This window comes from Mucilaginibacter sp. RCC_168 (assembly GCF_041355315.1).
Lineage (GTDB): Bacteria > Bacteroidota > Bacteroidia > Sphingobacteriales > Sphingobacteriaceae > Mucilaginibacter.
The window spans coordinates 115,344-173,014 of sequence record NZ_JBFUPN010000005.1 but is presented as its reverse complement, the minus strand read 5'-3'; the positions used below and the strand labels follow the sequence as shown (position 1 = coordinate 173,014).

The window sequence follows — 57,671 nt, the reverse complement described above, 5'->3', positions numbered from 1 at the left end:
CTGAACGAAAAGGGTGAGCTTAAAATGGATTACGATAAAATTGTAACCCCTGCGCCCGCCAGCCCCGAAAATGTAATAAAGGCCATCAAAACCCTGGTAAAGGATTTTCCGGCTTATGATTATATATCGGTAGGTTTTCCGGGATATGTAAAAAATGGTGTCATCAAAACGGCGCCTAACCTGAATACTAAATTATGGGCTGATTTTGACCTGAGAAAAAAACTAAGCGAGGCTTTAGGTAAACCAACCAGGGTAGTAAATGATGCTGATATGCAGGGCCTGGGTGTGGTTGATGGCAAGGGGCTGGAAATGGTGATAACCCTGGGTACCGGTTTTGGCACCGCTTTGCTGATGGATGGCCATTTATTGCCCCACCTGGAATTGTCGCAATTGCCTGTTAAAACCGATAGAAATTATGATGAATACATCGGCGAAAAAGCGCTGGAAAAACATGGCAAGGAAAGATGGAACAAGCGGATGGAAAAAGTTTTTGAGATTTTAAAAACCGTATTCAATTACGATACTTTATATATTGGCGGCGGCAATTCAGACAAGCTTACTTTTAAGCTGGATAAGAACATGAGGATAGTGACCAATGCCGACGGTATAAAAGGCGGCTCCAGACTGTGGCTGTCTGACGCGGAGAGTAAAATTACAAAAGCAACACCAACTAAATAAAATCATACACACCGAATTAACAATGGAAAATTCTAAGGACATTGAAAAATTGGCGATAGATACCGTACGGGTATTATCGGCCGATGCAGTACAAAAAGCAAACTCTGGTCACCCCGGCACCGCGATGGCGCTTGCACCGATGGGTCACGTTTTATGGTCAAAATTTTTAAACTATAACCCTAAAAATCCTGATTGGGCAAACCGCGACAGGTTTATCCTTTCGGCAGGTCATGCCTGTATATTACAGTACAGCTTTTTGTATTTAACGGGGTATGATTTGAGTTTAGATGATATCAAACAATTCCGCCAGCTCAACAGCAAAACCGCCGGTCACCCGGAATATGGTTTGGCTCCTGGTGTTGATGTTACTACCGGTCCGCTTGGGCAAGGCTTTGCCAATGGCGTAGGTTTTGCCATTGCGCAAAAACATTTGGCAGCACGTTACAACAAACCAGGTTTCGACCTTTTTAGCTATAATATTTATGCGATCACCAGCGATGGCGACATGATGGAAGGTGTAACATCAGAAGCAGCATCACTGGCAGGCCATTTGCAGTTAGGTAACCTGATCTATCTGTATGATGATAACCACATTTCTATTGAAGGCAGTACCGACATTGCCTTTAACGAAGATGTAAGCGCCCGTTTCCGTGCATATGGCTGGCAGGTGCAGGAAGTAAATGATGTAAATGATACCCATGCTTTAGAGCTGGCGCTGATCAACGCTAAATCAGAAACACAAAAACCATCATTGATCCGCGTTCGTTCATTAATCGCTTACGGCAGCCCAAATAAATCAGGTACTGCCGGTTCACACGGTTCGCCGCTGGGTGCCGATGAAATTAAGCTGGTTAAACAATTCTTTGGTTTCGATCCTGAAAAATCATTCAACGTGCCAGATGAAGTAATCAAATACTACCACGAAAAAGGTGCGAAAGGCGAAGGCAAAGAAGAAAAATGGAACAAATTATTTGCTGATTATAAAGCCAAATATCCAGAACTGGCTGCCGAGTACGAAGCCGCGTTTAAAGGCGAACTGCCAGCTGGCTGGGCAGATAAATTGCCGGTATTTAAAGGCTCAGACCCTAAAATGGCAACCCGCCAGGCATCTGGTAAGGTGCTGAACGCTATAGCTCCAAGCCTGCCCAACCTGATCGGCGGCGCGGCTGACTTAGCTCCATCAACAGAAACCAACCTGAAAGAATATACTTCATTCACTTCCGAAGACAGGCATGGCCGTAACTTCCACTTTGGTATCCGCGAGCATGCCATGGGTTCGGCGTTAAATGGTATGTCGTTAACAAAAGGCTTGCTGCCGTTTGGCGCTACCTTCCTGCAATTTGCTGATTACATGCGCCCGCCGATCCGTTTGGCAGCCATTATGAAGATCAGCCCGATATTTGTTTATACGCATGATAGTATCGGTTTGGGCGAGGACGGTACAACTCACCAGCCTATAGAGCACTTATCAACGTTGCGCGCAATCCCTAACGTAACCGTTATCCGTCCGGCTGATGCCAATGAAACCAGCCATGCATGGCGCGTAGCTATCGAGAAAAAAGGCGGCCCAACTGTATTGATATTCACCCGCCAGGGCTTACCAATCCTTGACCAGGATAAATATGGTAAAGCAAGTGATCTGGAAAAAGGCGCCTACATTGTGTCCGAAGGCAGCAAAGGTCCGGATCTGATCCTGCTGGCTACCGGTTCTGAAGTATCCCTGATTATGCAGGCCCAGGAAAAACTGGAAGCCGAAGGTATCTCAACCCGCGTGGTAAGTATGCCATCATGGGAGCTGTTCGAGAAACAGGATGCTGCTTATAAAGAAAAAATATTACCAAAAGCAAGCCGCAAGCGTTTAGCTGTAGAAATGGCATCCCCAATGGGCTGGCATAAATACACTACAGACGAAGGTGATATGCTGGGTATGACCACCTTTGGCGAATCGGCACCAGCTGAAGACCTGTACAAACACTTTGGTTTTACAGTTGATAACGTAGTAGCCCGCGCTAAAGCGCTTTTATAAGATAGATTTGAGATGTTAGATATGAGATATGAGACTTTTTTCTTTTTGAAGAATTTGAAGTCCCGATCTCATATCTCATATCTCATATCTCACATCTAAAAAAATGGATTGGAATAGCAATTTAATCAAGAACCTGGAATGGTCGTCGGAGATCACCCACATCAGCGGTAAGCAGAAGGTGGCCGATGAAATTGCCGCGAAGGTAAAGGATGGCGATATCCTGGGCGTTGGCTCGGGTTCAACCGCGTACCTGGCCCTTGTTGCTATTGCCAAAAGGATAAGGGAAGAAAAGCTGAACGTAAAAGCCATCCCTACATCGCTGGAGCTATCCATGTTTTGCAGCAAGCTGGGCGTGCCTTTAACAAGCCTCTATGAAAGCAAACCCGACTGGCTGTTTGACGGCGCCGATGAGGTAGACCCCAACAACAGCCTGATCAAAGGGCGCGGCGGGGCTATGTTTAAGGAAAAACTGCTCATCAGCTCAAGCAAGGTAAGCTATATTATTGTTGACGATTCGAAAATGGTAACTAAATTAGGTTCGAATTTTCCCGTTCCGGTTGAAGTGTTTCCGCAAGCTTTGTTGTATGTAGAAAAAGAACTGCAGCAATTAGGCGCCAACAACATCCTGCTGCGCCCGGCAAAGGGTAAAGACGGACCTGTAATTACCGAGAACGGCAACATGATACTGGATTGCAAATTTGATGAGATTGGCAGTACAATGGAGCGGGATATCAAATCCATCACCGGCGTTATTGAAAGCGGGCTTTTTATAGGATATAACCTGCAAATTTTGATGGCATCGAATACGTAGGGGATGGATGAAAGATTTTTGGAGCAAGGAATAAGGACTCTGAAAAGAAAAAGGGTGTCATGGGTAATTATCCTGTTGTTTGTGTCCTCACAAACAACCCGCGTTTGAGCAATCTGAATAGTTGTTTGTGAGGACACAAACAACAGGGGACGAGCTAAATGATACTCAGGTTACCTATTTTACAATATAAATTAGGAACTTTACTTATCAATATAAATGCAGGCGGTTTGGGAGGTAAAACCGCCATCTGCACAAAAATACATCTACCTCATAAATTGAATTGTGAACTTTAAAACAACCAAATAAAATGGCAACTAATAATGTAAAGCAAATACATAGTTTCGGACAAAGCATCTGGCTTGATTTTATTGATCGGGAGATCATGGCATCCGGAAAGTTACAAAAACTGATAGACGAAGATGGCGTTAGAGGCGTAACCTCAAACCCGGCCATTTTTGAAAAGGCCATCACCGGTAGCTCAGATTATGATAACGATATTGCTGAATTGTCAAAAGCTACCGACGACAACGAACAGCTGTTTTTTGGTCTGGCCATAAAAGACATTCAACAGGCAACAGATCTGTTTAAAGGCATCTATACCGAATCAAATAAAGTTGATGGGTATGTGAGCCTGGAAGTTTCTCCGTTTTTAGCTTTGGATACCGAAGGTACCGCCAAACAAGCCGAAGAACTTTGGAAAAAAGTTGACCGTAACAACGTGATGATCAAAATTCCGGGTACACAGCCTGGTTTAGCTGCCATCAGGCAGTCGATCGCTAAAGGTATCAACATCAACGTAACCTTATTATTTGGTTTAGAGCGTTATGAGGCTGTTACCGAAGCTTACATTTCTGGTTTAGAGGATCATTTGGCTGCCGGTCATGAGATCGCTCATATCGCGTCAGTAGCCAGTTTCTTCCTGAGCCGTATCGACGTGATTGTTGATCCGTTATTGGAAGCTAAAGGCGAAAAAGACCTGGTTGGCGAAGTGGCTATCGCTTCTGCTAAAAAAGCATACGAAATTTACAAAAGGGTGTTCAGCACTGAAAGATGGAAAAAACTGGCTGCCAAAGGCGCTCAGCCGCAACGTTTGCTTTGGGCAAGTACCGGCAGTAAAAACCCGGCTTTCAAAGACACCAAATATGTAGAGGCCCTGATCGGTCCGGATACTGTGGATACCGTTCCTTTGGAAACTGTTGAGGCATTCCGTGATCATGGTATTGCTGCCAATACATTAGAAACCGGTTTAGATAAAGCCACCGAAACTTTGGCTAAATTAAAAGGTCTTGGAATTGATCTGGACGCTATCACCCAGCAGCTGGAAGATGAAGGCATCGAGAAATTCAACAAGCCATTTGAAAAATTATTGAATGCTATTGAGGAGCAAAAAAGCAAAGTAAGCTAATTGCTCCATGGAAGCTGCAAATATTAAAATCCTCTTTTTTGACGTTGGTGGCATTTTGCTCACCAACGGCTGGGGGCGCGACTCGCGTAAGCTGGCCTGCGAAAAATTCGGGCTCGATCAGGCTGAAGTGAACGAGCTGCATAATTTCATTTTCAACGTATACGAAATTGGCAGTATCACACTTGACGAGTACCTGGATACCGTAATTTTTAACCATCCGCGCGATTTTGTTCGCGAAGACTTTAAGGAGTTTATGTATGCCCAGTCGGTTGTATTGGGCGATACACTGGCCTGGCTTAAGGAATGGAAAAAAGACTGCGGTTTCCGCATCATTTCGGTAAACAACGAAGGCAAGGAACTGAACGATTACCGGGTTAAAAAGTTCAAACTGCATGAGTGCTTTGACGCTTTTGTATCATCGTGCGAAGTAAAAATGCGCAAGCCTGATCCGGGTATCTGGCAGCTGGCCATGGGTGTTGCCCAGGCTTCGCCGCAGCAATGCGTGTATTTTGACGACCGTATGATGTTTGTGAACACCGCCCAGAAACTGGGAATCCGCGCGTTTCAGCATACCGATTTCGAGACCACCAAAAAAATATTAGAAGATCTAAAAAAGGAGAATAATGTTCATTAGTTCAGTGGTTCATTAGTTCATTGGTGGGTGGTTTATTAAATGCTCATTGGAAAGGCCCAATGAACTGATGAACAAATGAACCAATAAACTAACGAATGAACCAACAAGCTAACGAATGAACCAATGAACAAATGAACAATAAACTAACAAGATGAGCACAACAGATAATAAATATGCTTTCGGTATGATAGGCCTGGGTGTTATGGGCCGCAGCTTGCTGCTGAACATGGCCGACCACGGTTTTGCAGTAGCCGGGCATGATAAAGATACCACCAAGGTAGCATCACTTAACGAAGAGGCTGGCGACCGTGCCGCTAAAGGTTTTAGTGATGTAAAAGAATTTATCCAAAGTTTAACCACACCGCGTGCCATCATGATGCTGGTACCGGCCGGTAAAATTGTGGATAGCGTTATTGAAGAGCTGACTCCGCTATTGGAGAAAGGCGATATATTGATAGACGGTGGTAACTCGCACTTTACTGATACTAACCGCCGTGTAGAAGAACTGGAAGCCATTGGTCTGCATTTCTTTGGCATGGGTGTTTCTGGTGGCGAAGAAGGTGCACGCCGCGGCCCGAGCATGATGCCGGGTGGTGATAAAGATGCCTACAACGTAATGAAGCCTATTTTTGAGGCTATTGCCGCCAAAGTTGATGGCGTACCTTGCGTAACCTATATTGGTCCGGGTGCATCTGGTCACTTTGTTAAAATGGTGCATAACGGTATCGAGTATGGTATTATGCAGCTGATAGCTGAAACCTACGAGATCCTGAAAAAAGGTTTGAAACTTCACAACGACGAGATCGGTAAAATTTTCGCCGAGTGGAACGAAGGCCGTCTGCAATCTTTCCTGCTGGATATCACCAAGGATATTTTCAAATTCAAAGCTCCGGGCACCGATCATTTATTGTTAGATGATATTAAGGACGAAGCCCGTGCCAAAGGTACCGGTAAATGGACATCGCAAGTGGCTATGGATCTGCAGGCTCCTATCCCTACGGTTGATACCGCCGTAGCTATGCGCGACCTGTCGAAATACAAACAACTGCGCGAAAAAGCTGCTGCATTGTACGCTAAAGACCCAATTGTGCTTGATGCTGATAAAGACGAGCTGATAGCAGCTTTGGAGCAGGCGTTTTACTTCACCATGATCATTAGCTACGCGCAGGGCATGCATTTATTGTCAAACGCGTCGGCAGAATATAAATATGATCTGCACCTGGGCGAAATTGCCAAGATTTGGCGAGGCGGCTGTATCATCCGTTCAAAATTCCTGAACGATATTTTCAAAGCTTATGAAAAAGATGCCAAACTGGAACACCTGCTGTTGGATTCAAACGTACAATCCATAGTGGAAAGCGTGGTGCCGGGCATCAGAAAAGTATTATCAAAAACTATTGCTGCCGGAGTAGCTGCACCAGCCTACGCCGCGTCATTAAGTTACTTTGATGCTTTCCGCAGTGCAAGGATGCCATCAAACCTGATCCAGGCTCAGCGCGACTATTTTGGCGCGCACACCTATGAGCTGATCGGCAAAGAAGGCACCTTCCATACACAATGGGCAGCTGAATAGTTAGTATCAAGTAATTAGTATCAAGTATCAAGACTCTTAAAATGGCATTTATAGTTCATAAAAATCTTGATACTTGATACTAATTACTTGATATCAAATACTAATAAATAAAGAGAGTTAATATCAAGTATCAAGACAGGAAATGCATAATTTCAAAGAACTGAAAGTATGGAAAGCTGGGATCGAAATATCGAAAATAGTATTTCAACTATGCAAAACCTTACCTTCCGAAGAAAAATATGGATTGATTTCTCAAATGATACGCTCGGCTATTTCAATACCTTCTAATATTGCCGAAGGTTGCGGAAGAAGGTCGGATAAAGAGCTATACCACTTTTTAAGTATAGCATTAGGATCTTCCTTTGAGTTAGAGACACAATTGATTATTGCTAAAGATTTAACTATATAAGCCAGGAAAAGCTGGAAGAAACCAGTACGATAATTACAGATATACAGAAAATGGTATATGGCTTGCAAAAAAGCCTCGCCACCTGAAAAAAGTCGTGATACTTGATACTAACTACTTGATACTAAGAAAAAACAACAATGAGCACACAAACTAAATCAGATCCTACTATATTCATCATTTTTGGTGGCACAGGGGATTTAAATTCACGGAAAATTGCGCCGGCCCTTTATAATCTGTTTTTAGATGGATGGCTGCCAAAACAATATTCCATTATAGGTACCGGTCGTACCAAACTTACCGACGAGCAATTCCGCGAGAATTTGCATAACGATATCAACCAGTTTTCGCGCAGCGGTAAGGTAGATGAAAAAAAATGGGCCGAGTTTCAGGCAAATATCTATTACCAGGTATCGGATGCCAATGATTTTGAAACTTACAAAGAGTTTGGCAAACGTATCGAAAAACATAACGCCGACTGGAAAGCTAAAGCCAATGTGCTGTTTTACCTGGCTGTGGCGCCAAATTTCTTCCCGATCATCGCCTCGAACATATCAAAAGCCAAACTGGCCGACGATAAAAAACGCGTAAGGATCATTATCGAGAAACCGTTTGGTCACGATCTGGAAACTGCCAAAGAACTGAACAAGCTATTGTCTGGCATCTTTGACGAATCACAGATTTATCGTATCGACCATTACCTGGGTAAAGAAACCGTTCAAAATATTATGGCTTTCCGCTTTGCCAACTCCATTATGGAGCCACTGTGGAACCGTAACTATATTGAACACGTACAGATCTCGGTTACCGAGCAATTGGGCGTGGAAGAACGCGGTGACTATTATGACGGATCGGGCGCTATGCGCGATATGATCCAGAATCACCTGCTGCAATTGCTTTGCCACGTAGCCATGGAACCGCCTGTAAGCTTTAATGCCGATGAAGTGCGCGACCGCAAGGTTGACGTATTAAAGGCCATGCGCAAGTTTGGTCCGGAAGATGTACGTAACTCGGCCGTTAGGGGCCAGTATGGCAGCGGCTGGATGAAAGGGAAGGAAGTTCCCGGCTATCGCGAAGAACCCAAAGTTAATCCGGAATCAAACACCGAAACTTTTGCCGCTATCAAGTTTTTTATTGATAACTGGCGCTGGCAGGGTGTTCCGTTTTACCTGCGTACAGGTAAACGCATGCACCAATCATCATCGGTTATTACCATCCAGTTTAAGGATGTGCCGCACCTGATATTTCCTACCGAAGCCGCCGAAAGCTGGCAGCAAAACAGGCTCATCATCAGCATACAGCCCGAAATGAGCATCCGTTTGCAGGTACAGGCCAAACGCCCGGGTATTGATATGGTGCTAAACGCTGTGGATATGGTGTTTGACTATAAAGGTACTTATACCAATCAGGCGCCAGAAGCTTACGAAACACTGATACTGGATACCATGCTGGGCGATCAGACCCTGTTTATGCGTGGCGACCAGGTAGAAGCTGCATGGGAACTGGTAATGCCGATCCTGAGCACATGGCAAAATAAAAAGAGCCTGAATTTCCCTAACTATTCTGCCGATTCATGGGGACCGGAAGCCGCCGAAGCACTAATTGCCCGCGACGGATTTACCTGGTTCACCCTGCCGGTAAATGGGAAAAAAAGTTAATAATGAGAGTGGTGAGTTGTGAGTGGTCAGTTTTGAGTTCTATCAAAAGAAAGCATACAGAACAACCACTCACAACTCTCTACTCACAACTGCGCTGTCCGAAGTCTCTGACTTCGGACGACTATGCTCGTAGTCTTCAGACTACATGATAATAATATAAAATGATTTATGCCTGTAGTTGCAAACTACAGGCATAATCGTTCGAAGTCGGGAGACTTCGAACAGCACAGCTTAGAACTTGGGATATAAAAGATAAAATATGAAACTGAATATTTCTAATACTGCGGACGAAGTACTAACCGCCCTGGCAGATTATTTTGTTAAAATAGGTAACGAATCCATCAATGCGAGGGGTAAGTTCACCGTGGCATTATCAGGCGGCAGTTCACCCAAAAAGCTGTATGAGCTGCTGGCATCTACCTCCTATGCCGACCAACTGGATTGGGAAAAAGTATTTTTCTTTTTTGGCGATGAGCGTAACGTACCACAGGATCATAAGGACAGCAATTACCTGATGGCTAAAAAGGCCCTGTTTGAGCCTTTGCTGATCAGTCCAGCCAATATATTTGCTGTTGATACCACGTTTGAACCGGCAGAGGCAGCGGCCAAATATTGGACTCTGATCAGTACCTTTTTTGACGAGGATGAGCCAAGCTTCGACCTGGTATTATTAGGCTTGGGCGATAACTCACACACGGCTTCCTTATTTCCGCATACACCGGTATTGCATGATACCAAACCGGGTGTAAAAGAAGTTTGGCTGGAAGATCAGCAGGTATGGCGCATTACGCTGAACGCACCATTGATCAACGAGGCCCGCTATATCGCGTTCCTGGTTTATGGCGAAGGTAAAGCCACTGCCGTACACCATGTACTGGAAGATGCTGAGGATATTGAAGAATACCCTGCCCAACTCATCGATTCCATCGCCGGCGAAACCCTCTGGTTTTTAGATGAAGCCGCAGCTGCTGATCTGGAAGAACGGGAATAATTGCAGTCTGAAATCAATCAAAGAATAATGTAGAGACGCATCACATGCGTCTCTTTTTTTGTGCTATAGCAAAATAAACTTGTCATCCTGAACGCAGTGAAGGATCTTCTTCGCTATGAATACCGCCGGCTTCCCTCCTGAAGAAGATCCTTCGTTCCTCAGGATGACATTCTTATCTACTTGCACAGAGCAGGGCCCATGCGATTCCTCGGGAAGGGGAGGAAGGGGTTTCGCAAACGAGTAATCTCACGACATATCAAACAGTCGGTTTGTGATTTCTAAAATATCCTGACCCTGATCCAAACTCATCAAAACCTCACTAAAACTGTGTTAAAATTTGTTAAAAAGTGTTAAACGGGTAGTTTCTGAACAAATTCTGGCGATAAAACAGGCCAAAAATCGGTAGAATTTGTTAAAATATAAGGTCAAAATGACCTTGAGTAGACAATGCTGATTTGTGCCTGTGTTTGAATTTTGTAACTTTGGGTATGGCAACAGAAACACTCGAAGATTTTTACCGAAATAAATTTGACTGGCTGCCCAATAACCTGCAGCAAAACATAGGTCACTTTAACGTTTTCAGGATAGAGGACTGTATTGGCCCCAACGCTAAACCAGTTACTTATAGCCGCAGAAGCTTTTATAAGATCAGTTTGATGCGTGGTGAAAACATTATTCACTATGCCGATAAAAGCATTACGCTGTCGGGCACTTCGCTGATGTTTTTTAGTCCGCATGTGCCTTATACCTTTGAGCATATGTCTGATGACCGTACGGGTTTCTTCTGCATCTTTACGGAGGCTTTCTTTACCGAACGTTTTCGGGGCGGTTTAAGCGAACTGCCCATGTTTGCCCTGGGCGCTAAGCCGGTATATGCCCTGAATGATGATCAGGACCGCTATGTGACCGGATTGTTCACCAAAATGATGGATGAGATAAGCTCGGATTATGATTTTAAATACGACCTGATCCGCAATTACGTGACCGAAATGGCCTATTACGCGCTCAAAACGCAGCCATCAGAAAACGTATATAAACACGCCGATGCCAAAAGCCGCATAACCTCGGTATTTACTGAACTGTTGGAACGTCAGTTTCCGATAGAGAACCCGGCACAGCGGTTTTCCCTGCGTTCGGCCAATGATTTTGCCCAACAGCTCTCGGTACACGTAAACCACCTTAATCGTGCAATCCGCGAAACCACCGGCAGAACCACTACCGATCATATTGCCGATCGTTTGCTCAGCGAAGCCAAATCCCTTCTCAAGCACACCGACTGGAACATCTCAGAAATAGGCTATTGCCTGGGTTTTGAAGAGCCAACGCACTTTAATAACTTTTTTAAGAAACAAACCCAGCTCACGCCATCGTCATTTAGGAATGTTTAATTCTAAACACAGTAGATTAGCTGATGTGGTCACGCCCCTTGGTCTCCACGCGTCATTGCGAGGAGGAACGACGTGGCAATCCCCTACTTACAGAGCGGCCCCGCTAATTGGGGATTGCCACGCTGCGCTCGCAATGACGTGCGTAAATATTTTTCTTAACCCTCTTTGCTGCGAAACAACAGAGAGGGTCGCCCAGCGAAGCGCAGGTGGGGTGAGTCGTTTGCGATATGTGGTTTTGAATTGCAACCTTGCATTTGTTTTCCTAACCGCAATTCATTATATTTGTTATAACCCGCTATATAATTCTCCCCAAAGCAAAAGTAAAACACCCAGTAAAATTCAAATTGTTTGAATTTCGTAACCATTGGTTTGATTCGCGTAATGCACAGGCTTGCCTGCCACCCTACCTTTGTTCTATCAATTAGAACAAAAAATGGACAACAACAAAAAAGTATGGTTTATTACTGGCGCCTCCAAAGGATTTGGGCTCAGTTTAGTGAAACAATTACTGGATGCTGGTCAGCTTGTTGCCGCCACCTCCAGAAATCAAGAGGAGTTAATAAAAGCAGTTAACACTCCAAACAATAATAACTTTTTACCGCTACAGGTTAATCTGGTGAACGAAGCCAGTGTATCATTGGCCCTGCAGCATACCAATGAAACTTTTGGCCGGATAGATGTAGTGATCAATAATGCCGGTTATGGTATAGGCGGCGCTATCGAGGAGCTGACCGACAAAGAAACCCGCACAGCATTTGACGTAAACGTATTTGCCACCCTCAATGTCATCAGATTTGTAATGCCTTATCTGCGCAAACAACGTTCGGGGCATATCATCAATATATCATCTATTGCGGGTATTGCCCCTGGAACTGGTTGGGCAATCTATGGAGCCGCTAAATACGCGGTGATCGGCCTGTCTGAAGTATTGGCAGCCGATGTAAAAGCCCTGGGTATTAAGGTTACGGTAGTTGCACCGGGCGCGTTCAGGACCAGTTTCCTGACACCGGATTCACTAAGCATGACCGAAAACCCGATAGCTGATTATGTAGATGTGCGTGAAACGCATGCCAAATACCTAAAGATGGATGGCGAGCAGGCCGGTGATCCGGAAAAAGCTGCTGCCTCTATCATCAAAATTGTGGGCGAGGAAAATCCTCCATTGTATTTGCTGTTAGGTGGCGATGCTTATAACCGGGCTTTAACTAAATTGGATTCACTGTATAAAGAGATCCACCAGTGGGAAGAGCTTACCTGTTCAACAGATCTTGAGCACGACTTGCAGATTAAATAAGAATCTCATCCCAACCCTGTATCTATCCATAAAACATTAAAAAAACAAAAAATGAGCAATAAAAAAGTTTGGTTTGTAACCGGCGCCTCCAAAGGCCTGGGACTTAGCCTGGTAAAAAGATTATTAAACGAAGGCTACCAGGTAGCGGCCACCTCAAGAAGCCTGAGCGACCTGACTAAGGCCGTAGGCAGCCAAAGCGAGCAGTTTTTGCCGCTGGTAATGAATATCAAAAACGAAGAAAGCGTACAAAACGCAATAGAGCTCACCATTAGCACCTTTGGTAAAATTGATGTAGTAGTGAACAACGCCGGCTATGGCTTGGTTGGTGGCCTGGAAGAATTAACAGACGCCGAATTGCGTGATAATTTTGAAGTAAATGTTTTTGGTTCCTTAAACGTAATCCGGAAGGCATTGCCTTATCTGCGTGAGCAACAATCCGGACATATCCTGAATATATCATCAATCGCAGGCTTTACCGGGAGTTTTCCCGGTTTCGGGATCTATTGCGCTACCAAATTCGCGGTGAATGGTTTTTCGGAATCGTTGGCCGAAGAAGTAAGGCCGTTTGGTATCAAGGTAACAATAGTGCAGCCAGGCTATTTTCGTACCAATTTCCTGTCGGAAGGGTCCTTGATCACTCCAAAGAACCCTATCGCTGCTTATCAAAACGTGCGCGATATTCAGGATTTTCATCAAAACAGCATGGATCAGCAGCAGGTAGGAGATCCCGAAAAGGCAGCGGAGGCTATGATCAGGATCGCCAATGCGCCGGAAGCCCCACTCAATTTATTTTTAGGTGCCGATGCTTATGAATTGGCTAATAAAAAAATAGCCGCTGTTCAAAGCGATCTGGAAAACTGGAAAGAATTAACAACCTCAACAGCAATAGCATAAATATGGAAAAGGATCAACATATAGGCGTTTGGGTAACAAGTGATGGTTACATACGCCATGAGTTATTACCAAACGGCCGTTATGTTGAGGCCCGCGGTAATAGGAAGGTAGCCTACACCGGCTTTTACAGTATCAGGGGCAGGCACATCGAATACCTGGATGATACCGGCTTTACCGCCGACGGCGATTTCGATGGCAACGTATTTTACCATGCCGGTATGGTTTTATATAAAGAATCGGCTTAAAAGCCCGGCATAGCCGGGCTTGCCATTAGACCACGGATTTGTATTTAATTTGGTATCTTCACAAAAGGGTATCCTGTTAAGATACAGTGGCATAGCATGTTCAAATGGCGTAACTTCTGCGTATATATTCTATGGCTGGGTGCTGTAACTCCAATTCGCGCCCAGGAGAAAAAGCCTGTTATAGCTTTTGTGAGCGATACCCAGGCCCCTCTGTTGATCGAGCATGTGATCCGTAAACTGCATCACAATACCAGGGCGACAGAGTTCATTTTTCAGGACATTATGAATACCCATCCTTCAAGTTTATTTATACTGGGCGATGTGGTATCATTAGGTTACCAAAACAGCAAGTGGCGAAAAATGGATGCCTATCTCCGGGCATGCAGGCAAAATCATATCCCCGTTTATGCCTTGCTTGGTAATCATGAGCTCATGCTCAACGCACGCAAAGGAGCGACTCGGTTTCAGTCGCGGTTTCCTGTGCATGACCCTGCCGGTTATGTAGAAATTGTTGATTCTGTAGCGGTGGTTTTGCTGAATTCCAATTTTAATAAAATGCCTGATTCTCTCATAAAGAAGCAGGATAATTGGTACATCTATACCATGCATCGTTTGGATGAAGACGAGGCGGTAAAATGGGTGATCGTTGGGTGCCATCATTCGCCTTATACTAACAGCAAGGTGGTGGCTCCATCAGAGTGGGTACGTCAAAAGTTTGTTCCAGCTTTTGTGAATTCAAAAAAGGGGATTCTTTTCCTGTCGGGCCATTCCCACAATTTTGAACATTTTAACCAGCAGGGTAAAGATTTCCTGGTGATTGGTGGTGGGGGCGGCCCTCATCAACCATTGTCCCGTAAGGAGATAACACCAGATATTTCGGCTAAGTATAAGCCCGTGTTTCATTATCTGGACGTAGAAAGATATCATGATTCTATAAAAGTTGTTTCGCGAGAGTTAAAAAAAGATTTTTCGGGTTTTACTGATGGATTAACTTTTTATGTGCATCACTTTTGATAAATAGATAGATTAATACACCGTTGTTGAGGTTTAAATTATGAAATTGGTAATAATGCATATCATCTCTAAAAAGGTTTGCTAATGAAAGCTGGCTTTTTTTACCTTTATGAAAATCTAACCCCAATATAATATGAGTTTTCAAGATCAGATCAGTTCGATATTTGTGGAGGAAAGCCAGATACCGGCCGAATTCCAAATATCAGAAGTGCATCAGCGCGAATACCTGTGTGATGGAGAGATGAAGCCCTGGAACGGGCCTGTGACCGAAGTGTATTCGCCTGTTTGTTTCCCCGGCCCGGATGGGTTTAAACGCAAGCTAATAGGTACTTATCCTATCTGCACCGAAACAGAAGCTAACGATGCCCTGGAGGCAGCCATTACCGCCTACGACAATGGGCGCGGCGAATGGCCTACCATGAGCATTGATGGCAGGATAAAATGCATGGAGCGTTTCATCTATAAAATGATTGAACAGCGCAGCCTGGTGGTAAAGCTCCTGATGTGGGAGATCGGTAAATCATACGGCGACTCGGCAAAGGAATTTGACCGTACCATCGAATACATCAACGCTACCATTGATGCCCTGAAGGCGCTCGACCGTAAATCATCCCGCTTTGAAATGGCCGAGGGCTTGATCGCACAGATCCGCCGTTCGCCGCTGGGTGTGGTGCTTTGTATGGGGCCGTTCAACTACCCGCTTAACGAAACTTTTACAACCCTTATCCCTGCCCTTATTATGGGCAATACCATTTTATTTAAACCGCCTAAGCATGGTACGCTGTTACATTATCCCCTGCTAAGGGCCTTCCAGGAATCGTTCCCTAAAGGTGTGGTGAATACCGTTTATGGTCGTGGTGCGGTAGTTACCCCAGGACTGATGCAAACCGGCAAAATAAATGTGCTGGCCTTTATAGGCTCCAGTAAAGTGGCTAACGATCTGAAAAAGCGTCACCCTAAAATAAACCGGTTAAGAGCGGTATTAAGTTTGGATGCCAAAAACGCGGCTATTGTTACCAAAAATGCCGACCTGCAACTGGCCGTGAGTGAATGCGTTTTAGGCGCCCTGTCATTTAACGGACAGCGTTGTACAGCCATCAAAGTAATATTTGTGCATAAAGATGTAGCCGATGAATTTTTAAAACTACTGAGCGAGGCTGTATCTAAACTAAAATTTGGCCTGCCATGGGATAAGGACGTAAAACTTACTCCAATGCCCGAGCCTAATAAGGCCGAATCGCTGACAGAAATGGTTGATGATGCTATAGCTCATGGCGCAAAAATCATCAACGAAAACGGCGGCGAAAGCGTTGCCTCATTCTATTACCCGGCTATTGTTTACCCGGTGAACGAAAAAATGAAGCTATACCGCGAAGAACAGTTTGGTCCGATTATTCCTGTAATTCCGTTTGAATCGATAGAAGAGTCGATTGAATATCAGATCGATTCGCCGCATGGTATGCAGGTGAGTATATTCAGTAACGATGCCCAGGAGATCTCATCATTGATCGATCCGTTTGTAAACCTGGTAAGCCGTGTAAACATCAATAGTCAATGTCAGCGCGGGCCCGATGTGTTTCCATTTACAGGTCGTAAGGACAGTGCCGAGGGTACACTTTCGGTATTTGACGCGCTGCGGGCATTTTCTATCCGCTCATTGGTTGCCACCAAACTGAACGAAACCAATAAACAAATTATCAACGAAATTGTGAACGGCAGCGATTCCAATTTCCTGAGCACGAAGTTTATATTGTAAGTCCCCCGGCCTCCTAAAAGGGGAGCGATATGTATTATCGTTCCCCTTTCAGGGAGTTAGGGGGCATTAACTCGACTAATATCAAATTAGGCACCCAACTTAACTGCAGCAACTACTATTATTATGACAGGTTTAGTTTTCATACAATCAAGATAAAATATTTTTTTCAATTGAAAAAGATCATTGAGAACAGGTGAGAATCAGGCGGATAGGAAAGGGTTATATGATATAGGTCATATATAGAGAAAATTGATACCGCATAGATTTTTAGAATTAATAGCTTTCTTTAAAAAGCGTATATTTGTTGCATAAATAATAATAAAATAGCTAATATGTTAACGATAGGACAAAAATTCCCCCAATTTTCTAAAACCGCTGTAGTAAGTCTTGAAAAAGGTAAAGAGTTTGAAACACTAACTTCTGAGTACCTGGTGAACGACGATAACGTTTGGACTGTAATGTTCTGGTGGCCAAAAGATTTCACTTTTGTGTGCCCAACAGAAATTGCTGAGTTCAACAAAAACTATGGTGAGTTCCGTGATCGTGAAACCCGTTTAATTGGTGCTTCTACAGATTCTGAATTTGTACATGCTGCCTGGAGACGCGATCATGATGATCTGCGCGATCTGAAATTCCCGATGCTTGCTGATACTTCAAAATCATTAGCAGAAGATCTGGGCATATTGGAACCAACCGAAAAGATTGCATACCGTGCTACTTTCATTATTGACCCTACAGGTATTATCCGTTGGGTATCTGTTAACGATTTAAGCGTTGGCCGTAATGTAAAAGAAGTTTTACGTGTACTTGATGGTTTACAAACAGATGAGCTTTGCCCTTGCAACTGGGAAAAAGGACAAGAAACACTTACTGTTTAATACCCCTATTATATTACATATCCTCGTGCAAAAATTTGCGCGGGGATTTTTTTTAAGCCGAATACAAGCTGAAAGCTTAAGGCATAAAGCCGAAAGCTTTCAAAACAACCCGCTTTAAGCCTTCGGCTTTTAGCTTTAAGCACAAAAAATATGAACGAAAGCACCGAAGTGATCCAGGAATTGCTGGAAAGTATTGGAATAGATAAAAACTACAGAACAGAGGCCCTCACCCTGCTTGAAAAAGGCGAATCACGTTATCTGCGCGACCTGAAGCTGAATTTTACAAGCACCCTTACATCGGCCCACTTAAGTACTAAAGAGTGTGCCTTGTTAGGACTAAGCACCGCGGTTAATAATAATAACACACCGCTTACCGTGTTTTTTACCAGGTATGCCCAGGAACAGGGTGCCGACGCTGCAGAAATAGCAGAAGCCGTTGGTTGCGCTTCTTTACTGGCCTCGAACAATGTATTCTACAGGTTCAGACATTTTACGCAGAAAGAAAAATATACCCAGATCCCGGCCCGTATCCGCATGCAGCTGATGATGAAGCCGGTAACCGGTAAGGAGTTTTTTGAATTAATGAGCCTCGCCATATCCGCGGTTAATGGTTGCGAGATGTGTGTGAACGCGCATGAGGACTCATTGATAAAATTATCCACTACTGAGGAGCGTATTTTTGACGCTGTGCGTATCGCATCACTGATAACATCTGCCGGTAAAGTGATTTTTTGAACGAATAAGTCAGGATTTAATAAAAAAAGGCATGAGATTTAAAAATTTCATGCCTTTTTCATAAATTATGCTTAAATGCTTAATTAAATTTGCGTTTGTTAATTAAAAACTTCTAAATTTATACCTAAGATTAAACGCCCCCTGGATCTGCAGAATCTTTTCATAAAGCAAAGTGTTTACGGGAGGCAGTACTTAAATTTTAATTGTTAATTTTTTTTGGGGAAAGCCGTTCCTGGTAATAGAGGAACGGCTTTTATCGTTTTTATTAATGCGCGTCTACCGGCATTTTAACAGCCTTTTTAAATGGCTGCAGATACAGTAACGGTATCGAGAACAACATCACTAAACCAGATATCCAGTAGGCATCATCATAAGTTAACAGCAATACCTGCCGGGTAACGGCGCCTTCTATAGCTCCATAAGCCATGCGGGTAGCATCAATCAATGAATGTCCCTTAGCCATAAAACCATGCAAATAGGCATTAAAGCGATCTGTAAACGCCGGATTGGTTGATGTAATATTGGTTAAAAGATTATTGCGGTGCAATCCCTGGCGAACGTGAATAATGGTTGTAAGGGTGGCAATACCAAACGAACCGCCTAATTGGCGCATCATGTTATTTAAGCCGGTTCCCTGTCCAACTTCGGGACCTTTCAGATCGGCAATTGCCAGCGTAGTTAATGGTACGAATAATAAAGCCATACCTACACCGCGTATAACCAGTGGTATAAAAAAGTCGCCTGTACCTACGGCCAGCGTTGAATTGCTGAGCATGGTGGTAAATACAAAGAACAGGAACATACCGGCCGTTGCCATAAACTGGGCAGGGATGCCTTTATTAAGCATTTTACCTATAAACGGCATCATGATAATGGTACATAAACCACCCGGGAACAGGATCTCGCCCGTTTGTTGGGCCGTAAAGCCGAGCAGGTTCTGGCAAAATACCGGGAACACGAATACCGACCCATATAGCCCAAATCCGAGTATAAAGGAAGTGAACATACCTACCGCGAAGCTTCGGTGCCTTAATATAGCAAAGTTTACTATCGGGTAATCGATGCTCATTTCGCGCCATATAAAAAGGATCAAGCCTAATATGGCGGTAATAGTGAGCACTGTGATATAGGTTGTAGCAAACCAATCTTCAGTTTCGCCTTTTTCCAGGATGGTTTGTAAACTACCAACGGATATGGCCAGGAACACAATCCCCCACCAGTCCACAGGTTTTCCTTTCTCGTCCTTCGGTGTTTCGCGCACAAAGGTGTAGGCAAAAAACGCAGCTATGGCACCTACGGGGATGTTTACATAGAATATCCAGCTCCAGTTTAAGTGGTCGGTTATATAGCCACCTATGGTAGGACCCACAGTTGGCCCCACTACCGCGCCTAAACCAAATAACGCGGTAGCTGTACCAATTTGCTCGCGCGGCCAGGTTTCTATAAGGATAGCCTGCGAAGTTGATATCAAACCACCCCCGGCTATACCCTGTATGATCCGGAACAATACCAGCTCGCCCAGGCTTGTAGCATTACCGCATAAGAATGAAGCGATGGTAAAAACGATAATTGATGTTATAAAATAATTTTTACGCCCGAAACGATTGCCAAGCCAACCCGACATCGGAAGTACGATTACGTTGGCAACAGCATAACCGGTAACTACCCAGGCAACGTCTTCAAGAGTTGCCCCCAGGTTACCCTGTATCTTGGGCAACGCTACATTCACAATGGTGGTATCAATCAGCTCCAGTAGCGAAGCCGTAATTACCGTGATTGTGATGATCCATTTTTTAAAGCCTGTTTCAGCCATATTACATTAAATTCTAAATTCCTAAACTTTAAATCAGAACCAGAACTTACAGAATTAAAGAATTAACAGAATAATAAATCCGAAATCCTAAACCCGAAATCCCAAATCCTCAATTATCCTTTAATTACAGATACTTTTACGCTCATTCCCGGGCGTAATTTATCAAGAGTTGCTTTATCAGCTTTTATTTTTATTTTAACAGGTACACGTTGTACAACTTTTACAAAGTTACCGGTGGCGTTATCTGGTGGCAGTAAAGAGAATTTTGCCCCTGTAGCAGGCGAAAAATTGTAAACTTCGCCTTCCAGTTTCAGATCAGGATAAGCATCAACTTCGATGTCAACTTTCTGACCACTTTTCATGTCGTTCAGTTGGGTTTCTTTAAAGTTGGCGGTAATGTACAGGCTGTTATCATTAATGATGGAGAACAGTGTTTGTCCTGCCTGCACCAATTGACCCAATTGGATGCTTTTTTTAGATACCAGGCCAGCAGCCGGTGCTTTAATAGTGGTATAGCTTAATTGCAGCTTAGCAAAATCAATATCCACTTGCTTTTGAGTTACACCGGTATGGGTAACTTTTAATTCGCTGCGTGTAGTACCAATTTGTTCCTGTGCGGCTTTGTACTGATCTTGTGATGCACGTAAAGTAGCTTTAGCCACATCCAGATCGGCTTTAGCCTGATCAAATTGCTGCTGGGTTACAGAACCATCTTTTACCAGGTTGGCATAGCGGTTATAATCCTTTTGTACTTTATCTAAACGGGCGGCGTTTGAGGCAACCTGCGCTCTTGCACTTGCTGAGTTAGCTTCGTTAGCGTAGATCTGTGATTGATTTACGTTGATACCGGCGCTTGCACCTACTTGTGCAGCCTGTGCCTGCTCCAATTTAACTTTATAGTCACGGTCATCTATCTTAACCAATACCTGATTGGCGTTTACGTGAGTATTTTCTTCAAAATAGATCGAATCAACATAGCCTCCAACGCGGGTAACAACCGGGCTGATATCGCCATCAATCTGTGCGTCGTCGGTATCAATATGCTTACCGAAATATATATATTCTTTGATACCGAAAATGATACCTCCAACAAGTAGTATACCTAATATGATAGGGATAACTTTATTCGGTTTCTTTTTTGGTGTTTGTTCCTGTGTTTCGTGTTCCTTTGCCATTGTATATAGTATTGATTGGTTTAGTATTATTGTTTGTTAATTTTTCCAGTTGATTTTAATAAGGTATAGTAAGCCAAACCAGCATCGGCTTTTGCCAGTTCCAGGTTGATCTGGGCCTGATAAAGTAGTGTTTCGGCATCAGCACGATCTGTGGCTGATGATATATTGCTCTTATATTTCGATTCCAATATTTTATTGTTCTCACCGGCCTGCTCAATAGCTACCTGTAAAAGCTTAATCTTGTTTAAAGCCGAAGTATAGTTCTGGTAATCCTGGTTCACTTCATCCTTAATACGATCAACCATAATGTTTTTATTGATCACAGTTTGTTCGCGCTCAATCTTAGCCTCGGTAACCTTGTTTTTGTTGGTCCATAATGAGCTAAAGCTCCATGACAGGGTTAAGCCGCCTGTTAACGGTGTAATGTAGTTACCGCTTTTAGGGATAGGGTTGATATTGGCATCTACATAATAGCCAGCAACTGATGCTACCAGCGTAGGCAACGTATTGCCTTTGATGCTTTTAATGTTGGTTTCGGCTACTTTAGTGCGTAGGTCAAACTGTTGCAGCTCGGGCCTGTTGCTCATTGCGGTATCCAGGTAATTACTAAATGGAGCAACTTGCCGGTCGGCTTCAGTTATCTGGTCAATGTTGAGCTGGGTGCCTTCCGGTAATCCTAACAATACATTCAGGTTGTAGTTAACAATGCGGCGGTTTGTTTCCAGATCCACACCGTTTATCTCAATGTTTGATCTTTGCAGTTGAAAACGTAGCACATCATTTTTAGTTACCAATCCCTGTTCAAAAAATCTTTGCGCCTGTTTAATCTGCGCGTCAACGGTGGCCAAGTTTTGAGCGACTACTTTTTTGCTTTGTAATACTTTATACAAGCTGTAATAAGAGCTGATAATGTCATAAGTGATCTGATCTTTATCGTTCACCGCATCCAAACGGGCAACCTGGGTTAACAGGTCTGTTGATTGACGGGCGTACTTAAGCTTATTGCCTTCAAAAATAGTTTGATTCAAGGTCAATATGCCCAGGTAAGCGTCGGCCCGGTTGGGTAAGTTAAAACTTTCGGGACCTAAAGCCAGCCTGTTTGCCGGAATTTCAGCATGATTGTAGCCATAGCTTATTTTACCGGTTGGCAACGATTGGTCTTTAGCCTGGTTGTATTCAGAAATAGCCTGGTCAATTTTTGATTGTGAAAGCTTTAAGGTCTTGCTGTTTTCCAGACCAAGTTTTATAGCCTCATCCAGGGTGATAGTTCTGTCCTGCGCATTTGCGGTTCCCACAAATAGCAAAGCTGTTATTACAAACGTAATAGCATACAGGCAGAAAGGGTGCACTGCATTAAACAGTGAGAGGTGGTTGGTTTTTTTATTTAGAGTTGTCATTTTCATTAACTAAATACGCTTTTAATAGGGTTTTTAAATATTTTTTGATACGGGGCTTAAATTGTTCCTCCAACACTTTTTCGTCCTGTATATCAACACCCAGCATGGTTGATGACATCAGCGGGGTATTCATGATGAAGTTTTTGGTTCCATAAAGCGTGGCCACTACCATTTGCATGTCGGTATCTTTACTAAATTCACCATTGTCCATTCCTTCCTGTATTATCCTGAACAGCTCAGATACACTTTTCATCAACATATTGCGTATGGTTTCGGCAAGCTCAGTGCGGCGGTTCATGGTCAATTCCTGATAGAGCAATTTCTGGAAGCAGTTGTTGTTCACTACCCGGTCGCCATAGATCTCGATATATGATTCTATTTTTCCCCAGGAGCTGATGCTTTCGTCGTTACCTAAAATTTGCAGTATGTTTTGAAACGAGATGATCTTACGTTCAATAACCGCAAGGAATAAGCCTTCTTTTGAACCGAAATAATAGTTGAGCATGGCCATATTTACACCGGCTTCGCCCGAGATCATACGGGTGGAAGCGCCGTCAAAACCCATCTCTGAAAACACGCGCTCGGCTACGTCCAGAATGTGGTCCTTTTTATCTATCTTATCTTTGTCCATTTTCTTTTAACGGCACAAAATTAATCAAACGATTGATTAAAGCATAGCGATCCGGGCCAAAAAGCTAATCACTTGATTAAGATTACTCATGAATGACAGATTTGTTTTACTAATCAGCAGAAATTTAGGTTATTGCAACAATTATGGTTTGCCTGTTATCCGTTTGAAATATAGCGCATTCCATATTTATGCAATGTTATTGCAGCAATTATGGTTTGCCTGTTATCCGTTGAAATATAGCGCATTCCATATTTATGCAATGTTATATTATTGATATAAAGATAATAAATTTCCATCTTTCAAATATATTTGCCAGCATGAAGCGGATAAACCTCATTACCATCTTTTTATACCTTTCAACCTTCGTATCAGCACAAACCTCGCCACCGGCCGATCTGGGCGCTATACAGCAAAATTTTAAAAAGCTCAATACACTGGGCAGCGTGTTGTATATAGCCGCTCACCCCGATGATGAGAACACCCGTTTGCTGGCTTATCTGGCCCAGGAAAAGCATTACCGCACTGGTTACCTTTCCTGCACAAGAGGCGATGGCGGCCAAAATCTGATTGGAAATGAACAAAGTGAACTTTTGGGGTTGATACGCACGCAGGAATTGCTGGCCGCCCGCCGCATTGACGGTGCCGAACAGTTTTTTACCCGTGCCAATGACTTTGGCTTTTCCAAAGGTCCTGAAGAAACACTGAAAATATGGGATAAGGATAAGGTGTTGGGTGATATGGTTTGGGTGATCCGCAAATTCAGGCCCGATGTGATGATATGCCGTTTCCCCACAACCGGCGAAGGCGGCCATGGCCATCACACCTCATCGGCTATACTGGCGCAGGAAGCATTTACGGCAGCGGCCGATCCTAAACGTTATCCCGAACAGTTAAAATATGTGCAGCCTTGGCAAGCCAAACGCCTGCTTTGGAATACTTTTAGCTTTGGCACTATAAACACTACCGCGGCCGATCAGTTTAAAATTAATGTAGGTGTTTATAACCCCATTTTAGGGAAAGGCTATGGCGAACTTGCTGCCGAAAGCCGTAGTAACCATAAAACACAGGGTTTTGGCTCGGCCAGGCAACGCGGTGAAATTTATGAATATTTTAAAACCATTTTGGGTGATGCTCCACAAAACGACCTGATGGATGGCGTTAATACTACCTGGAAACGGGTAAAAGACGGCGAACCTATCGGTGCGGCCATCGGCATCATCAACAGGGATTTTAATGCCGAAGCTCCAGAAAAGTCAGTGCCAGCTTTAGTACAGTTGTTGGGTAAGGTGGAAAAGGTTTCTGATATATACTGGCGGACCCAAAAAACAAAAGAATTGAGCGAGCTGATTGCCGCCTGTTCGGGCTTATGGTTTGAGGCTTACGCCACGGAACCAACATATGCCCTTGGCGATAAGATCCAGGTGCGTGCCCAGGTGGTTGACAGGTATAGCAACAGGGTAAAGATCAACAGCATAGGGTTTCAAAATAATGTTTCCAATTTGAACAGCCAGGTGATCCCGGCCAATCAGCAGCAAACATTTGAGCAAAGCGGTACTGCCGATAAATTAACACAACCTTACTGGCTGGAAACCCCGCATAGTATAGGCGCCTATAATTTACCTGATGAAACATTGGCCGGAAATCCCGAAAACCCCGACCTGCCCAAGGTTGATTTTGAATTTATTATTGAAGGCAAACCGGTGCATTTTGAACGCAGGCTGTTATATAAATATGTAGACCCGGTAAGGGGCGAGGTTTATCAGCCGCTGGAAATTACACCGCCGGTGACCGCCAATATCGAAAATCAGGACTATATTTTTAATTCGTTACAGTCGCAAGTGGTTCAGGTAAAATTAAAAAGCTTTACTGAGGCCAGCGGCAATATCAGCCTGAAACCCATCGACGGCTGGAAGATCGATCCCAAAAAAATTGAATTTACAGGGAAAAATAAAAATGACGAGTGGACGGTAGCTTTTACTGTTGCACCAACGGATAATAAATCACGGATCAATAATTTAGAAGCCCTGGTAACGGTGAACGGGAAAACTTTTTCACTGGCTTTGCGTCGTATCCGGTATGATCATGTGCCGGCTATTACACTATTCCCACCCGCCGAAACCCGCTTGGTAAACCTCGACCTGAAAATTGCAGGTAAAAAGCTGGCTTATATTACAGGCGCCGGCGATCTGATGCCCGAAGCCTTGCGCCAGGTAGGTTATGACGTACATCTGCTTTCAGAAGGCGAGATCATGAATGCCGATCTTTCCGTATATGATGCCATTATTACCGGGGTTCGTGCCTATAATGTGAACGAACGCCTGCCCTATGAGCAAAATCGACTGATGGATTATGTTAAAAATGGCGGTAATTTATTGGTACAGTATAATAATAACTCAGGCCTGGTGGTAAAACAGATCGGCCCATATCCTTTCCGGGTAGTGAATCAAAGGGTTACCGACGAGAATGCAGAAGTAACTATACTGGATAAACAAAGTCCGGTACTTAACTATCCAAATAAAATTACCCAGGACGATTTTAAAGGCTGGATCCAGGAGCGTGGACTGTATTTTGTAAGTGATATTGATCCGCAATACAAAGCCATTTTACAAATGAACGATAAAGGTGAGCAGCCTAACAATGGATCGTTAATAGTTGGTGATTACGGCAAAGGTCGGTTTGTATATACTTCCCTGGCATTTTTCAGGGAGTTGCCAGCCGGCGTACCAGGTGCTTACCGCTTGTTTGTGAATTTATTGAGTAAGCCGAAAGGGCAATCGTTGTAAAGTAAAGGTCACTCTGGGTATGTGCGATTCCCTCCCAACGGGCTACTGTGTGGACACATCTTTTCAATGCACTAATAGTTAAAAAAAGCTGCTCCAGAGGAGCAAAATGTCGGTAGCAATAATAAAAGTTAACCTCTTTTAGTGCCATAGGTACTACACTAACCGACTTAGGGTCTATTAATGCATTATTATTTGCCCCACGAAGTTAAAAAGTGACGTACCTACGGCACGTAAAAATTTCTTTTGATCCTTCTTCTACCGACATTCAGCCCCTACAGGGCACATTAAAAGATGTGTCCACACAGTAGCCCAACGGGAGGGTGTAGGGAGGGGTTAATAAGCGTTGCAAAATTCCTGTATGCAGTATAAACCCCTCCCTGCCTTTGCGCACCAACCAACCGCACCCCTCCCGCGGGGAGGGAATCTTGAAATTTCAAAAAAAAGAGCCTGTCATGCTGAGCTTGTCGAAGGGCTGCGTAGAGGCCTTCACACCATGCTTCGACAAGCTCAGCATGACACCCTTATTCTTTTTTTCGCCAACCCTTTTATACTGAAATAATTTATTGGTAAAAATCAATTAATCATCTATTTTTGCAAACGTTATAATTAACAGTAATATGAAACATCACGAAGAAGAAGAAAAAAGCCTTGATTTTGTATTTTATCTTGTTGGCTTAGTTTCCGGGCTTTTTATAGGAGCAATAATTGATAAAGGATTTACCTGGATAGCCATTGGTGGTGTTTTGGGCTTATTAACCGCCGGTTTCTTTGTAACTGTATTGGTTAAAGGCCGTGGTGAAAAGGCCTGATCCTGATCTGCCCTCATTTATAAAAAATTGGAACCAGTTTTACGGCATTGTAGTTGTATGGCTGGTTTTTTTAATTTTAGTATTTTGGCTCATTACAAAATCATTTGAATGAGTTTACCCGATTGGATAGTTTTAGGTCTTACGCTGCTGGCCATAGTAGTTTATGGCGTATGGAAAAGCGGCAGCAATAAAAATATCGATCAGTTTTTAGTGGGTAACCGCTCGCTACCCTGGTATCATGTCGGGTTTTCGGTTATGGCTACTCAGGCCAGCGCTATTACTTTTCTTTCGGCACCTGGTCAGGCTTATTCCGATGGAATGCGATTTGTGCAATTTTACTTCGGGTTACCGCTGGCCATGATCGTGCTGTGTGTAACCTTTGTGCCTATCTTCCATCGACTTAAAGTTTATACTGCTTACGAGTTTCTGGAGCAACGCTTTGATCTGAAAACCCGGGCACTTACTTCTTTCTTTTTTTTGGTGCTGCGCAGCCTGTCAACCGGGGTAGCCATTTATGCGCCGGCCATTATTTTATCAACTATTTTAAATATCAACACGGTTTATACCACGCTTTTTATAGGCGGGCTGGTTATATTTTACACCGTTTATGGTGGTAGCAAGGCAGTATCATACACCCAATTGCTGCAAATGAGTATCATATTTGCCGGTATGTTCCTGGCCGGTATACTGGTGGTTAATCTATTACCATCGGGCGTGGGTTTTACACGTGCCTTGAAAATAGCCGGTAAGCTGGGCCACATGAACGTAATAGATTGGAAATTTGACTGGAGTAACCGCTATACCGTATGGAGCGGTCTGATAGGCGGCTTCTTTTTGCAGTTATCCTATTTCGGTACAGATCAAAGCCAGGTTGGACGTTATTTAACGGGCAGCTCTGTAGGGCAAAGCAGGCTGGGCCTTATTATGAATGGGCTTATCAAGATCCCTATGCAATTTCTTATCCTGTTGATTGGTGTACTGGTTTTGGCCTTTTACCAGTTTAACAGGCCACCCATGTTCTTTAATAATTACGAGGTAGCCCGGGTAAAGCAAAGCGGCTATGCAACCCAATATAATTATCTCGATCAGCAATACACCCAGGCTTTTGAACAGCGCAAAGCAAAAGCCAATGACCTGGTAAAAGCTATTGACGGCAAAAATGAGGATGAGATAGATCATGCGAAAGATGCTTTAAAAGTAGCTGATATTCAGTCGCGCATCATCCGGCAGGATGCCATTGCGCTCATGAAAAAGAACAATGTAAATGCCGATGATAATGATACCAATTACGTATTCCTGACCTTTGTAAAACAGTACTTGCCCCGCGGACTGGTTGGGTTGCTGATAGCCATTATATTTTTGGCTTCTATGGGGTCAACAGCAAGCGCCCTTAATTCACTGGCCTCAACTACCGTGATCGATATTTATAAACGCACCATAAATAAGGATGCGTCGGACAAAAACTACCTGCTGGTATCTCGTATTTCAACCGTGTTTTGGGGCGTGGTATGTGTAATTATGGCTTTGTATGCCGGCAAGTTGGGTAACTTGCTGGAGGCCGTAAACCAGTTAGGCTCTTATATATACGGAACCGTATTAGGGGTATTTATAGTTGCTTTTTATATGAAACGGATAAGCGGAACCCCCGTGTTTATTGCCGCTATTGTTAGCGAGGGGGGCATATTATATTTAGGCCTGAGTAAAACAGTGGCTTATTTGTGGCTTAACCCCATCGGATGTTTCTTAGTGATGATTGTGGCATACCTCATCAATAAATTTATGCAACAAAAAAGCCCGGGTCAAATAGAACCGGGCCTGTAATGTTTTATAGTTTGTTGTCTGATAACTAATCTTTGGCCTGACTAAGCGCTTCCAGGTTCAATCGCAGGTATTCGTCGTCATTACTTTCTTTTGAAAGCTCGATGCCGGCTTCGGCAGCGGCTATTGCACCAGCTTTATCACCTTTTCTTAATAACAAGCGCGATTCCCACAGTTTAAACCATGGTACTTTAGGCTCTTCTTTTTCGGCTTCGGCTACCCAGCTTAAGGCTTTGTTCACATCTTTGTTATTTTCATAATACCACTGGATAGCATTAAAATAATAAGGTTTACGGTCGCCTTTCATCAATTCGTCAATATTGGCCATGATCTTAGCATCATCATCGGTCTCCATGTGGATTGCAGCGGCTGTATGATCCCAAACCAGGTAAAGGTCGGTCGACCGGGTTGTAGAGTTAGCAAACGCCATGGTAAATGTTTCCCGTTTTTCATTTACACGGATTGATTTTACATCAAAGCGTAAAAGATCGTCGGCTTGCTTATAACTGTAAGCGCCCCATTGTTTAGCTGTTTTGTTCAGGATAATGGTCCACTCGCCTCTTTGCGGGATACTGAATAATGAATAGGTACCAGGAGGTACTGCATGACCTTCAATGATCACTTTTTCGGTAAAAGTAATGGTAGTTGCGGCATTAGCTCCTGTGCGCCAAACTTCACCGTAAGGAATAATGCCACCAAATATTTTACGGTCCTTAACATTAGGCCGGGAGTAGGTAATGGTAACCTTGCCCAGTCCAAAATCCTGGATAATGGTTTGTGTAGAACTGGCCTCAGGGATACGGGGTACTGCCTGAGCATCGCTTTTATAGCTTACACATGCCAATAGCATGGTGGCTAAAAATAAGTAAGTCTTTCTCATGTTATGTTTTCGATACTAAGATACCAAATGTTTTTAATCGGGAAATATTGTATTGGAGTAATAAAATTTATGAAAGTTTAATGAGGTTATCAGTTCAAAGGCATAAGTAACAAGCTTTTTGCATTTGGCTTTCAGCCTTAAGCTTTTTATTACCTTTGCGGCTATGATTGATGTGCTATTAAATAAAGGTAAAGAAAAAGCTGTTTTGCAAAAACATCCCTGGGTATTTTCAGGCGCTGTTGAAAAAGTAAAGGGTAAAGCCGCCAATGGCGATGTGGTACGGCTGCTTAATGCAAAAGGCGATTTTATGGCCTATGGTTTTTATAACGATCAATCGCGGGTTGCCCTGCGCCTTTTGGAGTGGGATGAGGCCGTTGTAATTAATGATGACTGGTTTCGCCGTAAACTGGCCACGGCCATTAAAAGCAGGGCTCATGTATTAGCAAATGGAACCAATACCTGTCGCCTGGTTTTCAGCGAGGCCGATTATTTGCCGGGCTTAATTGTGGATAAATATGCTGGTCATCTGGCTGTTCAGGTGCTTACTTCGGGTATGGAGCGGGTGATGCCGGTAATTATTGATGAACTGCAAAAGCTGCTGAATCCCCAAAGTATATCCGATAAAAGCGATAACTCCTCACGGGCCCACGAAGGCCTGGCCGAGGCCGAAAATAAAGTGCTTTTTGGTAATCCCCCGCCTGAAATTGTAGAAGTGCTGGAGAACAATATTGTTTACGGCATCAATATCACCGAAGGCCAAAAGTCGGGCTTTTATTGTGACCAGCGCGATAACCGCCATATAGTAGCCAACTATGCTACAGGGAAAAAGGTATTGGATTGTTTTTGTTATACCGGCGGTTTTACGCTCAATAGCTTAAAAAATGGTGCGTCGTCGGTAACCAGTGTAGATAGTTCGGCATTGGCTATTGAAACGTTGAAGGAGAACATCCTTTTAAACAAATTGGACGCTGATAAACATACGTCCATAAAATCTGACGTGAATGTGCAGTTGCGCAAATTCAGGGATGATGGCGAAAAGTTTGATGTTATTGTACTCGATCCGCCAAAGTACGCTCCCTCGCGCTCTGCGCTGACAAGGGCTTCCAGGGCTTATAAAGATCTGAACCGTTTGGGCATGCTGCTGCTGAACGAAGGCGGCCTGTTGGCTACCTATTCCTGCTCCGGTGCCATGGATATGGAAACCTTTAAACAAGTAATTGCATGGGCCGCGCTGGATGCCGGTAAACAAGTGCAGTTTATTTACCAGTTCCACCAACCCGAAGATCACCCCGTAAGAGCCTCCTTTCCCGAAGGGGAATATTTGAAGGGTTTGCTGTGCAGGGTATTTTGATTTGGAGTAAAGATTTATGGAGTAAGGAGCAAGGACTTTTCTTCTTACTCCATAAACTTTACTCTTCGTTCCTTTTATCCCTGTTCTAAAAATCTTTGTTCTTTATTCCGATAATCTTTGCTCCCTTTTTCACCGCTTTTGCTTTCATTTTCAAATTCAGCATCTCTACCAGTACCGAAAATGCCATGGCGAAGTAGATGTATCCTTTAGGAATATGCTGCTCAAAAGCCTCGGCTAGGAGCGAAACACCTATCAGCAACAGGAACGACAGCGCCAGCATTTTTACCGTTGGGTGCTTGTTCACAAACCCGGCCACGCCGTTTGAGGCCCACATCATAATACCTACGGCGATAACAACCGCCAGTATCATGATCTCGACATGGCTGGCCATACCTACAGCGGTAATTACAGAATCGAGCGAGAAAACGATATCCAGTAGCATGATCTGGACGATGGTACCCCAGAAGCTGTGCCGCTTTACCTTTTCAGCACTTTCTTCTTCGCCTTCAATTTTATGGTGGATCTCGGCCGTGCTTTTATAGATCAGGAACAAGCCGCCAATGATCAGGATCAGGTCGCGACCGGATATGGCCAGTTTTTCCACCCAATCAGCATCCGTAACGTTGAAAATATGTGCCAGGTTAAACAAAGGAGCAGTGAGTGTCATGACCCAGCTGATGGACAATAGAAGCAATACCCGGGTGATCATGGCCATGCCTAAACCCAACCTTCGGCCTTTAGCCTGCTGGTTTGCCGGCAGCTTGTCAGATAAAATAGAGATGAATATCACATTGTCAATGCCCAGAACAATCTCCAGCAAAGTAAGGGTGACGAGTGATATCCAGGATTCGGCATTCGCAAAAATTTCCATAGCAGGCTAAATTGTTTGCCTCTAAAATAACAAAACCCCTGCCGAAAATGGCAGAGGCTTGCGCTCAATGTTAAAATATTAAGGTGTTTGTGAAGAAGCAAGAATTTAGAATCAGGAGTTAAGAGTCAGGAATCAAGGCCAATCATATCTTTTCGATAGCGTGGCAATCGCATGCTATACAGAGTGAATATGCGTAGTTCGCGATTGCTTCGTGCTGCGAAATGACATATTTTTTTCTTGCTGAATCTCTTAATTCTTGACTCTCATCTCTTGACTCTTTTTAGTCAAAGCTTACGCTGCCGTAGCTGGTGTTAATAGTTATGTTTTTATCGTTGGAGCCTTTACCCAAATGGCCTTTATAGTTCTTGGTAGGGTTATAACCTCTATCGTTATCAGCTGGACTTTTGCTGGTGATATTGATATCATGACCGCCGTAATTAAAGCTGCCATAGCGTACGGTTACATCAAAATCGGCGTTTTGCTCATTGCTGATGCCCAGTTTAACGCTGGAGTAGGAGGAGTTTACCGCTAAATTCTTTACATTTTTATCTACCTCGGTAATATTCAGGTTGCCGCTGAACTTTACATTGATGTTACCCGAAGTAGTGATGCGGCCAATTTTTGCCGAGCCGTAGCTGATGTCGGCATTCAACTTATTACATTCGCCCAGATTCAGGCTGCCATAAGCTACGTCCAGGTCGCTACCGTTAAGCGAGCCAATGGTGGCACTGCCGTATTTAACCGTGATCTGGTTACCCGGATTGCTTAGGTTTTTGGCTACCAGGCTGCCGTAAGAGTTATTAATATTTAATTTCCCATCCAAATCCGGCAGACTGGTGGCTCCGTATTTATTACTTACGTTTAATGGATTTTTGGATGGCATATATACCGTGTAATTCACTTCAATTTTGCGCACATTGTTACGTTTGCCGCCAAATAACGACCATGAGCTGCCATTGTCATCATTGTTGATACTGGTTTTAAAATAAACGCCAGAGCCATCTTTGCTATCCCTAATGGTGACATTATCCAATAGTTTCTGCGCCAGTTCGTCATCATTGGCGCCCACTTTTATCTGTACGTCAACCTTTACCTCGCTTTTGTTCCAGGTATTCACGGTTATTTTGCCGAATCGGTTGTCCAGGTTAATCACATCGTTACCACCTATTGAATAGCTTTTGCTATAGTTTTTTATCTTTTCAACACCATCATCATGCTGCTTGTCAGTATCAGTGTTATAGCTAAAATCGGTATCAAATTCCTTAAAACCTAAAGCTATCTGCGGCGCTATATTATTACTGAGATCACAGGCAAGGTTCATGGCACTGTCATTCAACTTGTAGTTAAAGTTTTGGTCAATATGCTTAAACTGTTTGTCAAAACCTTTAAGTTTAAGATTCATCTGCAGTTGGTGTTGCATGTTGAGTTTGTTCATGCGTACCTGCAGGTCCTTTATTTTAATGTGCAGATCCTTCATTTTTAACTGAAAGTCTTTGCTGTCGGGTGGCGTCAATTTGTTTAAGGGAGCCATCGGGGGTGCAGGTGGAAGCACGGGAACCGGAACCGGCGGCGCAGGGGTTTGCTGTGCAAAACTGATCGTATTAACGGCTAACAGGGCCATTAAAGCAAACATCGACCGTTTAAATATTTTTGATTTCATCTTTTTGGTCTTTTTTCATTTGATTGAATTGTTCTATTACACTCAATTGCTGATTAAGCACCTCGGTTTGTACCTGCAAGTTCCGGATCATGGCACGTAAAACACGCTCCTGGTTGGGGCTGGTGGCTAAATCGGCATTAAGCCTTTTATAGGTAGAATCCATTTTGGCTATTTCGGCGCTAAACTCTTTATACAGCTGCGGATCGGCTTTAGCAACCGATTTCAGCTCAGTAAGTTTTGTTTCAACAAGCGATGCATAGTGCATTTGCTGTTTGGCATACTCAGGGTTTATGGCGGCCAGGTCCACGGTTTTTGCGCCTTTTTGGCTTTGGAGGTATATTCCGAAACCGATGCCCATGACAACAATTACCGATGCGGCGACGCGAAGTACGAAAGCAAGCGAAAAAGTTTTGGTTTCCAGCTTTTTTGGCAACTCCTCCGGCATGTTGAGGCTTTGCTCAATTTTGCTCCACAGATCGGCCGATGGCTCAATCTCGTCAAACTCTTCGCGGTTGTTTTTAATGAAATCTTCAAATCGCTTGCTCATAATTCTGTTCCTTTCCTTTTTAAAATTTCCATTAATTTTCTTTTAGCTCTCAAAAACTGTGTTCTTGAGGTGTTTTCTGATATATTCAATATTTGTCCTATTTCTTCATGATCATAACCTTCCAGCAGGTAAAGCGACAGTACCACACGGTAACCATCGGGCAGTTGTTTCATGCCTTCTTTTACCAAAGCCACCTGGTATTGTATGTCTTCATCATCTTCAGGTTCTTCGTCCGGTATATTTTCCAGATGGTCGCCCTCCAGTTCAATCAGTTCCAGTCTGCGCTTGCGCAACAGGTTGATAGAGCGGTTCACCACAATTTGTTTCAACCATAAACCAAATGTAGTATCCTGCCTGAAATCCCTTAATTTGTTAAAAGCATCCAGAAAAGCTTCCTGCAAAACATCTTCAGCTTCGGCAATATTGCCCACGATCCTAAAGGCGACGTTTAACATCGCTTTAGAATACAACCGGTACAACTCGTAACTGGCCTTTTTGCTTCCCTGTTTGCATTCAACCACCAGGTTATAATGCTTATCTACATATATGGCTTCCAAATTTCTGATCAGGTTTCAGATTAAATGACGCATCAGTTTTTGCAACGTTGCATCACCATGAAAAATAATTTACAGGAATAATAATTTTTTTTTCAAATAGGCGTTCTTGACCGTTGATTTAAGATGATTACACTGATGTCGTTGATTTGTTTAAACGCTTATTAACATAGTAAAAGGAGATATTCCTAATCCAGATATACGCTCTAAATAAGATCAACGACATCAGTGTAATCATCTTAAATCAACGGTCAAGAAATTATCAATAGCTTTCACCGCGTTTTCATAGCGATTGGTACCTATGCCGGATATGACCACGTAGCAGGCCTGCAACGCGGTAAGTTCCTGATGCCATACGGCCATAAAGTGTTCACGTAATTCGGGGAAATTACGCAAAGGGTCATCCTGCCAGGGCAAGTCGATATCTAACAGCAAATAAAAATCGTAAGGATGTTTGGGAAGTTCGTCCAGTACTTCCTGCGGTGCCTGACCAAACATATGCTCGCTCCAGATTTTTACGGTTAAAAAAGTGGTGTCGCATATCAGGAGCCCATTGGCTTTGGGTAGTAAAGCGGTTTCCAGCGCCAGTTGTCCTTGAAACATGTTGATCTCATCCTGCCAGGTACAAGGCCCGGTAAGCGCGGCGCAATACTCCCGTGAATACTCGGGCACGGCAATGGTATGATAATGCTCGGCCAGATAATCAGACATGGTTGACTTTCCCGTTGATTCAGGCCCGACAACTGCTATTTTGGGAATGTGTTTCATGTGGTATCAAATGAAAATAGAGACGCATGTAATGCGTCTCTACAATGATTAAACGTAGAGACACATCACATGTGTCTCCTGCTGTCCTATTATCTTTCCAGTTTCGGTACCCTTGTAGGCGTATCCTTGCCCGAAACAATAGTGCGTGAGCTTAAGGCTATGGCCCTGATGGTAGAGGTGATATTGTTTACATCCAGTGAGCTGAATTCATCTTTTACAGTATGATACAGTTTGTCAATATCTATCTGATCGGTTGAGATAGTATGTGCCGGTACGCCTTTTTCTGCCAGGGATGCATTATCGCTGCGGTAAAACAGGTCCTGATCGGGATACGGATCGGGGTGGAACTCAAATTTGGTTCCCTTGAGGTTATTCTGCAGGATAGTGCCAAAGTTGGAACGCTCAAAGCCGGTGATAAAGGCTGAGTTTTCACCAAATTTAGAAGCCTTGCCAATCATCTCGATATTGAACATGGCTACCACTTTATCCGGATCAACCTGGGTAGCAAAATACTGTGAGCCGTATTCGCCTATCTCTTCGGCGGTAAAAGCCACAAAGATGAGCGTGCGGGCATTGTTATTTAATTTTTTGTAGTATTTGGCTAAAGATATTACAGCCGTAGTGCCCGAAGCATCATCGTCGGCACCGTTGGCTATACTATCGCCCTCCATGGCCTTGATGATACCCAAATGATCATAATGGCCCGAGAAAACTACAAACTCATTAGGCTTGGTTTTACCGGGGATGATACCTGCTATGTTAAACAGCGGCAATTCTTCGCTTTTGTTTTCATAGCTGATATTAAAGGAACTGATATTATCAAACTTGCCTAATATAAATGAAATGGAAGAAGCCGTTTTGCCTTTAAAACTCACGTTGCCTCTTGACGAATAATCGCGGATACGGTTAAACAGACTCTGGAATTTTGGATCGACGATCATCAGTGTTTTTTTGCCGCTTTTTTGTGCGCCCATATATTCCTGCCTGAAATTTTTGTCGGCGGTTACGTTTACCACCTGTACATCCTTGTCGCTGGCCCAGGTAAAGGGTGCGCTGCCAATGGTGAAAACGCTATCGGGTACAATAGCTTTGCCATTTATTACCGCGGTTGTTTTTATGGGCGTTGAGCGTATCATCGTAAAACTCTGGCGGTAACCTGTATTGCCTGCCAGTGGTTTTAAGCCCGCTTGGGTATACTCGCCCTCAATAAATTTGGCTGCTTTTTCAATACCCGGTGTAAAAGTTGCCCGGCCCTGCATATCATCGGCACTCAGGGTTTTGATGATGCGGGTTACATCATCCTGGTCAATCAGCTTGTTTACATCTTGCCCGAAGCTGTAGGTTGATGCAGCTAAAAGGGTGGCTATTATGGCGATTTTTTTCATTTTGAGTATTTTAGTGATGGTGCGGTGATAACACCGACCATAGGCTTATAGATTCAAACTTACGAAGTTTTGAAAACTTCGTAAGTTTTTGTGCGATTAGACAGGCATGGTGGTGTGGTCTCTGCGCTCAACCCTTCGACGGAGCTCAGGGTGACACCCTCCCTTTTATACAGTTTATTTTAAGCCCCTCTTCTTTGGAGAGGGCTTGCGCCAAGGTTCTTATTTAACCTTTGATTGTAACCAATTATTACGGAAAGTCTCCTGTTCTTTACTCAGTTGTTTTCCGGCTTTTTCATAAGTAACCACTTCAAAGTACGGGCTTTCTTCCAACGTAATGGTGGTTTCATGTGCTCCGGTACGGTTCTTATAGTTCACAGTTATTTTGTCGCCTGGTTTTTTGCCGGCCAGTACATCCGAGAATGATTTTGGATCGGTAATGGTTTGGCCGTCGGCTTTCAGTATAATATCACCTGCATCTAAACCCGCTTTGTAAACCGGTGTACCTATAATGGTGCTCGACAGGATAGGTAATCCCTCGGCACCGGCAGCACGCTGCTGACCCGAACGGCCGCGACCGGCATTGGTAGCCAGTGAGCCTGCCCATGCTTTGCCGGGCTGCATTTTACGCAGTACCAGTCCGGCTTTATTCAATAGTTCCTCATAATTGTTTTTGTCGGTACCGTAAATGTAGCGTTTAAAGAAATCGGCGGCAAACTTAGGGTTGTTGGTCGCCTTTGCCAAATCGGCCTGCAGATCGGGAATGGTATATGGTTTCATGACCTTGCCGCGGCTTAACCAAACCTGGCGCATATAATCGTCAAGCGTAAGGTTAAATTCGCCACGCAGGCGCATATCCAGCGCCAGCGCTATGGCGCCCCCATAGGTATAATAGCTGGTAAAATCGTTGATATTGTTGTTTGGGTCGATAGATACCCCGGCATCGGCAAATACCGAGTAACGGCTCATTTGCGTTGCCGGATATTTGGCAGCACCCGGTGTATTCAGGATCTGGTTAACCAGGCCGGCCAGCGTGCGGGTATAATCATCAAGAGGCGTAAACCCCGAGCGGACAAGCAGCAGCTCGCCATAATACTGGGTAAAGCCCTCGGCAAACCAAAGCTCGCTGCTCATGTTTGCATGCTCGAAATTAAAGGGTTCTAACGATTTTGGACGGATGCGTTTTACATTCCAGCTATGGAAATACTCGTGAGAGAATATGCCCAGCAGGTCGTTCTCATTACCGGCAACTTTATTCAATGGATCAACAATGCAGGTGGAGTTGCGGTGTTCCATACCATCTCCCGAGTCGGTTGGGTAAACATCTGTCAGGAAAGTATATTCGCCGTAATCATAAGCAGGCAGTTCGCCAAAAACGGCTTTTTCTTCCAGTACCAGCTTTTGAACCATTTTGCCGAAATTATCCACCGTGGCCTGGTCGTCATCAGAATGGATACTTACATTTATTTTTTCTTTTTTGCCGTCGGTATTGGTCACATCCCAACTGGTTACCTTGGAATTGGCCAGCTCGGTAGGGCTATCCATCATGTATTGCAGGTTTGGCGCGCTGTACACATTGGCGCCTTCGGGTTTTAATTGTGTAGATACCTTCCAGCCATATTTATCCAGGTCATTAAACTCAAATTTGACAGGTCTTTTTTCCTGGCCCAGCACCCACATAAAAGCGGCAGGCATGTTCAAGTGGGCATGACTGGGATCAATACTGGCATAAGTGCCATCGGTCCAGTTGCCAAACAGGGTATAACTTATTTTGATATTGTCCGGATGGGTACCCACTTCATACAGGTCGCCCTCTATTTGCGTAAAAGGAATTTCTGTACCATCAATAGCGGTTACTTTAACATTATAGATGTTTTTACCAAACTCATGCGTGGCATAACGCCCTGCCGATGAGCGACTCATCCGGAAACGTAAACTCATAGGCGCCTGTGGAATGGTCATCACCACTTCTGCCTCATGATGGGCGGCATTGGGGAATGATATGGAATAATAAATAGGTTTTATTTTATCCTGCGCTATAGCGGCAGTGCTCAATAAAGCAGCAACGGTAAATAGAAATATTTTTTTCATGAAGATCAGTATTATACTGGGCTGAAATTACAAATTAATCGGTGAAAAATGGAGTGGTGGTTTGTTAGTTGATAGCCACATTGCAGACGACAGGATGAGTTGGCCGTTTGATGATTTTAAACCGCATCTGAACTATTATACGTATATTTAAACAAATACCGAACTCATGATCCTTTTTTCAAGAAGAAATTTACATTATACCGATTACAAATGGAGTGTTTATAATCAAAACGATCCACGGGTAAACGGTAAACCGGACACTACGCCGTTTACTAAGGATGAGGGCAATGAGGTAGTTTACCTGATCAATAAATTAATGATACTTTGGGATTACCGCTTTGCCAATACCGGTAACAAAATGGAAAAACTGATACATGACCAGTTACCTCCCGAAATTACCATGCAGGAAGATGTACAGCAATGGCTTAAAGCTAATTTGAAGTTTTAGCATCTTACAAAACTTTTAGCAATCAAAAAATATCCCAAAACAGGAATGGGATTTTGTGCCCAATTAGCCGGGTCCGAAGTTATTATTAATGATAACAGCGGTTCTATCTATCTGATTATTTCGTTATATTTGTATATAACAAAACGGCCCGGTTCTTTGTAAAAAAGAGAACCGGGCCGCTTTGTTTACGGAAATAAAAAGCCAAAAAACTAACTGTTTGATATATAGGTTATTTGACAATCAATTATTTAATACTTTTTAAAGTTTTCAAAACTGCTCAAAAACGAGTTGGAATTTGTTAAAAAGTGTTAAAACGAGGTTTTTTCAACGGTTTTTGAGCTTGTTTTAGCCAGTTTTCGGGCAGAAAAATGTTAAAATTTAAGGTTTAAAAAGTTTTTTGAGGGGTGTTTGACGATTAGTTTTGGCGCCACTCAAAACTCAGTATGCACAACTCGCTACTCCTTTTTAAAATCATAAGCGCCGCGTTCTACAAAGTCGGCTACCTTAACTTTTACACCGGTAACTCTGCCATTTTGTACATTGAACGGAAAAATAGCCTTACCCATAACCGGATCAGAAAAAGTTACAAAGAAACGGTTGCCGCCCAGCGGTTGCAATTTGGCAAACATAGTGGGATGATGTTCAAAACGCATTTCCAGGTCGCTGTTTTCGCCCTGGGTTACGGTCATGCTGCCATAAAAGCTGTTGGTATACTTGCCCAAGTAGGAAGCTGATGGTAATGCTGGTTTCAAGGCAAGCGCCACAGTATCACGTAGTTTGCGCTCAGTTTGCTGTTCGGAAGTGGTGTGTGCCTTATAATTTTTCAGGTAAGCATCACTGTAATTATGATAGGGCCTGCCAAAAAAGGCATCCAGAATTTCCCAGCGCAGGGCCTCATAAAGCAGGTTTTGATCGGTATTGGTGAGTATCACAATACCCAGGTTGTCCTGCGGCGAAAGGGTAACTGATGATAAATAGCCGTTTACGCCACCCTCGTGCATAATCAGGCGGTGGTTTAAATAATCCTGTATAAACCAGCCCAGTCCGTATAGCTCAAAATTGTTTTCGCCGTTTAGATGGTATTCGCTGCCTACTATATCCTGCGGTTCGCGGGTGGCCATAATGGCTGCTTGGGGTATAATTTGGCGGTTGCCTACTTTGCCATTGTTTAGTAAAGCCATTACCCACTTGCCCATGTCGCTGGCCGATGAACTGATGGCGCCGGCTGGGGCAAGTCCGTCCAACTGGCAATAAGGTATAGGGGCAAGCCTGCCGTCGGTTAGGGTATGTGGTACAGTACGGTTGAGCGATTTAGGCAGATCTTTAGTTAATGCCAGAGTATTAGTCATACCCAGGGGGGCAAAAATGGCCTCCTTAAGGTATACCTCCCATGGTTTGGTAGTTACCCTGGGAATAATCTCGCCGGCTGTTAAAAAAGCGGCGTTGGTATAACCCCATTTGGTACGGAAAGGGTAGACAGCCTTAAGTTCGCCCAATTTTTGGATCACCTGCTGGCGGGTAAGATTGGTGTTGTAAAAAGTGAAGTCGCCCTGAAAGGTCTGGAAACCAAGCCGGTGGCATAGCAGATCGCGCACGGTAGCTTCCTGGCCGGCAAATTTATTCTCCAGTTTAAACTCAGGAATATATTTGGTTACTTTTTCATCAAGGGATAATTTATTGTTAGCCTGAAGCATAGCCAAAGCGGTGGCGGTAAAGGCTTTGGTATTGCTGCCTATCATAAACAGGGTGTTGATATCAACGGTATTTGGCAGCCCTAGTTCTTTAATACCATAGCCCTTCACCAGTACTATTTTGTTATCCTTTATAATACAAACCGCAATTCCGGGTACACGCCAGTTGGTTAAAGCCCGGCTGATATACAGGTCAAGACTGTCCCTGATAAACTTGGAACGATCGGTATGCTGGGCCTGAACGGTTGTAAAAAGAGAGAAACAAATAACAAAAGATAGCAATATTTTTTTCATTACACTGGATAATTTACGTGCTTGATTTGTGCTAATTTAATGCAAAATTTACAGCGGCTTTACTTAATTATAAAATAACGCCGCAATCTTCATTAAAACACGCAGTATATGAAATTTTTTCGTTTGGGATCATTATTCCTTACCGCTGTATTGCTCATTTTGGGCGGGTACACAGCAAAAGCGCAACGGCTGCCAACCCATTGGACAAAGGATGGTTACCAGTATTACAAAATTACCGGTGATGGTATCCGGATCCTGGATACCCGCGATACCAGCAAAAAAACCTTGTGGATAAGTAAGAATATGCTTACCCCGCAGGGGCAGGCCCCGTTGAGCGTAAAAAGGTTTTCGGTATCAGCCGATGGCCAAAAATTATTGATCAATACCAATACCAAAAAAGTGTGGCGTTATGATACCCGGGGCGACTATTGGGTATATGATACCAATACCAAAAAATTATGGCAACTGGGTAAAAACCTGCCGGAATCGTCGCTAATGTTTGCCAAGTTTTCGCCAGATGGTAATAAGGCCGCCTATGTAAGCGGGCATAATATTTATGTGGAGGGTCTGACAGATGACTCGGTTAAGCAATTAACTACAGATGGTAGTACCAGGTTAATCAACGGAACGTTCGACTGGGCTTATGAAGAAGAATTTGGCTGTCGCGATGGTTTTCGCTGGTCGACAGACAGCAAATCGATAGCCTATTGGCAGATAGATGCTACCAAAATAAAAAGCTACCTGATGCTGAATACTACCGACTCTATATACCCTTACGTGGTACCTGTAGAATACCCTGTTGCCGGCCAGGATCCCAGTTCATGCAAAGTAGGCGTTGTGGATATTACTACCGGTAAAACTAATTGGATAAATACCCCTGGTGATGCCGTACAGCATTATATACCACGTATGGAATGGACATTGAACTCCAACGAAATTATCCTGGAGCAACTGAACAGGGCACAAACCGAAAGCCGGGTATTTATTGGCAACGTATCAAATGGTACTGCCCGCCTGATCCGTGAAGAAAAAAGCAATGCCTGGATTGATGGCAAAGAACGCTGGAACAATGGTGACCCCATGGGTTGGGAATGGGTAAATAAAGGCAAAGAGTTTTTATGGGTTAGCGAAAAAGATGGCTGGAAACATATTTACCGCGTAACCCGCGAAGGTAAAGAAACACTGGTAACCAAAGGGGATTACGATGTGATCAGCATAAACCTGATTGATGAAGCCTCCGGTTATATTTACTTTATGGCTTCGCCAGATAATGCTACGCAGAAGTATCTGTATCGCATTAAAATTGCCGGTGCAGCAAAACCTGAGCGGGTTTCACCGGCCGATGAACCGGGTACGCACGGTTATGATATATCGCCAAACGGCAAGGTTGCCCTGCATAATTTCTCCAATAGTTATACACCGCCTGTAAGCGAGGTAGTGAGCCTGCCCGAGCATAAGCATATCGGTGGCAGCACTATAACACTGGATAAAAATGCCAAGAACAGGACCGAGTTTTTTAAGGTTAAAACGGTTGACGGTATTGAAATGGATGGCTGGATGAAAAAACCCACCAATTTTGATCTGCATAAAAAATATCCGGTGGTATTTATGGTGTATGGCGAACCGGCTTCGCAAACGGTTACTGATACCTGGGGCGCTGGCAATAATAGACTTTATGTAGGCAGTATGGCCGATGACGGGTACATCTACATGTCGGTTGAAGGGCGTGGCGCACCGGCTCCAAAGGGTACAGCCTGGCGCAAGGCTATCTATAAAAATATAGGCATCGTGAACATCCGCGATCAGGCTATGGCGGCAAAGGAGATCTTAAAATGGCCATTTGTTGATTCAACCCGCATAGCTGTTCATGGCTGGAGTGGTGGGGGTTCATCAACCCTTAACCTGATGTTCCAGTACCCGGATATTTATAAAACGGGTATAGCTGTAGCTGCTGTTGGGGACCAGCTGACTTACGATAATATTTACCAGGAACGCTATATGGGTGTACCCGTTGATGATGAAGGCCGTGCGGCATTTATCAAAGGATCGCCGGTTACGTATGCCAAAAATCTACGGGGCAACCTGCTGTACATTCACGGTACCGGCGATGACAATGTGCACTATAAAAATGCCGAAGAGCTGATCAATGAGTTGGTAAAGTATAACCGCCAGTTTGAATTGATGTCGTATCCCAATCGCACACACAGTATTTCTGAAGGTGAGGGTACGGGACAACATTTAAGAACACTGTTCACCAGGTATTTAAAAGAGCACTGCCCGCCGGGTGGCAGATAGGTAAATGTATCAGCAAAATTTTGAGTTTACTCTCTGCGCCTGTGACACGGTGCAGAGAGTTTTTTGTTATGACTGTATCATTATAGTTTAAGGGGGCGTAAAGGTTGTTATACTTATCAAAATCCTGTTTTATGAAAAAAATAGCCAATCTTAACGCAGCTTTTACCCCATTGATATTGGCGTTGTTGTTTATGTTCTCTGCTTGTAAAAAAGACGCAGCTAATAACGACAACCTGATAGGAAAATGGCAGACAATTATTCCCTTGTCAACGCAGAAATCCGCCTACGAATTCAAAAGCGATCAGTCTTATGAACATACATTGTATGGTATCGATACCGTCACCAAAAAAGATCTGGGTATACTTGCCCGGGAAACGGGTAAATACAAGCGTACCGGTGCCAAATTAGTGCTTTATGATATATTGAGTTATCTGAGTAAAGATGGTAACCCTGCTCCTATTGATGATCTTAAAGCTATTGAGGGCTTAAAAACTATAGATTACGATATAGCTGTTACCGGTGGCAATAAGCTTATTTTAAATCATCAATGTGGTATTAATGAACTTTGCACTGCCAATTATGTGCCACCATTTTATTATAGGCTACAGTGATGTAATCATACTATAAAAATGTCTGCTGGTAATTTCAGCGGGCATTTTGCAGGCAGTACAGATATCAATAGGATTGATCACCATTTGTTGGGTTATCCAGGTAATTGAGCTGATCTTCTGGTTTAAAGCTTGATCTGTTTTCACCTTCAAAATCACTTTTGCGGCCAAGCATAGTGAAGTTTTCGGCCACTACTTCGGTGGTGTATTTTCTAATACCCTCTTTATCTTCAAAGGAGCGGGTACGTAGTTTGCCTTCAATATAAACTAATTTACCTTTTTGTAAAAATTTGGCAGCCATATCGGCCAGGCCACGCCACATTACAATATTATGCCATTCGGTTTGTTCAACTTTGCGGCCGTCTTTGTTAAAGGTTTCAGAAGTAGCTAAAGGGAAACTGGTTACGGATACTCCGCCTTCTAAAATTCGTACTTCTGGATCTTTACCTAAATGACCTACAAGTATTACTTTATTAATTCCTGACATGCCATAAAATAACGAAAATTATTTTATAAATTAAAAATATATTTTATTAATATAACTATGGGTTTTGGAAGAGCTAAATTTGGCAGGTTTTCAACTGTAGCGTAAAACCAGTTGAGTTCTAATTTAATGGGCTTTGATTGTACTTTAATGACCCTGATATTCAGGCGCTGATGGGTAAGTATGTGCTTTTGTACCGGTATAATATCTCCAGATATTTTGATGTCATTGCCAAAAAACTCTTTTACCGCGGGATGATCCATCAGTTCAGGGAGCGGTAAAAGTGAAATGGTTTCCACCATCGGAAGGTCGTATAAATTGGCCCAGATGTCTTTATCGGCCCTTTTGTTCATTAATATGGAGTTGCCATCGGTTACTAAAAAGTAATTAAAAAAGCGTTCGCGCACTTTTACCGTTTTTAATTTAACAGGTAAGGCAGTGGTGACATTAGTTGTAAAAGCCACGCAATTCAAGTGTACCGGACAAATACCGCAAGCCGGGTTTTTGGGCTTGCATAGCATGGCGCCAAACTCCATCATGGCCTGATTATGTAATCCTGGAGTTTTCTTATTAATTAAATTATTGGCAAGCTCCTGGAATGTTTTTTTACCTCCGGTTGAATTGATCGGTTCAGCAATGCCAAAATAACGGGCAAGTACCCGGTAAACATTGCCATCAACAACAGCTTTGGCTTCGTTTGCCGAAAATGAGGCAATAGCCGCGGCAGTGTATTCGCCTATTCCTTTTAATTTAATGAGCTCATCATAACGCTGGGGAAATTTGCCCTGGTATTGCTCTTGCACCAGTTTGGCCGTTTTAAGCATGTTACGGCCTCGGGAATAGTAGCCCAGGCCTTGCCATAGTTTTAATACCTCATCCTCATGAGCCGTGGCAAAACTACTTACGTTTGGAAATCTTTCTAAAAAACGATAAAAGTAAGGCAGCCCTTGTTCCACCCGTGTTTGCTGCAGGATGATCTCCGAAAGCCAGATCACATAAGCATCGGTAGTATTGCGCCAGGGGAGGTCGCGTTTATTTTGAAGATACCATTGTACCAATTCGTCAGTAAAATTCATGGCTGCAAAAGTAAGGACTTTTGTGAGGAGCAAAGAGTAAGGATTTTTGGAGTAAGGATTTTAGGATAAGGTATTTTTAGACCTTAGAGGAAGGTAAGAAATATGTCTTTGATCCTTGTTCTTTGCTCCCGAAATCCTTGCTCCCCCAATCCCTTATCCTTACTCTAAAAATCCTTGCTCCTTAACGATTTAGCTTGCAATTTGTAACGATATTGTCCGTTTTGCATACTTGCAAAAAAAAAACTGTTAAATATTTCGCTCTTAAAATATAAAGCGATACTTTTGCAACCCCAAAACAGTTAAGTATTTATATATTAAATAAAAGTAAATCAGATATGACTAAGGCAGAAATTATAACTGAAATCTCATCTAAGACAGGTATAGAGAAAGTAGACGTGCAGGAAACAGTTGAGGCATTTTTTAAAGTAGTGAAAAGCTCAATGGTTGGCGGCGAGAACGTTTATGTAAGAGGATTCGGAAGTTTTGTTGTAAAGAAAAGAGCGAAAAAAACAGCTCGCAATATTTCAAAAAATACTGCCATCATTATTCCAGAGCATTTTGTGCCAAGCTTTAAACCAGCAAAAACTTTTGTTGAAAAAGTTAAAACAGGTAACAAAAACAGCAAATAATTTATAAGCATGAATAAGAAACAAATAGCCATTAGTGCAGCCGTAGTTGTGATTATGGGCTATTTGTACTATTTACCCGTTAAAGGTTTAATAAAACCCAAAGAGGCTAAACCAGATAAAACAAGTGTAATGACAGGAAACCGCAAAGCGGCTACTGCTGTAACAGTTGATATGGTATCTGCAACTGCTAAAACCGCAATTGGGGCGGCATTAACAGCAAAGATAAACGACCTTGAAGGGCAATTAAAAAACGCATCAGGCGCGGATGAGCAAAAATTGCAACAGCAGTTAGCCAGTCAGTGGGATGATGTTAACCAGCCGGCCCCGGCAGCTTTCTATTACCAGGCTTTGGCCCGTAAGGAAAACAAGCTGGAGGATTGGTTAAATGCAGGTAATCGTTTTAACGATGCTTACAAACTTACACAAGATACTTTGTTGCAACCTGCATTTGTTGCAAATGCGGTAGAAGCATTTCAAAGTGCCCTTAAATTAAAACCAGAAAGCCTTGTGGGTAAAACAGGATTAGGTGTTGCCTATGTAAATGGCGGCGCCAGCCCGATGCAAGGTATAGCCTTATTGCTTGAGGTAGTAAAAAAGGATCCGAATAACTGGAATGCAAACCTGAATTTAGGAATGTTTGCCATGAAATCGGGCCAGTACGAAAAAGCGGTAGGAAGGTTTAAAACATTAATTGCCCAAAAACAAGAGCTGGAGCCAACATTTTACCTGGCTGAAAGCTATAAACAACTGGGCATGAAAAAGGAAGCTATTGACGCTTACCAAAAATGTAAAGAAATGATGCCCGATCCTGTATTCGGGCAGCGCATTGATGAATACATCAAGGAGTTAAAGAATTAATCACACATTAAAAATTATTATTATGCCGAGCGGTAAAAAACGTAAAAGACACAAAATGGCTACCCACAAACGCAAAAAGCGTTTAAGAAAAAACAGACATAAAAAGAAATAAGCTGCTTTTTTTAAAGCAGCTTACCTGCTTTTTTATGAAGCAGGTAACTTTAGTAGTGTTTTTTACCCACTTATTAACATGCGGTTTTTACCGTTTTAAGAAATGGAGTAGCAGTTGATAAAAGAATTAATTATCGATTCATCCCCAAATGGGGCTACCATTGCATTATTACAGGACAAACAACTCGTAGAACTTCATAAAGAGCAGATCAGCAACAATTATACTGTTGGTGATATTTACCTGGGGCGTATCAAAAAGATTATGCCCAGTTTAAATGCAGCCTTTGTAGACGTTGGCTACGAGAAGGATGCCTTTTTGCATTATCTTGATCTTGGTCCGCAGGTACAAAGCCTGCTTAAATTAACCAAACAAGTACGTAGCGGGGGATACCAATCGAAGCTTTTGGACGGCTTTAAGCTGGAAAGTGATATCAATAAAGGAGGAAAGATCTCGGAGATATTATCAAAAAACCAACTTATACCGGTACAAATAGCTAAGGAACCAATATCAACCAAAGGACCACGTTTAAGTTCTGATCTTTCAATAGCCGGCCGTTATGTGGTATTAGTACCATTTTCGGAGGCTATCTCTATTTCCAAAAAAATAAAGAGCAATACAGAGCGAAATCGTTTACGGAAGGTTGTTGAAAGCATTAAGCCAAAACATTTTGGCGTTATTATCCGTACAGTATCTGAAGGCAAAGGGGTTGATGAATTACAAAAAGACCTGCTTGACCTGATATCTAAATGGGAATCATTCATCACCAAGCTGCCGTCTGTTGAACCATCAAAAAAGGTTTTAGGCGAAATTGGACGTACATCAACTATCCTCCGTGATATATTGAACCCCGATTTTCAGCATATTTATGTGAATGATAATGGTATGTTCGAAGAGATTCGGTCATATATCCATGAAATATCACCTGATATGGAAAGTATAGTCCGGATGCATAAGCATAAGGAACCTATATTTGAGCATTTTGGTGTTGATAAACAGATCAAGGGCGCTTTTGGTAAAACAGTTAACCTGGCTGGTGGCGCTTACCTGGTAATTGAACATACAGAGGCATTGCACGTTATTGATGTTAACAGCGGTAACCGTACAGCCAATAAGGAAAACCAGGAAGAGAATGCCTATCAGGTAAATAAAGAAGCGGCTAAAGAAATTGCCCGCCAACTACGGTTGCGCGATATGGGCGGCATTGTGGTGATCGATTTTATTGATATGCACAAGCCGCAAAACCGCAAGGAGTTATTTGACTATTTGCGTGCCGAAATGCAGTACGACAGGGCCAAGCATACCATTTTACCACCAAGCAAATTTGGTTTGGTGCAAATTACTCGCCAGCGTGTAAGGCCCGAAATGAATATTGTTACCAGCGAAGTGTGCCCAACCTGTAACGGTACAGGTACCATCAGGCCAACCATTTTGCTGATGGATGATATCGAAAATAACTTCAATTATATATTGGATGAGCAAAACGAAAAGGGCATTACCCTATGTGTACATCCATATATTGAAGCTTATATTAAAAAGGGCATTTACAACCGCCAGATGAAGTGGTTTGTAAAATACGGTCAATGGATCAAGGTTAAAAGCAACCCTGCTTACCAGATCACAGAGTTTCGTTTCTTCTCGTCAAAAGACGAAGAAATAAAACTGTAAAGAGATTGATTTGCAGCTATGCAGATTTCAAGTATGCAGCTATTAAAATAGCTGCATATTTTGTTTATAGGAGTTTATGGAGCCTCTCCATATCATTAATGTATCCTGAATAGTAAGCCATACCCAACATAATCGGCTTCGGTGCCATGAACATAGCCTTTAGCCTGTAGTGCCAGGTAAGGAGTTATAAAGTATTTAAAACCGGCGGTCCAGTATGTTTTGGTTGGGTAGTAGCTGTTGTAGTGCAAGTAATAACCATAGCCGGTCATCAGACCCAGTTTACCCAACCACAGATCAGGGCCTATGGCAATACCAACCCTCCAGCGGTCATAGGATGTACCGTAAGACTGAAAAGTATTCAGGAAGCTTTGTTCTGTATTGGTTTTTTTATCATAAATGGTGTTATAGTAAACGGCATCGGTACCCAGTTTAATACTTAATACGGGGCTAAATTTATAATTATAACCCATGTAAAACCCTGTTTTATAAAGTCCCTTGTTATTACTTATAGCCCCCCGGCTGCCAACATTAGCGCCAATTTCAAAAAAATGCTTATTCTCAGTTTGTTGTTCATTGTCATTTACCGGGCCACTTTGGTTTATTTTTTGTACAAGGCCCAGTGTATAAGCAAACGCATTTATCCCATTATTGGGCAGCTTGGTTGCGCCGTTTGAGTAATGAAAAACCTCAACCCCTGCCTGTATAGCGGTTGTTTGGGTTATAGGCGTAAATATCTTGAGGCCAGCTTGAGTGGCTAAATTGATATGACTGCCTATAATAACGTTCTGGCTGTTAGTTGAATGGGTTTCAGTAGCATACAAAAAGCCAAAACCCGGGGTAAATAGTAATTCAGTACGATTTATCTTTAACAAACCGATCTCTAAACGGCCCAGTACAGCATAGGTATTGCCGATGATGCCTTTAGTTGCCTGATCGTGGTTTAATATTACACGGCTCATGTTGCGATAAGAAAATACTGCATCGATACTCTTGATGTTTAGTATCCGGATGTAATCACTTTTATTATCCGCCATATTAAAGTGATAAGCCAGTTCTCCGCCAAGCAGGGGGCCTGATAGATAATTTTTATCAGGTGTAAATATTTTGATGCCCGAAGTACCACTTATTTCAATACTGTTCCCTGTATCCTGCGCCTTTGCTGCAAAGCTGAATAGCACAAATCCAATAATAACGGATAAAAATTTATTCATAAAGGTGAGTTACAATAGTTATAAAACGCGATCGCCAATTGTGTTTTGAATCTACCTCCACGCTGATCAAGTATGAAACACGACAGTGATACGGTTAAAGATAGGTTTATGTTTCCTGATAGTTGCTTTGCTGATAATTAATTAAACTTTTGCAAAATTGCATTTAAGGTATAATATTTAGTGCAATAAATGCTAATTTAATTAGTAATTATATCTCAAATTAGCATATAAATCTGCATATTTGTACATCTGTAATATGCAGATTTAGATATGGCCAAAACCAGGTTCGCGTACTTCTGTCAAAGCTGTGGCTTTGAATCGGCTAAGTGGCTGGGCAAATGTCCCTCATGCCAGCAGTGGAATACTTTTGTTGAAGAAATTATTGATAAAGGTACCACCACATCGGTACCTACCTGGAAAGTGACATCGAATACCCAACAGCGCGCCAATAAGCCGGTTCAGGTGGCTGATATTACTTTTAGCGAAGAATACCGTATGCAAACACCCGATAAGGAATTTAACCGGGTGTTAGGTGGAGGCATAGTAGCGGGTTCATTGGTGCTTATTGGTGGCGAGCCTGGAATAGGAAAATCAACCCTGATGTTGCAACTGGCACTCAATATGCCCGATCTGAAAGTGCTTTATGTATCGGGCGAGGAAAGTGAGCGGCAGATCAAAATGCGGGCAGAGCGGTTAATCTCCCTGCCTTCCCAGCCACCTCAAGGGGGAGCTAAAGAGAATGGTTCAATAGTAATAAATTCAGAAACTCCCCCTGCAGGAGGCGGAGGGGCTTGTTATGTACTTTGTGAAACCTCTACCCAAAACATCTTTAAACAGATAGAGGCCCTGGAGCCCGATCTGGTAGTGATAGACTCTATACAGACGCTGCATTCCTCACATATTGAGTCAACTCCCGGCAGCGTGTCACAGGTGCGTGAGTGTACTGCCGAGATGCTGCGCTTTGCCAAGGAGACTTCAACCCCTGTATTCCTGATAGGACATATTACGAAAGATGGTATGATTGCCGGGCCAAAAATACTGGAACATATGGTTGATACCGTTTTGCAGTTTGAAGGCGACAGACACCATATTTACCGCATATTACGCACGGTAAAAAACAGGTTTGGTTCTGCCTCGGAATTGGGAATTTATGAAATGCTGGGTGAGGGTTTAAGGGAGGTTTCCAACCCCTCAGAAATATTATTATCACAACGCGATGAACCTTTAAGCGGTATCACCATATCAGCTACACTGGAGGGGATGCGTCCTATGCTGATAGAAACGCAGGCATTGGTAAGTACATCGGCTTATGGTACACCGCAACGTACGGCCACTGGTTTTGATACCAAACGAATGAGCATGTTGTTGGCCGTATTAGAAAAACGCTGTGGTTTCAGATTAGGCGCCAAGGATGTGTTTTTAAATATTACGGGGGGGATCAGGGTTGAGGACCCTGCCATTGACCTGGGTTTGGCGGCGGCCATTATATCTTCGCATGAGGATATGCCGATACCTTTTAAAACCTGCTTTGCGGGTGAGCTGGGTTTATCGGGCGAGATAAGGGCGGTAAACCGGGTAGAACAACGTATTGCCGAAGCGCAAAAACTGGGCTTTAATCAGATATTTATATCCAAATATAATCTTCCAGCGGCAGGGCAGGATAAAAAGCGGATGGATCTGTCGCGCTATGATATCGACATAAAGATAGTAAGTAGCATAGAAGAGGTATTTAGCCTGCTTTTTGGATAATTTAGAGAATTTTTGGACTATAGGAATTTGGATAAAAGATAAAGGACGAATAGATAAAGGATTTTATACCATCCCTGTTCTTTCGTCCTTTATTAGTATGTAAGGATAATAGATCTTCGTCTTTCAGTCCCTCTTGTCCAAAATCCCCAAATCCAATAATCCCAAAATTCTATATTCCTGACGGAGGGACAAGCTTACGTATACGGTTATTGTTGCTGTCGGCTATCCAGATATTACCACTGGCATCAGCTGCGAGGCCTTGTGGGGCGTTAAATAAAGCACTTGTACCTTGTCCATCTGCAAATCCTGCTGTAGCGGTTTTTCCGGCTAATGAAAGTAAAACCTTATTGGCTGTAAGCTCTAATACACGGCCATTTTGATCGCTTATAAACAAGTTCCCTTTAGCATCAAAAGTAAGCGCTCCTGGATTGCTAATCAGTGCGGATAATTTAAGACCGCCAACAACAGTGGTTACCACCCCCGCAGCTGTTATTTTACGAATGGCGTAATTTTGCAGATCCGCAACATAAATATTGCCCTGTGCGTCCAATGCAATGCCATTGGGCTGATTGAACTGTGCGGTGGTAGCTGTAGCATTGTCAACGTAACCGGCTGTCGTTTTACCTGCAATGGTAGTTACAACCCCTGCAGCCGTAACTTTACGGATAAGATTATTACCCTGATCGGCCACATATAAATTACCCTGAGCATCCAGCGCCAAACCGCGTGGACTGTTAAACGTAGCTTTATTCCCTGTGCCATCGGCATAGCCGGCATCACCGCTTCCGGCTAAGGTGCTTACTGTGTCGTTTGCTGATATTTTACGGATCATATTGTTGCCAAAATCAGCTATATAAATATTCCCTGAAGCATCAGCCACCAGGCTTTGCGGCGCATAAAACTTAGCGCTGGCAATTGGGCCGTCAATATAACCTATGCTTCCGTCGCCGGCCACAGTTGTTACTACACCAGATGGTGTAACTTTTCGAATGGCACTATTGAAGGAGTCAGTCACGTAAATATTACCGGCGGCATCAATAGTTAGGCCCTGCGGACTGTCAAATACCGCACTTGAACCGGTTCCATCGGCGAACCCCGTAGTCGCACTGCCGGCAACCGTGCTCACCGTACCCCCTAAGGTCGATACGTCTGCGCTGGTGGTAAACTGTATGGTATTACCATAGGAGGTTCCGGAGGCGCTAATGGCATATGCCCTTAAATAATACGTTGTTTTTGGAGTTAAGCCGGTTATCTTACTGGCATAGCTCTCAACGGTAACTGTGTCCGCGGTTTTAGAGTCGGCAGTAGTTGGGTTTTGATTACTTGCACTCCAGCATACGCCAATGCCTGTCAGGGTTTCGGTTAAAGGGGTTGTAATTAATCCACCGCTATATGCGCCTGTTCCGGTAGCGGTAGTAGTTACATCCATTGTTACCAGAGTTGGTGGGGTGCCGGTTGTATTTGTGCTTTTATTACATCCGGTAACTGTGAAAAAAATTGCTAACAGATATGCAGCAAAAAAGAATGATTTAGTTGAAGTTTTGTTCATGTGTGTTAATAGATTAAGTAATAAGTATGTTTATTAAGCACTTTATTAACTCTATGCATAGCTGCATATTATTCAGCTGCAGGGGTTTTAACATATATTAACAAATGGCATTAAAATCCTTTTTTGTAGTCTAAAAATGGCCTTTGTGATGTCTAAATAGATATTTTAGAATGAGCATAGTATGAAGAAGATAATATTAACAGGGCGGATAACATTTTGCCTATATAATTGTTACAAATCAACAAACAATAGCCATGAAATCTCTCCTATTTCCAATTGCTCTTTTACTTTCAACTGTTGCTTTTGCACAGCAGCATGTTCCGCTGCCCCATGGTATGGTTTATGGCGATAAACCAAATACTCAGGCCATGATGAGTGCCGCAAAGCTGGAAACCTTTATGGGGAAAAAAACCAGGATCAGTACCACTATTGAAGGCCGGGTGATCAGAGTGATCCGCGGAAAAGGTGGTTGGTTTGAGCTGGATGCCGGCAGAGGGAAAGTGATAACCGCGCATTTTAAAAATTACAGTATAAACATCCCGGATAATTTAGCCGGGCGTACAGTGATTATTGAAGGTGTGGCCCAAAAGCAATTTATAGCCGACGATCTTCAACATCTGGCCGGCGATACTGTTATTGACAAAAAACAGCATAAGGTAAAAACGGATACTAAAAGGAAACTAACCTTTGAGGTAAAAGGATTACTGGTAGATAGGTAGGCCCCTGAGGAGAACTTAAGCGGAATAATATCGAATAATGAATTTTGAATTTCCAACAAGGCTGTCATGGAGCTCCGTCGAAGCATGGTGAGCAGGCCTCTGCCCTCTACCCTTCGACAGAGCTCAGGGTGGCACCCTTTTTTAGTATTATCTTTTAATGCTGATTAAAACTTAGCGTCGCGGGTTAATACCGATGGTTCCAGGTATAGGTCGGAAGTGAAGAGCTCTTTTACCTTTTGGGCTACTTCATTACGATTAACAGTTGAGGCATCACGACGGCATTTGATATAATGTTCGCGGGCCACTTTCTCGGCCAGATCACCCAGGGTTTTTACTTTAAGCTCCTTGCCAAATTTACCCGCAAGCATTAAGCCGGTTATAGCAATCAGTGCACCAATAAAAGCCATTGCAGGCTGATAAAAGAAACCAACTGCCGATGCTGCGAGCACAAATATAAATGTGCCTACAATGCCCTGTTTCGGCTGCAAAAGATTGATCTTGAAACCCATTTCGCGTTCAATCTCAGTGATCACTTGTAAGCGGGTATCCCTGGGAAAAATGTCGGCCAGTTTGGTTTGGGGTTTTATTAACTCCTTTGGGGGTGAAATGGTGGAGTTAATGGCATTGCGTATTTTATAAAATGCCTGCTGAGTGGTACAGCTGTCGTTATTGGTTTGTTTTACCTTCTCTACCACAATATCACAAAGCTTGCCGAAGGTTTTTACATCCTTGCAGGATGTGTCGTCTAAACGGATATTAAAGGATCTTTCAATTTTTACAAGAACATCACCTATCTCCTCAGGATCAACATTATTCAGGTTGAATGCCTGTGTATTATTCGAATTAGCTTTCAATATATACTAACTTAGTTCAACAATATATTACCTGCAGCCTGGGCTGCAGGTAAATGTTATCGGTAATTAAACTGCATGCGCAATCTAATGTTTTAATTATTTTATTTGCTCAGGTACATTGATTTTTCTTTGTACAAATGCCTGAAATAAGGATCTTGAAGGTTAGGTATAAAACGGATAGCCTCGCCGGTCGATTTCATTTCGGGGCCTAATTCTTTGTTCACCTCAGGGAATTTATCAAAAGAGAATACCGGTTCTTTGATGGCATAGCCCCAAAGTTTGCGTTCAATGGTGAAATCTTTAAGCTTGTTAACGCCAAGCATTATTTTGGCGGCAATATTGATGTAGGGTACGTCGTAAGCTTTGGCAATGAATGGTACGGTACGTGAGGCACGTGGATTAGCCTCGATCACATATACCTGATCATTTTTTATCGCGAACTGTATGTTCAACAGGCCGCGTACGTTTAATGCCTTGGCTATTTTTATAGTATATTCTTCCATCTGGCTTATCACATTGTCTGACAGATCAAACGGTGGCAATACGGAGAATGAATCGCCAGAGTGGATACCAGCAGGTTCAATGTGCTCCATCATACCTATAATGTGTACATCATCACCGTCACTGATCGAGTCAGTTTCGGCTTCGGCAGCACGGTCAAGGAAGTGGTCGATCAGTACACGATTTCCGGGAAGGTTTTTCAGCAAGCTAACAACAGCTTTTTCCAAATCTTCATCGTTGATCACTATGCTCATACCCTGGCCGCCTAATACATAGCTTGGGCGTACCAATACCGGGTACCCAACCTGATGGGCTACTTCAAGTGCTTCTTCAGCGCTTTCGGCAACACCATATTTAGGGTAAGGGATCTCAAGCTCTTTTAACAGATCCGAGAAGCGACCGCGATCTTCGGCGATGTCCATATCATTAAATGATGTACCAATGATCCTGATGCCATGCTCGTGCATTTTTTCGGCCATCTTTAAGGCTGTTTGCCCGCCAAGCTGAACAATTACACCATAAGGTTTTTCCAGCTCGATGATCTCACGTACATGCTCCCAATATACCGGCTCAAAATAAAGCTTATCGGCCATGTTAAAGTCGGTCGAAACGGTTTCAGGGTTACAGTTAACCATGATAGCTTCAAAGCCCGATTCTTTGGCGGCAAGCAGGCCGTGTACACAGCTGTAATCAAATTCGATACCCTGACCTATCCGGTTAGGACCTGATCCTAATACAATTATTTTCTTTTTATCAGACGATACAGATTCATTCTCGCCTTCATAAGTAGAGTAGTAGTAAGGTGTTTTGGCCGGGAATTCTGCAGCGCAGGTATCAACCATTTTGTAAACCCGGTTAATGCCCAACGCTTTGCGGCGCTGGTAAACATCCTCTTCGGTTACATTCCCCAATATATACGCTATTTGAGTGTCTGAGAAACCTTTTTGTTTCAAGGTATACAGGAACTCCTCGGGGATGTTGGTTAATGAATATCTTCGCAGTTCGTTTTCCAGGTTTACTACATCCTGGATCTGGTTCAGGAACCAGCGATCAATTTTGGTAACTTTACGTACAGATTCGATCGGAACGCCGAGACTTAATGCGTCATATACGTGGAAAAGTCTGTCCCAGCTTGGATGCTCCAGGCTGTGCATGATCTCTTCCAAATTGCGGCTCTGACGGCCATCGGCACCTAAACCGGCACGACCGATCTCTAAACTCTGGCAGGCTTTCTGCAAGGCTTCAATAAAGCTGCGGCCAATGCCCATCACTTCGCCTACCGATTTCATTTGCAGACCCAACTCACGGTTGGCGCCCTTAAATTTATCAAAGTTCCAGCGAGGTATTTTAACGATCACATAATCCAGCGTTGGCTCAAAATAAGCTGAGGTGGTTTTGGTGATCTGATTTTCAATTTCGTCAAGGTTATAACCTATAGCCAGTTTGGCTGCAATTTTAGCGATCGGGTAACCGGTTGCTTTTGATGCCAGGGCTGATGAGCGTGAAACCCGTGGGTTAATTTCAATGGCGATGATAGATTCATCGGCCGGGTTAACCGAAAACTGTACGTTACAGCCGCCTGCAAAGTTACCAATGGCACGCATCATTTTGATAGCCTGGTTGCGCATCTCCTGGTAGCAGCGATCGCTCAGGGTCATGGCCGGGGCCACGGTGATCGAGTCGCCGGTATGGATACCCATCGGGTCAAAGTTTTCGATAGAGCAAATGATGATCACGTTATCATTGTTATCACGCAACAGCTCCAGCTCGTATTCTTTCCAGCCTATAACAGCCTGTTCTACCAAAACCTCATGTGATGGTGATGCTTGCAGGCCGCGACTTAAAGCTGCGTCAAAATCTTCTTTTTTATGTACAAAACCGGCACCTTTACCACCCAGCGTATAGCTTGGACGGATAACCAATGGGAAACCTATCCCCTGTGCCGCTTCCTTACCTTCTAAAAATGAGTTGGCAATTTTTGAAGTAGCAACACCCACACCAATATCAACCAT

At 43.3% G+C, this 57,671-nt stretch carries 48 protein-coding genes (2 of these 48 cut by a window edge); 29 read left to right on the top strand and 19 right to left on the bottom strand.

Going from position 1 to position 57,671, the window contains the following annotated elements:
- The 17 genes from AB6735_RS06070 to AB6735_RS05990 form a co-directional block, all read left to right on the top strand.
- A protein-coding gene (locus AB6735_RS06070; RefSeq protein ID WP_370994964.1) for an ROK family protein crosses the window boundary here: on the top strand, positions 1-678 show its 3' portion. 75 nt of this gene lie to the left of the window's left edge; the window shows 678 of its 753 coding nt (coding positions 76-753); its start codon lies beyond the left edge, outside the window; its stop codon occupies positions 676-678.
- A 22-nt stretch (positions 679-700) separates the two neighbouring features.
- On the top strand, positions 701-2,704 hold the full coding sequence (gene tkt / locus AB6735_RS06065) for a transketolase (RefSeq protein ID WP_370994963.1): 2,004 nt from the start codon (positions 701-703) through the stop codon (positions 2,702-2,704).
- A gap of 103 nt (positions 2,705-2,807) precedes the next feature.
- Positions 2,808-3,515: a ribose 5-phosphate isomerase A gene (gene rpiA / locus AB6735_RS06060; RefSeq protein WP_370994962.1), complete on the top strand. Its 708-nt coding sequence runs from the start codon at positions 2,808-2,810 to the stop codon at positions 3,513-3,515.
- 307 nt (positions 3,516-3,822) lie between these two features.
- Positions 3,823-4,920, top strand: a complete 1,098-nt coding sequence (gene tal, locus AB6735_RS06055) for a transaldolase (RefSeq protein WP_370994961.1) — start codon at positions 3,823-3,825, stop codon at positions 4,918-4,920.
- 7 nt (positions 4,921-4,927) lie between these two features.
- Entirely contained in the window at positions 4,928-5,554 is a 627-nt protein-coding gene (locus AB6735_RS06050) for an HAD family hydrolase (RefSeq protein ID WP_370994960.1), read from the top strand.
- Between the two features lie 151 nt (positions 5,555-5,705).
- Positions 5,706-7,127, top strand: a complete 1,422-nt coding sequence (gene gndA / locus AB6735_RS06045) for an NADP-dependent phosphogluconate dehydrogenase (RefSeq protein ID WP_370994959.1) — start codon at positions 5,706-5,708, stop codon at positions 7,125-7,127.
- A gap of 142 nt (positions 7,128-7,269) precedes the next feature.
- On the top strand, positions 7,270-7,536 hold the full coding sequence (locus AB6735_RS06040; protein ID WP_370994958.1) for a four helix bundle protein: 267 nt from the start codon (positions 7,270-7,272) through the stop codon (positions 7,534-7,536).
- Positions 7,537-7,673: 137 nt separating this feature from the next.
- The gene (gene zwf, locus AB6735_RS06035; protein ID WP_370994957.1) at positions 7,674-9,191 is read left to right on the top strand and encodes a glucose-6-phosphate dehydrogenase; all 1,518 of its coding nucleotides are present in this window, start codon (positions 7,674-7,676) and stop codon (positions 9,189-9,191) included.
- Between the two features lie 259 nt (positions 9,192-9,450).
- Positions 9,451-10,182 (top strand): 6-phosphogluconolactonase, encoded by a 732-nt coding sequence (pgl, locus tag AB6735_RS06030; protein WP_370994956.1) that lies wholly within the window; start codon positions 9,451-9,453, stop codon positions 10,180-10,182.
- Positions 10,183-10,670: 488 nt separating this feature from the next.
- Positions 10,671-11,570, top strand: a complete 900-nt coding sequence (locus tag AB6735_RS06025; protein ID WP_370994955.1) for a helix-turn-helix domain-containing protein — start codon at positions 10,671-10,673, stop codon at positions 11,568-11,570.
- Positions 11,571-12,003: 433 nt separating this feature from the next.
- Positions 12,004-12,864 carry an SDR family NAD(P)-dependent oxidoreductase gene (locus AB6735_RS06020; protein ID WP_370994954.1) on the top strand — a complete coding sequence of 287 codons (861 nt, stop codon included), beginning with the start codon at positions 12,004-12,006 and terminating at the stop codon, positions 12,862-12,864.
- Between the two features lie 51 nt (positions 12,865-12,915).
- On the top strand, positions 12,916-13,758 hold the full coding sequence (locus AB6735_RS06015; RefSeq protein ID WP_370994953.1) for an oxidoreductase: 843 nt from the start codon (positions 12,916-12,918) through the stop codon (positions 13,756-13,758).
- A gap of 2 nt (positions 13,759-13,760) precedes the next feature.
- Entirely contained in the window at positions 13,761-14,003 is a 243-nt protein-coding gene (locus tag AB6735_RS06010) for an Atu4866 domain-containing protein (RefSeq protein WP_370994952.1), read from the top strand.
- A gap of 96 nt (positions 14,004-14,099) precedes the next feature.
- A complete protein-coding gene (locus AB6735_RS06005; protein WP_370994951.1) occupies positions 14,100-15,017 on the top strand; it encodes a metallophosphoesterase in 918 nt (305 codons plus the stop codon).
- A gap of 133 nt (positions 15,018-15,150) precedes the next feature.
- Entirely contained in the window at positions 15,151-16,773 is a 1,623-nt protein-coding gene (locus tag AB6735_RS06000) for an NADP-dependent glyceraldehyde-3-phosphate dehydrogenase (RefSeq protein ID WP_370994950.1), read from the top strand.
- A 332-nt stretch (positions 16,774-17,105) separates the two neighbouring features.
- Positions 17,106-17,651, top strand: a complete 546-nt coding sequence (locus tag AB6735_RS05995) for a peroxiredoxin (protein WP_090470236.1) — start codon at positions 17,106-17,108, stop codon at positions 17,649-17,651.
- 150 nt (positions 17,652-17,801) lie between these two features.
- Positions 17,802-18,386 (top strand): carboxymuconolactone decarboxylase family protein, encoded by a 585-nt coding sequence (locus AB6735_RS05990; RefSeq protein WP_370994949.1) that lies wholly within the window; start codon positions 17,802-17,804, stop codon positions 18,384-18,386.
- A 265-nt stretch (positions 18,387-18,651) separates the two neighbouring features.
- Here the strand turns inward: AB6735_RS05990 and AB6735_RS05985 are convergent, their stop codons facing one another.
- The 4 genes from AB6735_RS05985 to AB6735_RS05970 all read right to left on the bottom strand — a co-directional run bounded on the left by AB6735_RS05985 (position 18,652) and on the right by AB6735_RS05970 (position 23,402).
- Positions 18,652-20,199: a DHA2 family efflux MFS transporter permease subunit gene (locus AB6735_RS05985; protein ID WP_370994948.1), complete on the bottom strand. Its 1,548-nt coding sequence runs from the start codon at positions 20,197-20,199 to the stop codon at positions 18,652-18,654.
- A gap of 113 nt (positions 20,200-20,312) precedes the next feature.
- Positions 20,313-21,374 (bottom strand): HlyD family secretion protein, encoded by a 1,062-nt coding sequence (locus tag AB6735_RS05980; protein ID WP_370994947.1) that lies wholly within the window; start codon positions 21,372-21,374, stop codon positions 20,313-20,315.
- Between the two features lie 26 nt (positions 21,375-21,400).
- Positions 21,401-22,771 (bottom strand): TolC family protein, encoded by a 1,371-nt coding sequence (locus AB6735_RS05975; RefSeq protein ID WP_370994946.1) that lies wholly within the window; start codon positions 22,769-22,771, stop codon positions 21,401-21,403.
- Positions 22,755-23,402 (bottom strand): TetR/AcrR family transcriptional regulator, encoded by a 648-nt coding sequence (locus AB6735_RS05970; protein ID WP_370994945.1) that lies wholly within the window; start codon positions 23,400-23,402, stop codon positions 22,755-22,757. The genes AB6735_RS05975 and AB6735_RS05970 overlap by 17 nt, the downstream gene beginning before the upstream one ends.
- A gap of 317 nt (positions 23,403-23,719) precedes the next feature.
- Here AB6735_RS05970 and AB6735_RS05965 point away from each other — a divergent pair, with 317 nt between their 5' ends.
- The 3 genes from AB6735_RS05965 to AB6735_RS05955 all read left to right on the top strand — a co-directional run bounded on the left by AB6735_RS05965 (position 23,720) and on the right by AB6735_RS05955 (position 28,815).
- Positions 23,720-26,185 carry a PIG-L family deacetylase gene (locus AB6735_RS05965; RefSeq protein WP_370994944.1) on the top strand — a complete coding sequence of 822 codons (2,466 nt, stop codon included), beginning with the start codon at positions 23,720-23,722 and terminating at the stop codon, positions 26,183-26,185.
- Between the two features lie 617 nt (positions 26,186-26,802).
- Complete coding sequence (locus AB6735_RS05960; RefSeq protein WP_370994943.1) at positions 26,803-26,994, top strand: hypothetical protein; 192 nt, start codon at positions 26,803-26,805, stop codon at positions 26,992-26,994.
- 108 nt (positions 26,995-27,102) lie between these two features.
- Positions 27,103-28,815, top strand: coding sequence for a sodium:solute symporter (locus tag AB6735_RS05955; protein ID WP_370994942.1), 1,713 nt, complete (start codon positions 27,103-27,105; stop codon positions 28,813-28,815).
- A 25-nt stretch (positions 28,816-28,840) separates the two neighbouring features.
- On the opposite strand, the gene AB6735_RS05950 is transcribed toward AB6735_RS05955, so the two are convergent.
- Positions 28,841-29,692 carry a DUF2911 domain-containing protein gene (locus tag AB6735_RS05950; protein ID WP_370994940.1) on the bottom strand — a complete coding sequence of 284 codons (852 nt, stop codon included), beginning with the start codon at positions 29,690-29,692 and terminating at the stop codon, positions 28,841-28,843.
- A 163-nt stretch (positions 29,693-29,855) separates the two neighbouring features.
- Between AB6735_RS05950 and AB6735_RS05945 the strand changes: the two genes are divergently transcribed.
- Complete coding sequence (locus tag AB6735_RS05945; RefSeq protein WP_370994939.1) at positions 29,856-31,043, top strand: class I SAM-dependent rRNA methyltransferase; 1,188 nt, start codon at positions 29,856-29,858, stop codon at positions 31,041-31,043.
- Positions 31,044-31,128: 85 nt separating this feature from the next.
- Here the strand turns inward: AB6735_RS05945 and AB6735_RS05940 are convergent, their stop codons facing one another.
- The 7 genes from AB6735_RS05940 to AB6735_RS05910 form a co-directional block, all read right to left on the bottom strand.
- Positions 31,129-31,914, bottom strand: a complete 786-nt coding sequence (locus AB6735_RS05940; RefSeq protein ID WP_370994938.1) for a TerC family protein — start codon at positions 31,912-31,914, stop codon at positions 31,129-31,131.
- Between the two features lie 280 nt (positions 31,915-32,194).
- Positions 32,195-33,574 (bottom strand): hypothetical protein, encoded by a 1,380-nt coding sequence (locus AB6735_RS05935; RefSeq protein ID WP_370994936.1) that lies wholly within the window; start codon positions 33,572-33,574, stop codon positions 32,195-32,197.
- On the bottom strand, positions 33,555-34,121 hold the full coding sequence (locus AB6735_RS05930; protein ID WP_370994935.1) for a hypothetical protein: 567 nt from the start codon (positions 34,119-34,121) through the stop codon (positions 33,555-33,557). Before AB6735_RS05930 ends, AB6735_RS05935 begins: the two co-directional genes overlap by 20 nt.
- A complete protein-coding gene (locus AB6735_RS05925) occupies positions 34,118-34,678 on the bottom strand; it encodes an RNA polymerase sigma factor (protein ID WP_370994934.1) in 561 nt (186 codons plus the stop codon). The genes AB6735_RS05930 and AB6735_RS05925 overlap by 4 nt, the downstream gene beginning before the upstream one ends.
- 231 nt (positions 34,679-34,909) lie before the next feature.
- Complete coding sequence (locus AB6735_RS05920; protein WP_370994933.1) at positions 34,910-35,443, bottom strand: AAA family ATPase; 534 nt, start codon at positions 35,441-35,443, stop codon at positions 34,910-34,912.
- An 89-nt stretch (positions 35,444-35,532) separates the two neighbouring features.
- Positions 35,533-36,828 carry a M20/M25/M40 family metallo-hydrolase gene (locus AB6735_RS05915; RefSeq protein WP_370994932.1) on the bottom strand — a complete coding sequence of 432 codons (1,296 nt, stop codon included), beginning with the start codon at positions 36,826-36,828 and terminating at the stop codon, positions 35,533-35,535.
- A 219-nt stretch (positions 36,829-37,047) separates the two neighbouring features.
- Positions 37,048-38,916, bottom strand: coding sequence for a M61 family metallopeptidase (locus tag AB6735_RS05910; protein ID WP_370994931.1), 1,869 nt, complete (start codon positions 38,914-38,916; stop codon positions 37,048-37,050).
- Positions 38,917-39,082: 166 nt separating this feature from the next.
- Here AB6735_RS05910 and AB6735_RS05905 point away from each other — a divergent pair, with 166 nt between their 5' ends.
- Positions 39,083-39,364 (top strand): hypothetical protein, encoded by a 282-nt coding sequence (locus AB6735_RS05905; RefSeq protein ID WP_370994930.1) that lies wholly within the window; start codon positions 39,083-39,085, stop codon positions 39,362-39,364.
- A 455-nt stretch (positions 39,365-39,819) separates the two neighbouring features.
- On the opposite strand, the gene AB6735_RS05900 is transcribed toward AB6735_RS05905, so the two are convergent.
- On the bottom strand, positions 39,820-41,349 hold the full coding sequence (locus AB6735_RS05900) for a serine hydrolase (protein WP_370994929.1): 1,530 nt from the start codon (positions 41,347-41,349) through the stop codon (positions 39,820-39,822).
- A gap of 108 nt (positions 41,350-41,457) precedes the next feature.
- Here AB6735_RS05900 and AB6735_RS05895 point away from each other — a divergent pair, with 108 nt between their 5' ends.
- Together AB6735_RS05895 and AB6735_RS05890 are read left to right on the top strand one after the other, a co-directional pair.
- Positions 41,458-43,644, top strand: coding sequence for a S9 family peptidase (locus AB6735_RS05895; protein WP_370994928.1), 2,187 nt, complete (start codon positions 41,458-41,460; stop codon positions 43,642-43,644).
- Positions 43,645-43,775: 131 nt separating this feature from the next.
- Entirely contained in the window at positions 43,776-44,255 is a 480-nt protein-coding gene (locus AB6735_RS05890) for a hypothetical protein (RefSeq protein WP_370994927.1), read from the top strand.
- 64 nt (positions 44,256-44,319) lie between these two features.
- On the opposite strand, the gene AB6735_RS05885 is transcribed toward AB6735_RS05890, so the two are convergent.
- The gene (locus AB6735_RS05885; RefSeq protein WP_370994926.1) at positions 44,320-44,739 is read right to left on the bottom strand and encodes a single-stranded DNA-binding protein; all 420 of its coding nucleotides are present in this window, start codon (positions 44,737-44,739) and stop codon (positions 44,320-44,322) included.
- Positions 44,740-44,762: 23 nt separating this feature from the next.
- Entirely contained in the window at positions 44,763-45,812 is a 1,050-nt protein-coding gene (mutY, locus tag AB6735_RS05880) for an A/G-specific adenine glycosylase (RefSeq protein ID WP_370994925.1), read from the bottom strand.
- 335 nt (positions 45,813-46,147) lie between these two features.
- Between mutY and AB6735_RS05875 the strand changes: the two genes are divergently transcribed.
- The 3 genes from AB6735_RS05875 (at position 46,148) to AB6735_RS05865 (ending at position 49,076) form a co-directional block, all read left to right on the top strand.
- Positions 46,148-46,441: an HU family DNA-binding protein gene (locus AB6735_RS05875; protein WP_090470293.1), complete on the top strand. Its 294-nt coding sequence runs from the start codon at positions 46,148-46,150 to the stop codon at positions 46,439-46,441.
- A gap of 9 nt (positions 46,442-46,450) precedes the next feature.
- The gene (locus AB6735_RS05870) at positions 46,451-47,299 is read left to right on the top strand and encodes a tetratricopeptide repeat protein (RefSeq protein ID WP_370994924.1); all 849 of its coding nucleotides are present in this window, start codon (positions 46,451-46,453) and stop codon (positions 47,297-47,299) included.
- A 226-nt stretch (positions 47,300-47,525) separates the two neighbouring features.
- Positions 47,526-49,076 (top strand): ribonuclease E/G, encoded by a 1,551-nt coding sequence (locus AB6735_RS05865; RefSeq protein ID WP_370994923.1) that lies wholly within the window; start codon positions 47,526-47,528, stop codon positions 49,074-49,076.
- Between the two features lie 95 nt (positions 49,077-49,171).
- Here AB6735_RS05865 and AB6735_RS05860 read toward each other — a convergent pair whose 3' ends face one another.
- Complete coding sequence (locus AB6735_RS05860; protein WP_370994922.1) at positions 49,172-50,287, bottom strand: acyloxyacyl hydrolase; 1,116 nt, start codon at positions 50,285-50,287, stop codon at positions 49,172-49,174.
- A gap of 270 nt (positions 50,288-50,557) precedes the next feature.
- On the opposite strand from AB6735_RS05860, the gene radA reads away from it, so the two are divergent.
- On the top strand, positions 50,558-52,036 hold the full coding sequence (radA, locus tag AB6735_RS05855) for a DNA repair protein RadA (RefSeq protein ID WP_370994921.1): 1,479 nt from the start codon (positions 50,558-50,560) through the stop codon (positions 52,034-52,036).
- Between the two features lie 169 nt (positions 52,037-52,205).
- Here the strand turns inward: radA and AB6735_RS05850 are convergent, their stop codons facing one another.
- Positions 52,206-53,585 (bottom strand): NHL repeat-containing protein, encoded by a 1,380-nt coding sequence (locus tag AB6735_RS05850; RefSeq protein ID WP_370994920.1) that lies wholly within the window; start codon positions 53,583-53,585, stop codon positions 52,206-52,208.
- Between the two features lie 254 nt (positions 53,586-53,839).
- Here AB6735_RS05850 and AB6735_RS05845 point away from each other — a divergent pair, with 254 nt between their 5' ends.
- Positions 53,840-54,304, top strand: coding sequence for a DUF4920 domain-containing protein (locus tag AB6735_RS05845; protein ID WP_370994919.1), 465 nt, complete (start codon positions 53,840-53,842; stop codon positions 54,302-54,304).
- A gap of 164 nt (positions 54,305-54,468) precedes the next feature.
- Here AB6735_RS05845 and AB6735_RS05840 read toward each other — a convergent pair whose 3' ends face one another.
- A complete protein-coding gene (locus tag AB6735_RS05840; RefSeq protein ID WP_370994918.1) occupies positions 54,469-55,158 on the bottom strand; it encodes a hypothetical protein in 690 nt (229 codons plus the stop codon).
- 101 nt (positions 55,159-55,259) lie between these two features.
- On the bottom strand, positions 55,260-57,671 hold the 3' portion of the coding sequence (carB, locus tag AB6735_RS05835; RefSeq protein WP_370994917.1) for a carbamoyl-phosphate synthase large subunit. Its footprint extends 405 nt past the window's final position; 2,412 of the gene's 2,817 nt are visible here — the last part of the coding sequence; its start codon lies beyond the right edge, outside the window; it ends in the stop codon at positions 55,260-55,262.

What these genes read in the sequence shown, in the direction of transcription:
- tkt (WP_370994963.1), top strand. Translation starts at nt 701, where the DNA reads ATGGAAAATTCTAAGGACATTGAAAAATTGGCGATAGATACCGTACGG.
- rpiA (WP_370994962.1), top strand. Translation starts at nt 2,808, where the DNA reads ATGGATTGGAATAGCAATTTAATCAAGAACCTGGAATGGTCGTCGGAG.
- tal (WP_370994961.1), top strand. Translation starts at nt 3,823, where the DNA reads ATGGCAACTAATAATGTAAAGCAAATACATAGTTTCGGACAAAGCATC.
- AB6735_RS06050 (WP_370994960.1), top strand. Translation starts at nt 4,928, where the DNA reads ATGGAAGCTGCAAATATTAAAATCCTCTTTTTTGACGTTGGTGGCATT.
- gndA (WP_370994959.1), top strand. Translation starts at nt 5,706, where the DNA reads ATGAGCACAACAGATAATAAATATGCTTTCGGTATGATAGGCCTGGGT.
- AB6735_RS06040 (WP_370994958.1), top strand. Translation starts at nt 7,270, where the DNA reads ATGCATAATTTCAAAGAACTGAAAGTATGGAAAGCTGGGATCGAAATA.
- zwf (WP_370994957.1), top strand. Translation starts at nt 7,674, where the DNA reads ATGAGCACACAAACTAAATCAGATCCTACTATATTCATCATTTTTGGT.
- pgl (WP_370994956.1), top strand. Translation starts at nt 9,451, where the DNA reads ATGAAACTGAATATTTCTAATACTGCGGACGAAGTACTAACCGCCCTG.
- AB6735_RS06025 (WP_370994955.1), top strand. Translation starts at nt 10,671, where the DNA reads ATGGCAACAGAAACACTCGAAGATTTTTACCGAAATAAATTTGACTGG.
- AB6735_RS06020 (WP_370994954.1), top strand. Translation starts at nt 12,004, where the DNA reads ATGGACAACAACAAAAAAGTATGGTTTATTACTGGCGCCTCCAAAGGA.
- AB6735_RS06015 (WP_370994953.1), top strand. Translation starts at nt 12,916, where the DNA reads ATGAGCAATAAAAAAGTTTGGTTTGTAACCGGCGCCTCCAAAGGCCTG.
- AB6735_RS06010 (WP_370994952.1), top strand. Translation starts at nt 13,761, where the DNA reads ATGGAAAAGGATCAACATATAGGCGTTTGGGTAACAAGTGATGGTTAC.
- AB6735_RS06005 (WP_370994951.1), top strand. Translation starts at nt 14,100, where the DNA reads ATGTTCAAATGGCGTAACTTCTGCGTATATATTCTATGGCTGGGTGCT.
- AB6735_RS06000 (WP_370994950.1), top strand. Translation starts at nt 15,151, where the DNA reads ATGAGTTTTCAAGATCAGATCAGTTCGATATTTGTGGAGGAAAGCCAG.
- AB6735_RS05995 (WP_090470236.1), top strand. Translation starts at nt 17,106, where the DNA reads ATGTTAACGATAGGACAAAAATTCCCCCAATTTTCTAAAACCGCTGTA.
- AB6735_RS05990 (WP_370994949.1), top strand. Translation starts at nt 17,802, where the DNA reads ATGAACGAAAGCACCGAAGTGATCCAGGAATTGCTGGAAAGTATTGGA.
- AB6735_RS05985 (WP_370994948.1), bottom strand. Translation starts at nt 20,199, where the DNA reads ATGGCTGAAACAGGCTTTAAAAAATGGATCATCACAATCACGGTAATT.
- AB6735_RS05980 (WP_370994947.1), bottom strand. Translation starts at nt 21,374, where the DNA reads ATGGCAAAGGAACACGAAACACAGGAACAAACACCAAAAAAGAAACCG.
- AB6735_RS05975 (WP_370994946.1), bottom strand. Translation starts at nt 22,771, where the DNA reads ATGACAACTCTAAATAAAAAAACCAACCACCTCTCACTGTTTAATGCA.
- AB6735_RS05970 (WP_370994945.1), bottom strand. Translation starts at nt 23,402, where the DNA reads ATGGACAAAGATAAGATAGATAAAAAGGACCACATTCTGGACGTAGCC.
- AB6735_RS05965 (WP_370994944.1), top strand. Translation starts at nt 23,720, where the DNA reads ATGAAGCGGATAAACCTCATTACCATCTTTTTATACCTTTCAACCTTC.
- AB6735_RS05960 (WP_370994943.1), top strand. Translation starts at nt 26,803, where the DNA reads ATGAAACATCACGAAGAAGAAGAAAAAAGCCTTGATTTTGTATTTTAT.
- AB6735_RS05955 (WP_370994942.1), top strand. Translation starts at nt 27,103, where the DNA reads ATGAGTTTACCCGATTGGATAGTTTTAGGTCTTACGCTGCTGGCCATA.
- AB6735_RS05950 (WP_370994940.1), bottom strand. Translation starts at nt 29,692, where the DNA reads ATGAGAAAGACTTACTTATTTTTAGCCACCATGCTATTGGCATGTGTA.
- AB6735_RS05945 (WP_370994939.1), top strand. Translation starts at nt 29,856, where the DNA reads ATGATTGATGTGCTATTAAATAAAGGTAAAGAAAAAGCTGTTTTGCAA.
- AB6735_RS05940 (WP_370994938.1), bottom strand. Translation starts at nt 31,914, where the DNA reads ATGGAAATTTTTGCGAATGCCGAATCCTGGATATCACTCGTCACCCTT.
- AB6735_RS05935 (WP_370994936.1), bottom strand. Translation starts at nt 33,574, where the DNA reads ATGAAATCAAAAATATTTAAACGGTCGATGTTTGCTTTAATGGCCCTG.
- AB6735_RS05930 (WP_370994935.1), bottom strand. Translation starts at nt 34,121, where the DNA reads ATGAGCAAGCGATTTGAAGATTTCATTAAAAACAACCGCGAAGAGTTT.
- AB6735_RS05920 (WP_370994933.1), bottom strand. Translation starts at nt 35,443, where the DNA reads ATGAAACACATTCCCAAAATAGCAGTTGTCGGGCCTGAATCAACGGGA.
- AB6735_RS05915 (WP_370994932.1), bottom strand. Translation starts at nt 36,828, where the DNA reads ATGAAAAAAATCGCCATAATAGCCACCCTTTTAGCTGCATCAACCTAC.
- AB6735_RS05910 (WP_370994931.1), bottom strand. Translation starts at nt 38,916, where the DNA reads ATGAAAAAAATATTTCTATTTACCGTTGCTGCTTTATTGAGCACTGCC.
- AB6735_RS05905 (WP_370994930.1), top strand. Translation starts at nt 39,083, where the DNA reads ATGATCCTTTTTTCAAGAAGAAATTTACATTATACCGATTACAAATGG.
- AB6735_RS05900 (WP_370994929.1), bottom strand. Translation starts at nt 41,349, where the DNA reads ATGAAAAAAATATTGCTATCTTTTGTTATTTGTTTCTCTCTTTTTACA.
- AB6735_RS05895 (WP_370994928.1), top strand. Translation starts at nt 41,458, where the DNA reads ATGAAATTTTTTCGTTTGGGATCATTATTCCTTACCGCTGTATTGCTC.
- AB6735_RS05890 (WP_370994927.1), top strand. Translation starts at nt 43,776, where the DNA reads ATGAAAAAAATAGCCAATCTTAACGCAGCTTTTACCCCATTGATATTG.
- AB6735_RS05885 (WP_370994926.1), bottom strand. Translation starts at nt 44,739, where the DNA reads ATGTCAGGAATTAATAAAGTAATACTTGTAGGTCATTTAGGTAAAGAT.
- mutY (WP_370994925.1), bottom strand. Translation starts at nt 45,812, where the DNA reads ATGAATTTTACTGACGAATTGGTACAATGGTATCTTCAAAATAAACGC.
- AB6735_RS05875 (WP_090470293.1), top strand. Translation starts at nt 46,148, where the DNA reads ATGACTAAGGCAGAAATTATAACTGAAATCTCATCTAAGACAGGTATA.
- AB6735_RS05870 (WP_370994924.1), top strand. Translation starts at nt 46,451, where the DNA reads ATGAATAAGAAACAAATAGCCATTAGTGCAGCCGTAGTTGTGATTATG.
- AB6735_RS05860 (WP_370994922.1), bottom strand. Translation starts at nt 50,287, where the DNA reads ATGAATAAATTTTTATCCGTTATTATTGGATTTGTGCTATTCAGCTTT.
- radA (WP_370994921.1), top strand. Translation starts at nt 50,558, where the DNA reads ATGGCCAAAACCAGGTTCGCGTACTTCTGTCAAAGCTGTGGCTTTGAA.
- AB6735_RS05850 (WP_370994920.1), bottom strand. Translation starts at nt 53,585, where the DNA reads ATGAACAAAACTTCAACTAAATCATTCTTTTTTGCTGCATATCTGTTA.
- AB6735_RS05845 (WP_370994919.1), top strand. Translation starts at nt 53,840, where the DNA reads ATGAAATCTCTCCTATTTCCAATTGCTCTTTTACTTTCAACTGTTGCT.